43 protein-coding genes and 2 pseudogenes (2 of these 45 only partly in view) are annotated in these 57,671 nt (G+C 69.8%); 17 read left to right on the top strand and 28 right to left on the bottom strand.

The window, feature by feature from the left end; all coding sequences use genetic code 11:
- The 6 genes from OG453_RS26115 to OG453_RS26090 all read right to left on the bottom strand — a co-directional run.
- Window positions 1-505, bottom strand: partial view of a YncE family protein gene (locus OG453_RS26115; protein WP_266870940.1) — the 5' end (the start) only. Its footprint begins 680 nt before the window's first position; only the first 505 of its 1,185 coding nucleotides appear in the window; the start codon lies at window positions 503-505; its stop codon lies beyond the left edge, outside the window.
- Window positions 505-1,284, bottom strand: a complete 780-nt coding sequence (locus OG453_RS26110; RefSeq protein ID WP_266870939.1) for a polysaccharide deacetylase family protein — start codon at window positions 1,282-1,284, stop codon at window positions 505-507. Before OG453_RS26110 ends, OG453_RS26115 begins: the two co-directional genes overlap by 1 nt.
- A 381-nt stretch (window positions 1,285-1,665) precedes the next feature.
- Window positions 1,666-2,274 carry an ATP-binding protein gene (locus OG453_RS26105; protein ID WP_266873132.1) on the bottom strand — a complete coding sequence of 203 codons (609 nt, stop codon included), beginning with the start codon at window positions 2,272-2,274 and terminating at the stop codon, window positions 1,666-1,668.
- Between the two features lie 180 nt (window positions 2,275-2,454).
- Window positions 2,455-3,225 (bottom strand): enoyl-CoA hydratase/isomerase family protein, encoded by a 771-nt coding sequence (locus tag OG453_RS26100; protein ID WP_266870938.1) that lies wholly within the window; start codon window positions 3,223-3,225, stop codon window positions 2,455-2,457.
- A gap of 63 nt (window positions 3,226-3,288) precedes the next feature.
- Window positions 3,289-4,539, bottom strand: a complete 1,251-nt coding sequence (locus OG453_RS26095; protein WP_266870937.1) for an Ig-like domain-containing protein — start codon at window positions 4,537-4,539, stop codon at window positions 3,289-3,291.
- 171 nt (window positions 4,540-4,710) lie between these two features.
- Complete coding sequence (locus OG453_RS26090; RefSeq protein ID WP_266870936.1) at window positions 4,711-5,829, bottom strand: Ig-like domain-containing protein; 1,119 nt, start codon at window positions 5,827-5,829, stop codon at window positions 4,711-4,713.
- Window positions 5,830-6,122: 293 nt separating this feature from the next.
- On the opposite strand from OG453_RS26090, the gene glgX reads away from it, so the two are divergent.
- Complete coding sequence (gene glgX, locus OG453_RS26085) at window positions 6,123-8,438, top strand: glycogen debranching protein GlgX (RefSeq protein WP_266870935.1); 2,316 nt, start codon at window positions 6,123-6,125, stop codon at window positions 8,436-8,438.
- A 3-nt stretch (window positions 8,439-8,441) separates the two neighbouring features.
- On the opposite strand, the gene OG453_RS26080 is transcribed toward glgX, so the two are convergent.
- The 4 genes from OG453_RS26080 to OG453_RS26065 are packed head-to-tail and all read right to left on the bottom strand — an operon-like array spanning window position 8,442 to window position 12,024.
- Window positions 8,442-9,083: a response regulator transcription factor gene (locus tag OG453_RS26080; protein ID WP_266870934.1), complete on the bottom strand. Its 642-nt coding sequence runs from the start codon at window positions 9,081-9,083 to the stop codon at window positions 8,442-8,444.
- Entirely contained in the window at window positions 9,076-10,335 is a 1,260-nt protein-coding gene (locus OG453_RS26075; protein ID WP_266873131.1) for a sensor histidine kinase, read from the bottom strand. The genes OG453_RS26080 and OG453_RS26075 overlap by 8 nt, the downstream gene beginning before the upstream one ends.
- Before the next feature lie 46 nt (window positions 10,336-10,381).
- Window positions 10,382-11,125 (bottom strand): ABC transporter permease, encoded by a 744-nt coding sequence (locus OG453_RS26070; protein WP_266870933.1) that lies wholly within the window; start codon window positions 11,123-11,125, stop codon window positions 10,382-10,384.
- Complete coding sequence (locus OG453_RS26065; RefSeq protein WP_266870931.1) at window positions 11,122-12,024, bottom strand: ABC transporter ATP-binding protein; 903 nt, start codon at window positions 12,022-12,024, stop codon at window positions 11,122-11,124. Before OG453_RS26065 ends, OG453_RS26070 begins: the two co-directional genes overlap by 4 nt.
- A gap of 184 nt (window positions 12,025-12,208) precedes the next feature.
- Here OG453_RS26065 and OG453_RS26060 point away from each other — a divergent pair, with 184 nt between their 5' ends.
- Entirely contained in the window at window positions 12,209-14,221 is a 2,013-nt protein-coding gene (locus tag OG453_RS26060; RefSeq protein WP_266870929.1) for an ABC transporter ATP-binding protein, read from the top strand.
- On the top strand, window positions 14,218-16,557 hold the full coding sequence (locus tag OG453_RS26055; RefSeq protein WP_266870928.1) for an ABC transporter ATP-binding protein: 2,340 nt from the start codon (window positions 14,218-14,220) through the stop codon (window positions 16,555-16,557). The genes OG453_RS26060 and OG453_RS26055 overlap by 4 nt, the downstream gene beginning before the upstream one ends.
- Before the next feature lie 51 nt (window positions 16,558-16,608).
- Here OG453_RS26055 and OG453_RS26050 read toward each other — a convergent pair whose 3' ends face one another.
- From OG453_RS26050 to OG453_RS26040, 3 genes are all read right to left on the bottom strand, one after another.
- On the bottom strand, window positions 16,609-17,883 hold the full coding sequence (locus OG453_RS26050; RefSeq protein WP_266870926.1) for an MFS transporter: 1,275 nt from the start codon (window positions 17,881-17,883) through the stop codon (window positions 16,609-16,611).
- 81 nt (window positions 17,884-17,964) lie between these two features.
- Window positions 17,965-18,096, bottom strand: a complete 132-nt coding sequence (locus OG453_RS26045) for a hypothetical protein (RefSeq protein ID WP_266870925.1) — start codon at window positions 18,094-18,096, stop codon at window positions 17,965-17,967.
- A gap of 18 nt (window positions 18,097-18,114) precedes the next feature.
- The gene (locus OG453_RS26040) at window positions 18,115-18,987 is read right to left on the bottom strand and encodes a hypothetical protein (protein ID WP_266870924.1); all 873 of its coding nucleotides are present in this window, start codon (window positions 18,985-18,987) and stop codon (window positions 18,115-18,117) included.
- Window positions 18,988-19,468: 481 nt separating this feature from the next.
- Here OG453_RS26040 and OG453_RS26035 point away from each other — a divergent pair, with 481 nt between their 5' ends.
- Both OG453_RS26035 and OG453_RS26030 read left to right on the top strand, forming a co-directional pair.
- Window positions 19,469-21,541, top strand: a complete 2,073-nt coding sequence (locus OG453_RS26035) for a M4 family metallopeptidase (RefSeq protein ID WP_266870923.1) — start codon at window positions 19,469-19,471, stop codon at window positions 21,539-21,541.
- Window positions 21,542-21,852: 311 nt separating this feature from the next.
- Complete coding sequence (locus OG453_RS26030) at window positions 21,853-23,484, top strand: M4 family metallopeptidase (protein ID WP_266870922.1); 1,632 nt, start codon at window positions 21,853-21,855, stop codon at window positions 23,482-23,484.
- Window positions 23,485-23,562: 78 nt separating this feature from the next.
- On the opposite strand, the gene OG453_RS26025 is transcribed toward OG453_RS26030, so the two are convergent.
- The 5 genes and pseudogenes from OG453_RS26025 to OG453_RS26005 form a co-directional block, all read right to left on the bottom strand.
- Complete coding sequence (locus OG453_RS26025; protein WP_266870921.1) at window positions 23,563-23,733, bottom strand: hypothetical protein; 171 nt, start codon at window positions 23,731-23,733, stop codon at window positions 23,563-23,565.
- 357 nt (window positions 23,734-24,090) lie between these two features.
- A pseudogene (locus OG453_RS26020) lies at window positions 24,091-25,854 on the bottom strand (RHS repeat-associated core domain-containing protein); the annotation flags it as partial.
- Between the two features lie 8 nt (window positions 25,855-25,862).
- Complete coding sequence (locus tag OG453_RS26015; RefSeq protein ID WP_266870919.1) at window positions 25,863-27,371, bottom strand: DUF4246 domain-containing protein; 1,509 nt, start codon at window positions 27,369-27,371, stop codon at window positions 25,863-25,865.
- Between the two features lie 111 nt (window positions 27,372-27,482).
- Window positions 27,483-30,113, bottom strand: coding sequence for an alpha-glucan family phosphorylase (gene glgP, locus OG453_RS26010; protein ID WP_266870917.1), 2,631 nt, complete (start codon window positions 30,111-30,113; stop codon window positions 27,483-27,485).
- Between the two features lie 139 nt (window positions 30,114-30,252).
- Entirely contained in the window at window positions 30,253-30,699 is a 447-nt protein-coding gene (locus tag OG453_RS26005; RefSeq protein ID WP_266870916.1) for a nuclear transport factor 2 family protein, read from the bottom strand.
- A 299-nt stretch (window positions 30,700-30,998) separates the two neighbouring features.
- On the opposite strand from OG453_RS26005, the gene OG453_RS26000 reads away from it, so the two are divergent.
- The 5 genes from OG453_RS26000 to glgB all read left to right on the top strand — a co-directional run bounded on the left by OG453_RS26000 (window position 30,999) and on the right by glgB (window position 40,199).
- Window positions 30,999-32,213 carry a S8 family peptidase gene (locus OG453_RS26000; RefSeq protein WP_266870914.1) on the top strand — a complete coding sequence of 405 codons (1,215 nt, stop codon included), beginning with the start codon at window positions 30,999-31,001 and terminating at the stop codon, window positions 32,211-32,213.
- 242 nt (window positions 32,214-32,455) lie between these two features.
- The gene (locus OG453_RS25995; RefSeq protein WP_266870913.1) at window positions 32,456-34,624 is read left to right on the top strand and encodes an alpha-1,4-glucan--maltose-1-phosphate maltosyltransferase; all 2,169 of its coding nucleotides are present in this window, start codon (window positions 32,456-32,458) and stop codon (window positions 34,622-34,624) included.
- Window positions 34,621-36,321 carry a maltose alpha-D-glucosyltransferase gene (gene treS / locus OG453_RS25990; RefSeq protein WP_266870912.1) on the top strand — a complete coding sequence of 567 codons (1,701 nt, stop codon included), beginning with the start codon at window positions 34,621-34,623 and terminating at the stop codon, window positions 36,319-36,321. Before OG453_RS25995 ends, treS begins: the two co-directional genes overlap by 4 nt.
- A 136-nt stretch (window positions 36,322-36,457) precedes the next feature.
- Complete coding sequence (locus tag OG453_RS25985; RefSeq protein ID WP_266870911.1) at window positions 36,458-37,885, top strand: maltokinase; 1,428 nt, start codon at window positions 36,458-36,460, stop codon at window positions 37,883-37,885.
- 25 nt (window positions 37,886-37,910) lie between these two features.
- Window positions 37,911-40,199, top strand: coding sequence for a 1,4-alpha-glucan branching enzyme (gene glgB, locus OG453_RS25980; protein ID WP_266870910.1), 2,289 nt, complete (start codon window positions 37,911-37,913; stop codon window positions 40,197-40,199).
- Window positions 40,200-40,211: 12 nt separating this feature from the next.
- Here glgB and OG453_RS25975 read toward each other — a convergent pair whose 3' ends face one another.
- The 5 genes from OG453_RS25975 to OG453_RS25955 form a co-directional block, all read right to left on the bottom strand.
- Window positions 40,212-42,464 carry an AAA family ATPase gene (locus OG453_RS25975; RefSeq protein ID WP_266870909.1) on the bottom strand — a complete coding sequence of 751 codons (2,253 nt, stop codon included), beginning with the start codon at window positions 42,462-42,464 and terminating at the stop codon, window positions 40,212-40,214.
- Window positions 42,465-42,660: 196 nt separating this feature from the next.
- Window positions 42,661-43,005 carry a thioredoxin gene (gene trxA / locus OG453_RS25970; RefSeq protein ID WP_323178670.1) on the bottom strand — a complete coding sequence of 115 codons (345 nt, stop codon included), beginning with the start codon at window positions 43,003-43,005 and terminating at the stop codon, window positions 42,661-42,663.
- Window positions 43,006-43,030: 25 nt separating this feature from the next.
- Window positions 43,031-43,423: a MerR family transcriptional regulator gene (locus OG453_RS25965; protein WP_266870908.1), complete on the bottom strand. Its 393-nt coding sequence runs from the start codon at window positions 43,421-43,423 to the stop codon at window positions 43,031-43,033.
- 57 nt (window positions 43,424-43,480) lie between these two features.
- A complete protein-coding gene (locus OG453_RS25960) occupies window positions 43,481-43,843 on the bottom strand; it encodes a VOC family protein (RefSeq protein WP_266870906.1) in 363 nt (120 codons plus the stop codon).
- A 70-nt stretch (window positions 43,844-43,913) separates the two neighbouring features.
- A complete protein-coding gene (locus OG453_RS25955) occupies window positions 43,914-44,840 on the bottom strand; it encodes an NAD(P)-binding domain-containing protein (RefSeq protein WP_323178669.1) in 927 nt (308 codons plus the stop codon).
- Between the two features lie 179 nt (window positions 44,841-45,019).
- Here OG453_RS25955 and OG453_RS25950 point away from each other — a divergent pair.
- A pseudogene (locus tag OG453_RS25950) lies at window positions 45,020-45,964 on the top strand (glycoside hydrolase family 16 protein); the annotation flags it as partial.
- A gap of 27 nt (window positions 45,965-45,991) precedes the next feature.
- Here the strand turns inward: OG453_RS25950 and OG453_RS25945 are convergent.
- The 4 genes from OG453_RS25945 to OG453_RS25930 all read right to left on the bottom strand — a co-directional run bounded on the left by OG453_RS25945 (window position 45,992) and on the right by OG453_RS25930 (window position 49,551).
- Entirely contained in the window at window positions 45,992-46,867 is an 876-nt protein-coding gene (locus OG453_RS25945) for an SGNH/GDSL hydrolase family protein (protein ID WP_266870902.1), read from the bottom strand.
- Window positions 46,868-47,023: 156 nt separating this feature from the next.
- On the bottom strand, window positions 47,024-47,512 hold the full coding sequence (locus OG453_RS25940; RefSeq protein ID WP_266870900.1) for an HIT family protein: 489 nt from the start codon (window positions 47,510-47,512) through the stop codon (window positions 47,024-47,026).
- A 9-nt stretch (window positions 47,513-47,521) separates the two neighbouring features.
- Complete coding sequence (locus OG453_RS25935; RefSeq protein WP_266870899.1) at window positions 47,522-47,749, bottom strand: hypothetical protein; 228 nt, start codon at window positions 47,747-47,749, stop codon at window positions 47,522-47,524.
- Window positions 47,750-47,835: 86 nt separating this feature from the next.
- The gene (locus tag OG453_RS25930) at window positions 47,836-49,551 is read right to left on the bottom strand and encodes an MFS transporter (protein WP_266870897.1); all 1,716 of its coding nucleotides are present in this window, start codon (window positions 49,549-49,551) and stop codon (window positions 47,836-47,838) included.
- 127 nt (window positions 49,552-49,678) lie between these two features.
- On the opposite strand from OG453_RS25930, the gene OG453_RS25925 reads away from it, so the two are divergent.
- Window positions 49,679-50,341: a TetR/AcrR family transcriptional regulator gene (locus OG453_RS25925; protein ID WP_266870896.1), complete on the top strand. Its 663-nt coding sequence runs from the start codon at window positions 49,679-49,681 to the stop codon at window positions 50,339-50,341.
- A gap of 16 nt (window positions 50,342-50,357) precedes the next feature.
- On the opposite strand, the gene OG453_RS25920 is transcribed toward OG453_RS25925, so the two are convergent.
- A complete protein-coding gene (locus tag OG453_RS25920) occupies window positions 50,358-51,818 on the bottom strand; it encodes a cation:dicarboxylase symporter family transporter (RefSeq protein WP_266870895.1) in 1,461 nt (486 codons plus the stop codon).
- Between the two features lie 156 nt (window positions 51,819-51,974).
- Between OG453_RS25920 and OG453_RS25915 the strand changes: the two genes are divergently transcribed.
- The 5 genes from OG453_RS25915 to OG453_RS25895 all read left to right on the top strand — a co-directional run.
- Window positions 51,975-53,714, top strand: a complete 1,740-nt coding sequence (locus OG453_RS25915; RefSeq protein WP_266870894.1) for a sensor histidine kinase — start codon at window positions 51,975-51,977, stop codon at window positions 53,712-53,714.
- Window positions 53,711-54,397 carry a response regulator gene (locus OG453_RS25910; protein WP_266870893.1) on the top strand — a complete coding sequence of 229 codons (687 nt, stop codon included), beginning with the start codon at window positions 53,711-53,713 and terminating at the stop codon, window positions 54,395-54,397. The genes OG453_RS25915 and OG453_RS25910 overlap by 4 nt, the downstream gene beginning before the upstream one ends.
- A 185-nt stretch (window positions 54,398-54,582) precedes the next feature.
- Window positions 54,583-55,938, top strand: a complete 1,356-nt coding sequence (locus OG453_RS25905) for an extracellular solute-binding protein (RefSeq protein WP_266870891.1) — start codon at window positions 54,583-54,585, stop codon at window positions 55,936-55,938.
- A 98-nt stretch (window positions 55,939-56,036) separates the two neighbouring features.
- Complete coding sequence (locus OG453_RS25900; RefSeq protein ID WP_266873129.1) at window positions 56,037-56,882, top strand: carbohydrate ABC transporter permease; 846 nt, start codon at window positions 56,037-56,039, stop codon at window positions 56,880-56,882.
- 21 nt (window positions 56,883-56,903) lie between these two features.
- Window positions 56,904-57,671, top strand: partial view of a carbohydrate ABC transporter permease gene (locus OG453_RS25895; protein WP_266873128.1) — the 5' portion only. The gene runs 96 nt beyond the window's last position; 768 of the gene's 864 nt are visible here — the first part of the coding sequence; its start codon is at window positions 56,904-56,906; the stop codon falls past the right edge of the window.

Below are 57,671 nucleotides of genomic sequence, written 5' to 3'. Positions count from 1 at the left end.
CGTACTTGCCGTTGGGCGTGAAGTAGAGGTTGTAGGGGTCGTGCACGTCGACCGGCTTGCCCGCCTTGCCGGTCTTGGGGTTGATGGGCGTGAGCGTGTGGCCGCGGTTGTTGTTGACCCAGAGGGTCTTCATGTCCCAGGAGGGGACGACGTGTTGGGGCTGGACGCCGACGTCGATGGTGTCGATGACCCGGTACGTCTTGGGGTCGATGACCGAGACGGTGTTGGAGTTGGTGTTGGGGACGTAGACGCGGGAGGGGAAGTCCTTGACCACCGGGGAGAGCTTGTTGGGGCGGTCGGCGGCGTAGACGTCCTTGGGGTCGAGGACCGGCGGCATGCCGGGGAGGCCCGGCGCCACCTTGGGTTTGGCGGGCTTCTGGATGCCCTTGGTGCTGAGTGCTTCGTTCTCGCGGGTGTCGGTTCCGCAGCCGGCGAGTGCGGCGACGACGGCACCGGCGGCGATGAGCGCCGAGGTGCGGCGGGTGAGGTTCAGGTGGAGGGTCATCAGGTCAGCAGCTCCGTGGTCGTCACCGCGCGCAGGCCGCGGCGGTCGAGGTCTTCCAGGACGGCGGGGAGCGCGGCGACCGTGTCCGCGTACCCGAAGTGCAGGCTCACGACGGAGCCCGCGCGCACCTCTGAGGCGATCTTGCGGGTGACGGCCGGGGCGCCCGGCGAGGTGAAGTCGAGGGAGTCGACGTCGTACGAGAGGACGTGCGGGTAGCCGGCGCGGTGGGCGATGCGGGCGACGAGGGGGGTCGCCCGCTGGGCGCGCGATGGACGGAACCAGGTGCCGATGGAGCCGGTGAGGCGGCGCAGGCGTTCGGCGCAGCCGGTGATCTCGGCGCGGGCGTCGGCCTCGGTCATGTCGTTGATGGTGAGGTGGTGGTGGGTGTGGTTGCCGAGGTCGTGGCCGCCGTCGAGGATGCGGCGGGCGAGCGTGGGGTGTTCGTCGAGCCAGCCGCCTACGGCGAGGACGGTGATCTTGGCGTTCGCGTTCTCGGCGATGGTGAGCAGGGACCCTGCGGTGGCGGGGTCGCCCTGGCCGTGGAAGGTGAGGGCGACCTGGGGGCGGCCGCGGGGGCTGTGTGCGATCTGGTCGGGGAGGCCGGGGAAGCGGCGGGGTGCGGGGGCGGCCGCCGGGGTGGCGTGGGGTGCGCCGTGCGATGCGTGCGGGCGGTCGCGCGTGGGGGCGGTGCCGGTCGTGGCGCATCCGGTGGCGAGCGCGCCGGTGACGGCCAGGGCGGCGCCCGCGCGCAGGGCTCCTCGGCGGTCGGTCTCGATCACGCGCCCATTTAATAGGTAAAGCGGGCGAAAGATGCTGATTGCCCGCTTCGGGGCCTCTGCGGGTCGGGGCCGCGAACTCTCCGGCCACCTGGGCGACTCTTGCGGAACACCTGTCACAGCCTGCACTTAACCAGCGTTTACCAGGCAGGTGTCCCATCTCACCAAGGATTCACTTTTGCAATGCCCCGGTTTGGTCCCTTATGCACGGATAGGGACTTTTGGATCGCTGACCCCCGTCTGCCATAGTCGATGCCACGACCTTCATTGACCCATTGACCCGGGCCCAGGTCGTTTCAGTGGCCGTGGACCACACCCCATTAGTCCATGGCCCTTCACGAAGGCCCCCGCACCGCCGCACATCGGCGACCGGGGGCTTTCGTGTCAGCGGTCGGCGACCCGCATCTCGAACCAGGTCGTCTTGCCGCGCGGCAGCAGGTCCACGCCCCACCGGTCGGAGAGCTTGTCGACGAGGAAGAGCCCGCGGCCGCTGAGGTCGAGCTCATGGACGGGCATCAGACAGGGCAGTCCGCGCGAGGGGTCGCGCACCTCGATCCTTATCCAGCCGCGCCGCCGCGCCATCTTCAGGCCGAAGACGCGGGCGCCGGTGTGCCGCACGGCGTTGCCGACGAGTTCGGAGACGAGGAGGACCACGTCCTCGGTCATCTTCGGGGAGAGGCCCCAGTGGCGGAGCACGACGACCTGCGCGAGCCGGCGCGCGATGGCGGCGGACTCCGGGCGCGACGGCAGCGGCACTTCCGCGTCCGTCGGGTTGCCGAACAACTCGAGCGCCTTGAGCGCGTGTTCGTCCTCAACCGCCGGCGACCAGCGCGCCGCGGTCGCACTCCCGTGCCGCCGCGGCTGTTCCATACCCTCCAGCCCCGCCATGCCCCCATCATGGCCGCACCGAGCGCCCTCCGGGGCCGTTCCGGAGGAATAAGCCCCCCGGAACCAACCGTTCCGGGGGGCCGAGTAGGCATATGCCAGTGGCAGTTAGGGCCCTGCGACAGCCCGTCCGACCTGCGATGACTGCCCGCTTACGGGTGATCACCAACAGCCCCGAAGCAGGCAGGCTTAAGGTTCTCTTAAGCCTCGCATAATCCGCCCCTTCGGGGGACACGCATGCTGACGTGCCCTCAACTGATCACATTCCAGGGGCACTTCAGGGGTACGTCAGAGGAACTTCGCCTTGCCGGGACCCTCCTCGACGAAGCTGCGCATGCCCCGCTCGCGGTCCTCCGTGGCGAACAGACCCGCGAACCAGGTGCGCTCGATAGCGAGCCCGGTGTCGATGTCCGTCTCCAGGCCCGCGTCCACGGCCTCCTTTGCGGCGCGCAGCGCCAGCGCGGGCCCCTGCGCGAGCCGCGCCGCCCACTGGTGCGCCTGCTCGTACACCTCGGCGGCGGGCACGACGCGGTCCACCAGGCCGATGGTGAGCGCCTCTTCGGCCTTCACCATGCGGCCGGTGAAGATGAGGTCCTTGGCCTTGGACGGGCCGACCAGACGGGACAGGCGCTGGGTGCCGCCCGCGCCGGGGATCAGGCCGAGCAGGATCTCCGGCTGGCCGAGCTTGGCGTTGTCGGCGGCGATGCGGAAGTCGGCGCAGAGCGCGAGCTCGCAGCCGCCGCCGAGGGCATAGCCGGTGACGGCGGCGACGACCGGCTTGGGGATGCGGGCGACGGCGGTGAACGAGTCCTGCAGGGCACGGGACCGCACGATCATCGCCGCGTGGTCCATGTCCTGCATCTCTTTGATGTCCGCGCCCGCCGCGAACACCTTCTCGCCGCCGTAGATGATCACGGCGCGTACGTCGTCGCGCCGGGTCGCCTCTTCGGCCAGTTCCTTGAGCCGGTCCTGCAGGGCGATGTCGAGCGCGTTCATCGGAGGGCGGTCGAGGCGGATCGTGCCGACGCCTTCGGCGACTTCGAGATGCACAGATGTCATGCGAGGCACGTTAGCCGTGCCCCGCATGACAGCGACATGCGGCCGGGCATCCCGGCGGGCCTGTCAGGCCTTCCACTTCTCCCAGGACATGTTCCAGCCGTTGAAGCCGTTCTCGGGCTGGATCGTCTTGTCCGCCGAGTTCTTCACGACCACCAGGTCCCCGACGAGGGAGTTGTTGAAGAACCATCCTCCGGGCGTCTTCTTGCTGTAGCCGCCGCGCACGTCGCTCAGGCCGACACAGCCGTGGCTGGCGTTCGTGTTGCCGAAGGCACCGCCCGACCAGTAGTTGCCGTGGATGAACGTGCCCGAGTTGGACAGGCGCATCGCGTGCGGGACGTCCTTGATGTCGTACTCGCCGCCGAAGCCGACCGTGTCGCCGTTCATCCGCGTGACCTGGAGCTTCTCGCTGATGACCATCTGGCCGTTGTACGTCGTCGTGCCGGGGGCGCCCGCGGTGATCGGGATCTTCTTGATCTGCTTGCCGTCCCGGACGACCTTCATCTGGTGGGACTTGGCGTCGACGGTGGAGACCTGGCTGCGGCCGATGGTGAACTTCAGGGTCTTGGCCTGCTCGCCGTACACGCCGGGCCGTCCCTCGACGCCGTCGAGGTTGAGGTTGACGGTGACCTTCGTGCCCGCCTTCCAGTACTTCTCGGGGCGGAAGTCGATGCGGTCGTTGCCGAACCAGTGGGGCTCGACGTCCACGGCCGGCTCGGTCTTGATCTCGATGGCCTTCTCGACGTCCTCGGGCGCGGTGATCCCGCGGTTGAAGTGGACGGAGAACGGCATCCCGACGCCGACCTTCGAGCCGTCCTCCGGAGTGAACTGGCCGACGAAGGTGTTCTTCGGGGTCAGCGTCGTGAACGACGTGTCCTTGGCGGACTCGCGGCCCTCGGAGTCCTTGGCGATCGCGTGGACCTTGTACTTCGTGGAGGCCGCCAGGTGGTGCGCGGGCGTCCACGTCGCGCCACCCGAAGTGATCTTGCCGGGGACCGGATTGCCCTTGCTGTCCTCGACCTTGACCTGGGACAGCTTGCCCTTGTCGGCGGCTATCTTCAGGGCCCCGCTGGTGGCCACCGACTCCGCGCCGTCCTTCGGGGCCACGGTCACCACAGCCGTCGACGGCGCGTTCTTGTCGGCCGCCTTGCCCTTGCCCTTGCCGTCGTCACCCGAGTCCGAGCCGCCGCCCCCGCCGCAGGCCGTGACCAACAGCAGTGTCACACCCGATGCCACCGCAAAGAGGCCCTTGCTCCCCCGCCGCCGTGCGCTCCCCCGCGCACCAACCGACGTCCCCGATATCGGTCGCCCGTTCACGATGTTGTCTCCCCTCACACGGCCTGGTCAGGCCCGCACCCCAGTGCATTGGCGCGTGCCGACACGCGCCCCGCGCTAGATAACCACACGGTCCTGACCGATGAGTCCCCGCCAATGTCACTGTTCAGTCCCAACTGCGCATGCGGTGCGGGCCCCACCTCAACTCCCGGCTCAGGGCTTGGCCTCCGGCTTGGCTCCGGGCGGTGCCGTCCAGTCCTTCCACTCCATGTTCCAGCCACCGAGCCCGTTGTCAGGAGCGACTTTCTTGTCATGGCTGTTGACAACTTCCACGACGTCACCGATCAGACTCCGGTCGAAGAACCAGCCCGCCGGGGTCTGTGAGCTGCCGCCCTTCACATCGCGCAGGCCCACGCAGCCGTGGCTGACATTGGTGTTGCCAGGGGCGTCCGGCGACCAGTAGTTGCCGTGCAGGAAGGTGCCGGACGTGGTCAGGCGCATGGCGTGCGGGACGTCGGGGATGTCGTACTCGCCGCCGAAGCCGACGGTGCGGCTGTTCATGCGGGTCACGTCGAGCATCTCGGTGACCACCATCTTCCCGTTGTACGTCGTCGTCTTCGGGGCCCCTGCCGTGATCGGCACCGTGGAGAGGAGCTCGCCGTCGCGGCGTACTTCCATGGTGTGCTCGGCGGCGTCGACCAGGGAATGCTGGCTGCGGCCGACGGTGAAGGTGAAGCTCTTGTCCTGGAGGCCGTAGACGCCGGGCGCGGCCTCGATGTCGCGCAGGCCCAGGCCGACGGTGACCTTGGTGCCGGGCTTCCAGTACTTCTCGGGGCGGAAGTCGACGCGGGTCTTGCCGAACCAGTGCGGGCGTACGTCGACGGCCGGCTCCGCGGTGACGTGGATGGCGCGCTGGACGGCCTCGCGGTTCTCGATCTCCCGGTTGAACTCCAGGGAGACGATCATGCCGGTGCCGACGGTGGAGCGGTTCTCCGGCGTCACGTATCCGATGAACCGCTCGTCGGGGACGTACGTCGTGAACGTCGTGTGCCGGGCCGAGCGGCGGCCGTGGCCGTCGATGGCGACGGCGTGCACCGAGTACTTCGCGGCGAGCGCCAGGCCGCCGTCGTCCAGCGGCTTCCAGGTCGTGCCGTTCTCGTCGATGCGGCCGGGCACCGGGAGTTCCTGGGCGTCCTGCACCCGGCTGACCTTCACCGATTCGAGGCGTCCGTCGGGGACCTTCACCTGGAGCCGTTCGTCGCCCTTGACGCCCTTGCTGCCGTCGTCGGGGGTCACCCGGATCGCGTCGGCGGGCGAGCGCGGCTTGCCCATGAGGCGGTCGATGCCGCCTGAGTCACCGCTGCATCCCGCGGCTCCGGCCAGCAGTCCTGCCCATGTCACTACGGCGGCCAGCGCGGCCCCTGCGCGCCGTGCGCGCCTCGCTACCTGTCTCACGTCCGTCCCAACGACCGTCCCCCTCCTGGGGAAACGTGAGTGCGACGCACCCGCTGGGCAGAACAGTGGGGAGGACGGCGCGGGGAGCCTTGGGGTCCGCTCGCGTCGTCCGGTCTGGTAAGCCCCGGCCGCCGGGACGCGGCGGGGGTCGAGCCGCGGGAGGCGAGTGGGTGTCCAGCGCAGCCGAACAGGAAGCACTGCGGGGTGGGCGGCGCGGGACGGGCGCGGCCGTGGCCGGGCAGCCCGCCGCCGTGAACGGGACATCGGCCGGTGCGCCCGCCGTGCGCGCACCGGCGCGGGACGCGGCCGAGGCGCGGCGGCCGCCGGTGTGGCCGGGGGCGCCGACGCCGCTCGGCGCGCGGTTCAGGGTGGGGCCCGACGGCGTCGCGGGCACCAACTTCGCGCTGTGGGCGGGCGGTGCGGAGGCCGCCGAGGTGTGTCTCTTCGACGACGAGGGCGTCGAGACGCGCTGTCCGCTGACCGAGCTGACGCACGAGATCTGGCACGGCTTCGTGCCGGGAGTCCGTCCGGGGCAGCGCTACGGCTACCGCGTGCACGGCCGCTGGGACCCCTGGACGGGCGCGCGCTGGAACCCGGCGAAGCTGCTCCTCGACCCGTACGCGCGCGCGGTGGACGGCGACTTCGGCGCGCGCGGGCTGCCGCCCGAGGTGTACGGGCATGTGCGGGACTGGCCCCAGCAGCAGGTGGCCGACACGGTGCGGGACGACCGGGACTCGGCGCCGTACGTCCCCAAGGGCGTGGTCGTGCACGACGACGCGCCGGACGACGAGTGGACGGACGACCGGCGCCCCAAGACGCCGTGGGCGGACTCGGTCATCTACGAGGTGCATGTCCGGGGCTTCACCAAACTGCACCCCGGGATACCGGAGGAACTCCGCGGTACGTACGCGGGGTTGGCGCATCCGGCGGCGATCGACCATCTCGTACGCCTGGGTGTGACGGCGGTGGAGCTGCTGCCCGTCCACCAGTTCGCGCACGAGGACCATCTGCTGCGCCGGGGCCTGAGGAACTACTGGGGCTACAACTCGATCGGCTACTTCGCACCGCACGCGGCGTACGCGGCGTCGGGGACGACGGGGCAGCAGGTCGGCGAGTTCAAGCGGATGGTGCGGGCGCTGCACGAGGCCGGGATCGAGGTGATTCTGGACGTGGTCTACAACCACACGGCGGAAGCGGGCGAGTTGGGCCCGATGCTCTCCTTGAAGGGCATCGACAACCGCGGCTACTACCGGCTCCAGCCGTCCGACGCCCGGCGGTACGCGGACTACACGGGGTGCGGGAACACGCTCCAGGTCGTCCAGCCGCACGTCCTGCGCCTCATCACGGACTCGCTGCGGTACTGGGTGACGGAGATGGGAGTGGACGGCTTCCGCTTCGATCTGGCGGCGGCGCTGGCTCGCTCCTTCCACGACGTGGACATGCTGTCGCCGTTCCTGGCGGTGATCGCACAGGATCCGGTCCTTCGCCGGGTGAAGCTGATCGCCGAGCCGTGGGACGTGGGGTCCGGGGGCTATCAGGTGGGGGCCTTCCCTCCGCTGTGGACGGAGTGGAACGACCGCTACCGAGGCGCCGTACGGGACTTCTGGCGGGGCGCGCTGCCCGATGTGCGGGACCTGGGCTACCGGCTCTCCGGCTCGAGCGACCTCTATGCCTGGGGCGGGCGGCGGCCGTACGCGTCGGTGAACTTCGTGACGGCGCACGACGGGTTCACGCTGCGGGACCTGGTCTCCTACGAGCGCAAGCACAACGAGGCCAACGGCGAGGGCAACCGGGACGGCTCGGACGACAACCGCTCCTGGAACTGCGGCGCGGAGGGCGAGACGGATGATGCGCGGGTGGCGGAGGTGCGCCGCCGGCAGCTGCGGAATCTGCTGACCACGCTGCTGCTGTCCACCGGGGTGCCGATGCTGGTCGCGGGCGACGAGATGGGGCGTACCCAGCGGGGCAGCAACAACGCGTACTGCCAGGACAACGAGGTCAGTTGGGTCGACTGGGGGTTGCTCGAGGATCCGGGGTGGCGGGCGCTGTTCGACCTGACGTCCCGGCTGATCGCGTTGCGGCACGCGCATCCCGTGCTGCGGCGGCGGGCCTTCTTCTCCGGCCGTGCGCACTCCGCCGACGGGCTGCGGGATCTGGCGTGGTTCACCGCGCGGGGCGCGGAGATGACGGAGGCGGACTGGTACGCGCCCGCGGCGACGCTGGGGATGTATCTGTCGGGGCGGGACATTCCCGGGCGGGACGCGTGGGGGGTGCCGGTGGTGGACGACAGCTTTCTCGCGGTGCTGCACGCGGGGGAAGGGCCGGTGAGCTTCGTGCTGCCGGGTGAGCCGTGGGCCGGCGCGTACGAGGTGGTGGTGGACACCTCCCTGGAGGAGCAGGGGGTGGCGCCGGGGGATGTCCATCGGGCGGGGGGTGCGGTGACTGTGGCGGGGCGGGCGGTGGTTCTGCTGCGGGTGTGCAGGTGAGGGTCAGCTCAGGATTTTTCGGGTGTATGCCACCGCTACCGCCGCCGCGCGGTCCTTCGCGTCCAGCTTGGCGTAGATGTGGGTGAGGTGGGTCTTCACCGTGGCCTCGCTGATGAAGAGTTCGCGGGCGATCTCGCGGTTGGACGTGCCCTTGGCGACCAGGACGAGGACCTCCCGTTCGCGGGCCGAGAGCGCTTCGTTGCCCGGTGTCGTCGCCGGAGCGCGGACCGCCGAGACGAGGCGGGAGGCCACCGCCGGGGAGAGGACCGTGCGGCCCTGGGCGGCCGCGCGGACCGCGGTGAACAGCTCGTCGCGGGGTGCGTCCTTGAGGAGGTAGCCCGTCGCGCCCGCCTCGATCGCGGGGAGCGTGTCCGAGTCCGTGTCGTACGTGGTGAGGACGAGGACCCGGGAGCGGGCGCCGCGCCGGGTGAGCTCGGCGATCGCGTCGACGCCGTTGCCGCCGGGCATGCGCAGGTCCATCAGGACGACGTCCGGGTCGAGGCGTTCGGTCAGGGCGACCGCCTCGACGCCGTCGGCGGCCTCGCCGAGCACCTCGAAGCACGGGTCGGACTGGAACATGCCGCGCAGTCCGTCGCGTACGACGGGATGGTCGTCGACGATGAGGAGAGTGATCACGTCAGCCATGGCGGACCAACGGTACGCGAGCCGACAGTGCGGTGCCGCCGCCCGGTTCCGATTCGACCGTGAACGAGCCCGCGATGCGCTCGGCGCGGGCCCGCATGCCGTCGAGGCCGAAGCCTCCGGATCCGCTGCGCTTGACGAGTGTCAGCGGGTCGAAGCCGCGGCCGTCGTCCCGCACGTCGAGGGTGACCTCGCCGTCCATGTAGGAGAGGGTGACCCCGACCCGGGTGGCGGCGGCGTGCCGGGAGGCGTTGGACAGTGCCTCCTGGACGATGCGCAGGAGGGTCGCCTCGATCTCTTCGTGCAGGGGCTCGGCGGGTCCGGTGACCGTGACCTCGGCGCGGACGCCGGTGCGTTCGGCCCACTCCGTGACCGTCTTCTTCAGCGCTTCGGGCAGCTCGTCGTGTTCCAGGGCCGTCGGGGAGAGGTTGTGGACGGAGCGGCGGGCCTCGCCCAGGCTGTGCCGGGCGAGATCGGCGGCGCGGCCCAGATGTTCGCGGGCCAGCGTCTCGTCGGAGGCGTTGGCGACGACCTGGAGCTGGGCGATGATGCCGGTCAGGCCCTGCGCGATGGTGTCGTGGATCTCGGCGGCGAGGCGGCGCCGCTCGTCGGCCACCCCCGCCTCCCGTGCCTGGACCAGGAGTTGGGAGTGCAGGGCGGCGTTCTCGTCCATGGCCTGCTGCAACGCGGTGTTGGTGTGCTCCAGTTCGACGATGGTGGAGACGGCGATGCGGTTGCGCTCGTCCTCCTGGGCCGCGAGGTGCGCGAAGACGATCAGCAGGGCGACGTTCACGGCGAGCAGCGCGCCGAAGACGGTCCAGCCGAGTTCGTCGTGCGGCGGCAGACCGCCGGACTGGGAGCCGGCCATGATGACGGCCGTGGCGAACAGGCCGGGCTTGACCAGGCGCGGCGGCAGCAGCCGTTCGGCGCCGAAGTAGCCGACGACGGCGTAGAACGCGAAGAACGGGTTGAACCAGGTGAGGACGAAGGCGAGCGCCCAGCGCACGGCGTAGTAGAGGGTTCCGGCGGCCGAGGGGCCCGGACGGCTTCCGGCCGCCGCGCTCCACCACAGCTGGAGCGCGAGCCCGGCGCCCACGAGAGCCCAGGACGCGTACCGCTCGCCCCGGCTCATGCCGACGACGCCGGAGGTGGCGAGCGCCATGAGGAGCCCGAAGCCGAGCAGGACGTAGGGGCCCCAGCGGTTGAAGAGACCCCATCGCTGCTCGATGATCTTCGCGGCGTCCGCCGTGCTCATGGCCATGGCCCCAGTGTCGTCGACGCACACCGCCCGGCCCATGCCCTCACTCCCAGCGGAACCAGCGCGCCGCGCCGTACGTCAGCGCCACCGTCCACAGGGCGAGCACACCCAGGTGCGCCCACCCCGGCCAGTCCCCCGCAGCCGCCTCGTACAGCGCCTGCGAGGCCGCGCCGAAGGGGGTGAACTCGACGATGCGGGCGAGGGTTTCGGGCATGGACTGGACCGGCAGCCAGACGCCCGCGGTGAACATCGAGGGGAAGAAGACCGCCGAGCCGATCGCGGTGGCGATCTTCGATGTGCGGGAGAGCGCGGAGACCAGGGCGCCCATGGCCAGGGCCGCGCAGATCGCCAGGGCGAGGGCGACGACGTATCCGAAGGCCATGCGCGGCAGCGGTACGTCGAAGGCGATGCGGCCCACCACGAGCGAGAGCAGCGCCGAGAGCAGCGCGGCCGCGCCGTGCAGGCCCATCTGCGCGGCGAGCAGTGACGTGGGGCGCACCGGGGTGGTGGACATCCGGCGCAGGATGCCGCGTTCGCGGTAGCCGGTGATGACGGGCGGCATGGACTGACCGCCCGCCATGATCATGGCGAGGAGCACCGTCACGGGGACGTACGCGTCGACCATGCGAAGCCCGCCGAGCGAGTCGTCGGCCTCCCGGAAGGACGGGATGGAGCCGAGGATCACCAGGAGGATGGCGGGGAACGCCAGGATCCAGAAGATCCCGCCGGGTTCACGGGTGAAGAGGCGGAACTCGCTCTTCACGACGGCGGTGGTGGCGGCGCTCATGCCTTGGCTCCCGTCAGGTCGAGGAACGCGTCGTCCAACGTGGCGTCGGAGACCCGTAGTTGACGGGCGGTGATGTGGTGCCGGGCGAGCAGCGTGATGGCCGCGTCGACGGTCGCGTCGGTGCCGTTGATCGTGTAGCGGCCGTCCCGCTCCTCGACGGAGGTGAGCTGCGGCAGCGCGGCGAGTTCCCGCTCGTCGAGCGGCGCGGACGGCGTGAACGACATGACGGTGGATCCGGCGGCCCGGCTGATCAGGCCCGCGGGGGTGTCGAGCGCGGCGATCCGGCCCTGGTCGATGACGGCGATGCGGTCGCAGAGGCGCTGGGCCTCCTCCATGAAGTGGGTGACCAGGAGGACGGTCACTCCGCTGTCGCGTACGTCCTCGATGAGCTGCCAGGTGTCGCGGCGGGCGCGCGGGTCGAGTCCCGTGGTCAGCTCGTCGAGGACGACGACCCTCGGGCTGCCGATCAGTGCGAGCGCGATGAACAGGCGCTGCTTCTGCCCTCCGGAGAGCTTGCCGAAGCGGCTGTCCAACTTGTCGGTGAGGCGCAGGCGTTCGGCGAGGGGGTGCCAGTTCGCGGGGTGCGGATAGAAGGCGGCGTACAGTTCGAGCGCCTCGCGGACGGTGAGCTTCGCCTGCAGCTCGCTCTCCTGGAGCTGGGCGCCGAGGAGCCGGGTGACGCGGTCGTGGTCGGCGGCGGGGTCGAGCCCGGCGACCCGGACCGTCCCCGTGTCGGGGGTCCGCAGGCCTTCGACGCACTCCACCGTGGTGGTCTTGCCCGCGCCGTTCGGTCCGAGGACTCCGAAGATCTCGCCTTCCTCGACGGCGAAGGAGACACCGTCGACGGCGGCACGTCCGCCGTAGGCCTTGTGCAGGTCGCGCACTTCGATGATGGGCATGGGGCGAGCCTCGCCGGTGGGCGGGGGTGCGGGCATCGCCCATCGCGCTCGAAGCGGCATCAGCCGATCGGTTGATGGCGGGTACGACCTCGCCGATGGCGGCGGGTCCTAGGACCAGCGGACGAGCGCGTCCGGGCCAAAACTCGGTGGGCGCTGTCAGTGGCCGTCCGTAGGCTCGCTCCTGATGCCGAACCAAGATGCACCGACCAAGGAATCAGCGAAGGAATCAGCGGGGCGACCAGCGGGGGAACACTCGGGAGGGTCCGCCGCGCGGACCCTGCTGCGTCTGTGGCCCTATGTCCGCCCCGTACGAACTCGCCTGTTCAGCGCGGCATTTGTCGCCATCCTCGCCTCTTGTACGGGGCTTGTCTTCCCCCTCGTACTGAAGTGGCTCGTGGACGGCCCGGTGGCCGAGCGGGACCTCGGCGGGGTGTGGCTCGGGGCGCTGCTCCTGTTGCTGCTCGGCATCGCCGAGGCGCTCCTCTTCGGCCTGCGGCGGTGGCTGGTGGCGCGGCCGCTCGCCTCCGTCGAGGCGGCGATGCGGGCGGATCTCTACCGCCATCTGCAGCGGCTTCCGGTGGCGTTCCACGACCGGTGGGCGTCGGGCCAGCTGCTTTCGCGCGGCACGACGGATCTGATGCTGCTTCGGATGTTCCTCGCCTTCCCGCTGACGTTCCTGGTGGTCAACGGCGCGACGATCGTGGTCGGCATGGTCATCCTGGTCGCGCAGGACTGGACGCTCGGGCTCGTACTGATGACCCCGCTGGTGCCGCTGGTGATCGTCTGCGCGTACTTCGAGGGCCGGTACATGGCGGTGGCGCGGCGGGCGCAGGACCAGGTCGGCGATCTGACGACCGTCGTCGAGGAGAGCGTGCTCGGCATCCGCATCATCAAGGGCTTCGGCCGTCACCGCAGTCAGGCGCGGGCCTTCCACGATCTTTCGCACACGCTGCGGGGCACGGAACTCGCCAAGGCGCGGCTGCTCGCCGCGATCTACGCGGTGATCATGGCGCTGCCGGAGGTCGCGATCGGTGCGGCCCTTGTGCTCGGCACGGTGCAGGTGGCCGACGGCGACCTGTCCACGGGCACGCTCGTGGCGTTCCTCTCGACGGCCCTCGCCCTGCGCTGGCCGGTGGAGTCGATCGGCTTCCTGCTCGCGATGAGCCAGGAGTCGGCGACGGCCACGGAGCGGTACTTCGAGGTGATGGACGCGGAGCAGGAGTCTTCGTCGGTCGGGGGCGGGGTCGGCGCTGAGGCTGGGGCTGGGGCTGGAGTCGGCATCGGCGTCGGCGTCGGCTCGGGGATCGGGTCCAAGTCCGGCGCCGGGGGCAGGGCCAGGGGCGGCGCTGGATCCGCCACCGACGCCGGGTCCGCCACCGGCCCAGGGGCCCGGTCCGGCTCCGGGGAAGCCGGGCTCCGCTTTCACGGCGTACGGTTCCGCTATCCCGACGCCCCGCCCGACGCGCCACCCGCGCTCGACCGCATCGATCTGCACATACGCACGGGCGAGACGCTCGCCCTCGTCGGTGCGACGGGCAGCGGCAAGACGACCCTGACGGCGCTGGTGCCGCGGCTGCACGAGGTGAGCGAGGGCCGCATCACGCTGGACGGCGCGGACATCGCGGAGATGGACCGCGAGCAGCTGCGCACGCTGGTGGCCGTGGCCTTCGAGGAGCCGACACTGTTCTCCGCGTCGGTCGGCGAGAACGTCCTGATGGGGGCCGAAGAGGCCGCCGGGCAGCCCGAGTTGGCGCGCGCCCTCGACATCGCGCAGGCCGACTTCGCGCACGCGCTGCCGCAGGGCACGGACACACAGGTGGGCGAGCAGGGCCTGAGCCTGTCCGGGGGCCAGCGCCAGCGCCTCGCCCTGGCCCGCGCGGTGGTCGCCCGCCCCCGCTTCCTGGTCCTCGACGATCCGCTGTCCGCCCTGGACGTGCACACGGAGGCCCTGGTGGAGGCGGCCCTGCGCCGCGTCCTGCGGGACACCACGGCCCTGGTGGTGGCGCACCGCCCGTCCACGGTCCTGCTCGCCGACCGCGTCGCCCTGCTGTCCGGAGGCCGGATCACGGCGGTGGGCACGCACCAGGAACTGCTGCGGGAGAACGCGGAGTACGCGTGGCTGATGTCGGGGGCGGAGCCCGCTTCCGCTCGGGAAGAGGCGGACGACACGTCCGCGGAGGGGGAGGCGGCACGATGACGGCATCGACACCGGCGTCACGGACCACGGGGCCGGGCGGGGAGGAAGAGCCGGGGGGCCGTCGGCACCTGGACGACGAGCGGCACCCGGGCGACGAGCGCCGCCCGGGAACGGACGCGTCAGCCGGGTCGCGAACCCGTTCCGATGCGGAGGCCCGTTCCAACGCGGAGGCCCGTCCCAACACGGCAGCCCGCCCCGACGCGGCAGCCCGTCCCGACACGGAGGCCCGTTCCAACACGGCAGCCCGTCCCGACACGGCAGCCCGTTCCAACACGGAGGCCCGCCCCGACGCGGCAGCCCGTTCCGACACGGAGGCCCGTTCCAACACGGCAGCCCGTTCCAACACGGCAGCCCGTTCCAACACGGCAGCCCGTCCCGACACGGATGCCCGTTCCAACACGGCAGCCCGTTCCAACACGGCAGCCCGCCCCGACGCGGCGGCCCGTCCCAACACCGCGGCCCGTTCCAACACGGAGCCCGCCCCCCTCAACGGCTCCCCCGCCCCGCACCCTGCCCCCGCCGAATCCCCTTCCCCCACCGACGACTTCGACCAGGACACGCTCCCCACTGCGCCCGGCGCCACCGCCGCGCTGCTCCGTTCGCTGCTCGCGCCGCTGCGCAGGCGGGTCGTGCTCGCGACCGTGCTGCTCCTGCTGCAGCAGGCCGCCGTGCAGGGCGGGCCGCTGCTCGTGGCGTACGCCATCGACAGCGGCGTGCCGGCCGTACGCCGCGACGACTACGGGCCGTTGATCGCCGTCGGTCTCGGCTATCTGCTGTGCGCGGCCGCGTCCGCCGGGTTCCAGTACGCGTTCATCGTCGCCTCTGCGCGGGTGAACCAGGACGTGCTGCTCGATCTGCGCGGGCGGATCTTCCGGCACGCGCAGGCGCTCAGCGTGGACTTCCACGAGCGGTACACATCGGGGCGGCTGATCTCCCGTTCCACCACGGATGTGGAATCCCTGCGGGAGCTGCTCAGCGAGGGCCTGCAGGAGCTGATCACCGTCATCCTGTCCTTCGTCTACATCTCGGCGATGCTGCTCTGGCTCGACCTGAGCCTCGGCGCAGCCGCGGTGGTGTCGTTCGTGCCGCTCTACCTCCTCGTACGCCGCTACCAGCGCCGCGCGGGCCCGCTGTTCGGCAAGCGTTCCACCGCCATCGCCGCCGTCATCGTGAAGTTCGCCGAGACCATGAACGGCATCCGCCCGGTCCGCGCCTTCCGCCGCGAGCGCGCCAACGAGGCCGAGTTCGCCGTGCTCAACCACCGTCACGAGCGCAGCAACGGCGACGCGATGCTGGAGATGGCCCGCTATGTCGTCGGGTCCCGGCTCGTCGCCAACACGGCCGTCGCCGGCATCGTCCTGTGGGGTGCCTACCGCGTCACCGACGGCACGCTCGCGCTCGGGGTCCTCGCCGCAGCGGTGCTCTATCTGCGCCGTCTCTACGACCCGATCGACCGGCTCGGCATGTTCCTCAACTCCTACCAGTCGGCGGCCGCTTCCCTGGAGAAGGTCGCGGGCCTGCTCGCCCAGACCCCTTCGGTACCGGAACCGGCCGCCGAGTCCGCGCGCCCCCTGCCCTCCCTCGCCTCCGAACACCCGGGCCGCGAGGTCCGCTTCGACGGCGTGCGGTTCGCCTACCGCACCGGCGGCGAGGTGCTTCCCCGCTTCGACCTGACGCTGCCCGCCGGGCAGACCGTCGCCGTCGTCGGCTCCACCGGCGCGGGCAAGTCGACGCTCGCCAAGCTCCTGGCCCGCTTCTACGACCCGACGGACGGCCGGGTCCTCCTCGACGGGGTCGATCTGCGCGACCTCGCCAACGCCGAACTGCGGCGCGGCGTGGTCATGGTGACCCAGGAGGCCTTCCTCTTCTCCGGCACGGTCGCGGAGAACATCGCCATCGGCCGCCCGGACGCCACCCGCGAGGACATCGAGCACGCGGCGAAGGCGATCGGCGCGCACGACTTCATCGCCTCGCTGCCGGACGGCTACGACACCGACGTACGCAAGAGGGGCGGCCGTATCTCCGCCGGTCAGCGGCAGTTGGTGGCCTTCGCGCGGGCGCTGCTCGCCGACCCGGCGGTGCTCATCCTGGACGAGGCGACCAGCTCCCTGGACATCCCGGGCGAGCGGGCCGTGCAGCGCGCCATGGACACGGTGCTGCGCGGCCGCACGGCCGTCGTGATCGCCCACCGGCTCTCCACCGTGGAGATCGCCGACCGGGTGCTCGTGATGGAGCACGGCCGGGTCGTGGAGGACGGCACTCCGGACGAACTCATCGCGGGCAGCGGTTCGTTCGCGGATCTGCACCGCGCCTGGCGGGACAGCGTGGTGGGGTAGGGCGCCTTCCGGGTCGCTTTCCGGGTCGCGCTTTCCGGGTCCCGCGACGCTTCACGCGGCCTTGGACAGGGTGGACCTGTCCAGCCGGGGCACGGTCGTGCCGGGCGTCGCGGTTCCCGTCACGGCCCGTGGTCCATCGTGGCGCGGCCACAGGAGGAGGGCGCCGACGGTGCCCGCCCCGGCGAGGGCCGCGAGGACGGACCAGGCGAGCGCGAAGCCGGCGTTCGTGCCGAGCCATCCCGCGATGGGGTAGGTGATCAGCCAGGCCAGGTGCGACAGGGAGAACTGGGCCGCGAAGGCCTCGGGGATCGCGTTCGGTGCGACGGAGGCGCGCAGGACCTTTCCGGTCGGCGTGACGACGAGCGCCATGCCGATGCCGATCACGGTCCAGTTGATCGCCGTACCGGTCCATGTGGTCAGGCCGGCCGCCATGAGGCCCACCGCGGCGATCGTGCCGCCGAGGAGGACTCCGGCGCCGGTCAGCATGACGGTGCGGGCGGCGATCCGGTCGAGGATGCGGGGAAGCGCTAGGGCCGCGAGGAGGGTTCCGCCGCCGGAGGCCGCGAGCATCCATGCGACGTCCGACTGCGAGCCGCCGAGCTCGTCACGCACGTAGTTGACGGTGTTGACGACGACGATCGACCCTGCCGCCGCGACCACGAGGTTGAGCGCCATGACGCCGCGCAGCCGCGGTGTCCTGAGGAAGGTCCTGATCCCTGCCGCTGCCCTGTCCCAGGCCTTGGCGTGGGCGTTGGGGCGGGCGTCGGGGATGCGCGTCGACAGGACGAGGAGGGCGGAGACGGCGAATCCGACGGAGGTGCCCAGGAAGAGCAGGTTGAAGCTCATGAACGCCAGGGCAACCGCTGCGAGTACCGGGCTGAGCAGGCTCTCCATGGTGTAGGCGACCTGAGAGGCGGACAGGGCGCGTGTGTAGTCGGATTCGTCCGTGACGATGTCGGGGATGACGGCCTGGAACGTCGGGGTGAAGGCCGCGGATCCGGCCTGCAGCAGGCCGATCAGCACGTAGATGTGCCAGACCTCGGTGACGAACGGCAGCGCGAGGACCACCGCGGCGCGCACCACGTCGAGGAGGACCAGGAAGGCTCTTCTGGGGAGCCGGTCGACGTACGCGGCGGCAAGGGGGGCTATGACCACGTACATGACCATCTTGACGGTCAGGGCGGTGCCGAGGACCACGCCTGCGCGCGGTCCCGCGAGATCGTAGGCGAGCAGTCCGAGGGCCACTGTCGCGAGACCGGTGCCGAACAGGGCGATGACCTGGGCGCTGAACAGGCGGCGGTAGTCGCGGATGGCGAACAGGCTCATGGCGTGTTCCTTCCGGGTCCATGCGGCGGGGCACGGCCTCGGGGCGGAGGCCGTGCCCCGCGAGCCGGGGCGGGGGTGTCTCTACGCACCGGTGCCGCTCTCCGGTGTGAGGCCGGCGAGCAGGTTGAAGGCTCCGGTGAGGATGTTCAGTGCGACGACACCGACGACGTCGGCCATCGCGCGGTCGCTGGTGAGTGGGGTCAGGCGCGGCATGACGGTCTTTCCCGCTGGTCAGTGGTGGTGTGCGTGGGCGCTGTGCTGGTGGCTCGGGTGCTCGGCGGGTGCGGCCTGGGATGCCGTGTCCGAGCCGGGGGTCGTCGCGGTCCGCACCGTGAACTCGGCCGTCCGGACGACGCCGTCGTGCTGGAAGTCCAGGAACAGGCGGTAGGTGCCGGCCGAGGGCGCGGTCGCCACGAAGGCGATCTCGGGCCCCGGCGCGGTGGTGCCGTCGCCGGGCTCGCCCTCCGGGTGGACGTGGAGGTAGCCCAGGTCGCCGACCCGCAGTGCCACCAGGTGTCCGTACGCGGCCAGGTAGGGCTGCAGATCGGTGACGGGCCGGCCGTTCCGGCTGACGGTGAGGGTCAGTTCGCTCGCCGCACCGGGCAGGAGTTCGCCGTCGAGCGTGACGGTGAACTCGTCGGCCCGCGCGGCCCGGGTGACTTCGGGAAGCGGGCGCGGGTCGTACTGCCCGGCGACCGCGACATCGATCCCCAGCGTCATGGTTCCGTCGTGGCCGGCCGGGTGGATGTCGGCGAAGAACCTCCAGTCCCCGGGTTCCAGGGCCAGTTCGACGCTCCAGGTGCCCTTCTCGTCCATCACGGGGTGCACGTGCTGGAACCCGGCCGTGTCGCGCCGGACGGCGATGAAGTGCAGTGCCTTCTCATGCTCGGGCGTGAACGCGGTCACGGCCCGCCCGTCGGGGCCTATCACCCGGAAGGTGACCGGCTGGACGCCGCCGGTGACGATCGTCGAGTCGAGTTCGAGGGTGTACCCGTTCTCGGAGACCGACAGACCGCCGGGCGTGGCTCCGCCGTGGCCGGCGTGCCCGCCGTGCCCGCCGTGCCCGCCGTGCTGGGACTGGTGGTGGCCGGAGTGGTTCTGCATGGCGTCTCCCTCGGTGTGATGCGCCTTCTGGCATGCCTTGTGGCGCGCCTTCCGGCGTTGCCCGTTGCCGGGACATCGATCATAACCATATACCCCCTGGGGGTATTCCAGGGTCAGAGAAACCCGCCGAATGAAATCTCGCGAGGGGGTCAGATCCGGCCACCCGCCGCCCGACGCCGGGCAGGCGGTACAGGATCGAACAACTGAGGCAGCGCCTGGGGCTGCCCTCGAACAAGAGGGCAGCCCCAGGGCCTGTCCGCCTGCTCCGTATATCGAACGTGTCCCACCGGGCAGCGGACCAGTTCCGGCCAACTCTTGACGCAACCCTGACAAAGGGCCCGCCCTGGTGCCACTCTTCCCCTCAATTCGCAGCTCCACGTTCGATTCCCAGCTCCACGTTCTGCCTTGTTCTGCCCGGACGGCACGACCGCGCCGCCCGGCCTCCCTGGCCGCGCACCCCGCGGCCACGCAGAAGGAGTCCGTGTTGAGATCCACCTCCCACAGATCCGCGTCCCGCAGATCCATCTCCTCCCGACGGGGTGCCGCAGCCGGTGCCCTGACCGCCGTCGCGGCGCTCATCGCGGTGGCCGTCCAGACCGGCCCGGCAACCGCCGACGACCCGGCCAAGACTCCGTCCACCGCGGCGGCCGCCCCCAAGATCGGCAAGGCCGACCCGGGTTCGCTGCCGGCCAAGCTCTCCCCCGCCCAGCGGGCCGCGCTCATCAAGGACGCCAACGCCACCAAGGCGGACACCGCCAAGGACCTGGGCCTCGGCGCCAAGGAGAAGCTCGTCGTCCGTGATGTCACCAAGGACGGCGACGGCACGACGCACACCCGCTACGAGCGCACCTACGACGGAATGCCCGTACTCGGCGGCGACCTGGTGGTCGACGAGGCGAAGTCCGGGAAGACCGAGGGCGTCACCAAGGCGTCGAAGGCGCAGCTCAAGGGCATCGACACCAGCGCCGACGTGAAGGCGGCGACCGCCGAGAAGCAGGCGCTCGGGGCCGCGAAGGCCGAGGGGTCGAAGAAGACCGACGCGGACCGGGCGCCCCGCAAGGTCGTCTGGATGGCCAAGGGCGAGCCGACTCTCGCGTACGAGACGGTGGTCGGCGGGCTGCAGCACGACGGGACACCGAACGAACTGCACGTCATCACGGACGCGGCCACCGGCAAGAAGCTCTTCCAGTGGCAGGGCATCGAGAACGGCACGGGCAACACCCAGTACAGCGGTCAGGTCACCCTCGGAACGGCCCAGTCGGGGTCCAACTACACCCTGACGGACACCGCCCGGGGCGGCCACAAGACGAACAACCTCAACCGCGGCACCTCCGGCACCGGCACGCTCTTCTCGGGCGCCGACGACGTGTGGGGCAACGGCCAGGCCTCCAACCTGGAGACCGCGGGCGCCGACGCCCACTACGGCGCCGCGCTCACCTGGGACTACTACAAGAACGTGCACGGCCGCTCCGGCATCCGCGGGGACGGCGTCGGCGCGTACTCGCGGGTCCACTACGGCAACAACTACGTCAACGCCTTCTGGTCCGACAGCTGCTTCTGCATGACGTACGGCGACGGTTCCGGCAACGCCAAGCCGCTGACGTCCATCGACGTGGCGGCCCACGAGATGACGCACGGCGTGACCGCGGCCACCGGCAACATGACGTACAGCGGCGAGTCCGGCGGCCTGAACGAGGCGACCTCCGACATCTTCGCGGCGGCCGTCGAGTTCAACGCCAACAACGCGCAGGACGTCGGCGACTACCTCGTCGGCGAGAAGATCGACATCCGCGGCGACGGCACCCCGCTGCGCTACATGGACAAGCCCAGCAAGGACGGCTCGTCCAAGGACTCCTGGTACTCGGGCATCGGCAACATCGACGTCCACTACTCGTCCGGTGTCGCCAACCACTTCTACTACCTGCTGAGCGAGGGCAGCGGCGCCAAGGTGATCAACGGCGTCTCCTACAACTCGCCCACCTCGGACGGCCTGCCTGTGGCCGGAATTGGTCGTGACAAGGCGTCGCTCATCTGGTTCAAGGCGCTGACGACGAAGTTCACCACGACCACCAACTACGCGGCGGCCCGCACCGGAACGCTCGCCGTGGCCGGTGAGCTGTACGGCACCACCAGCGCCGAGTACGCGGCGGTGGCCCACGCGTGGGCCGGCGTCAACGTCGGCTCGCGGCCCGGCGGCGGCGGTGGCACAGACTTCGAGAACACCACGGACGTGGCCATTCCGGACAACGGCGCCGCGGTGACCTCGTCGGTCAACGTCACCGGACGCACCGGCAACGCGCCCAGCGCGCTGAAGGTCGGCGTCGACATCGTGCACACCTGGCGCGGCGACCTGGTCGTCGACCTGGTGGCACCGGACGGCACGAACTACCGCCTGAAGAACTCGAGTTCATCGGATTCCGCGGACAACATCGTGGCGACGTACACGGTCGACGCGTCGTCCGAGGTGGCCAACGGGACATGGAAGCTGAAGGTTCAGGATGTGGCCGCGTACGACACCGGCCGCATCAACAGCTGGAAGCTGACGTTCCCGTAAGCCGACCGGGCCTTCCGCAGGCCTCGTCAGGTCTTCTGTGAAATGAGAGACGGCGCCGCTCCGGGTGGTTCAACTCCCCGGAGCGGCGCACCCATGTGCGCCGCCTGTACGCCGCCCGCATGCCGTCGTTCGCATTGCGTACATGGACCTTCGCTCAACGGACTATTTCTGGCCAACATATGGCCAAGGGCCTGACATGAACCTGGCTCAACTGGCACTCTTCCCTCTCACAGCACACCAGTTCACCCGCACCGCATCTTTCAGCCCGGACAGTCCCCATACCGTCCGGGCCCCCCACAGAAGGAGCATGCGTGACCCCCCACATATCCCGGAAGCGCTCAACGCTGGCCATAGCCACCGCTGTTGCCGCCGGAGCACTGCTCGCCGCCGGCCTGACCACCGGCGCGTCCGCACAGCCCGACCAGAACGTGTCGGCCGCCTCCCCGGTCAAGCTCTCCGCGACGGCCCGCGCGGGCCTGCTGCAGGACGCGAACGCCGACAAGGCCGCCACCGCCGAGAAGATCGGCCTGGGCGCCAAGGAGAAGCTCGTCGTCCGTGACGTCGTCAAGGACCGCGACGGCACCACGCACACCCGCTACGAGCGCACCTACGACGGCCTGCCCGTCCTCGGCGGCGACCTCGTCGTGCACACCGCGAAGAGCGGCAAGGTCAAGAGCGTGACCAAGGCGGCCAAGGCCACCATCAAGGTCGCGTCCACCTCCGCGAAGATCGCGACCAAGTCGGCCGCGAAGTCCGCCGAGTCGACCGCCGCGAAGACCGGCGACACCAAGAAGGCCGACGCGCAGGCGCCCCGCAAGGTCGTCTGGGCCGCGTCCGGCAAGCCGGTCCTGGCTCACGAAACGATCGTCACCGGCGTCCAGAAGGACGGCACGCCGAGCAAGCTGCACGTCATCACCGACGCGGCCACCGGCAAGAAGCTCTTCCAGTACCAGGCCATCGAGAACGGCGCGGGCCACAGCCAGTACAGCGGCAAGGTCGAGGTCGGCTCCAAGAAGGGCTCCAGCGGCTTCGATCTGACCGACGACTCGCGCGGCGGCCACTCCACGTACGACCTGGCCCACGGCGAGAGCGGCGAGGGCAAGATCGTCACGGACGACGACGACACGTGGGGCACCGGAAAGCCGGAGGACGCCCAGACCGCCGCCGTCGACGCCGCCTACGGCGCCCAGTTGACCTGGGACTACTACAAGACCGTGCACGGCCGTGAGGGCATCAAGGGCGACGGCAAGGGCGCGACCTCGCGGGTCCACTACGGCAACGCGTACGTCAACGCCTTCTGGGACGACAGCTGCTTCTGCATGACGTACGGCGACGGCGAGGGCGACAAGAAGCCGCTCACGTCGATGGACGTCGCGGCGCACGAGATGACGCACGGCGTCACCGCGGCCACCGGCAACATGGAGTACAGCGGTGAGTCGGGCGGCCTGAACGAGGCCACCTCCGACATCTTCGCGGCGGCCGTCGAGTTCAACTCGAAGAACGCCGAGGACGTCGGCGACTACTACGTCGGCGAGAAGATCGACATCAACGGCGACGGGTCGCCGCTCCGGTACATGGACAAGCCCTCCAAGGACGGCAACTCCCTGGACAACTGGAGCGAGGACGCGGGCAACGTCGACGTCCACTACTCGTCCGGCATCGCCAACCACTTCTTCTACCTGCTGTCGGAGGGCAGCGGCGCGAAGGAGATCAACGGCGTCAAGTACGACTCCCCGACCGCCGACGGCTCCAAGGTCGAGGGCATCGGACGCGACAAGGCCGAGAAGATCTGGTTCAAGGCGCTGACGACGTACTTCACGACCACCACGCAGTACAAGGACGCGCGTGAGGGCACGCTGAAGGCCGCGACGGACCTCTACGGCGCGGACTCCGCCGAGGCCAAGGGCGTGGCGGCGGCCTGGACCGGCGTCAACGTCAAGTAACTCTCTTTGCCGGGGCGGCACCCGGGGGGCCTTCCTCCCCCTGGGTGCCGCTTTTCCGCTCCCCTCGGAGCGTGCGACTCATTCCGCTCTCAGCTCGCGGCTTCCGGCCCGGTTCTTCGCGATGTTCCGTGTCTTCTTGGTGTTGGCCGACTCGGCGACCACGGCGAGTACGGCCGGCGACCTCGACCACTCGGCGAGGTGGCGCTGCATCCAGTCCGTGACCTCCGCCAACTCGGCCGGTGTCGGCACGTGACCGTCCTCGATGGACAGCCAGAACAGCCAGTCGTCGATGCGGAAGCGATCACCGAGACGACGCGTAGGTACGCGGACGCTCGCACGTGCTCGTCCGCGACGGCTTCGTCGACGTCCACGTCGACGATGCCGGCCTCCGCCAGCAGCTCGGCCACATCGGAATGCAATGTCATCGCTTGATCCCTACTTGCAGGATTTCTTGGCGGCCTCGGCGGCCTCGCGCTGCTCCTTCGCAGCCCGCTGCCCGATCCTGACCTCGCGGCCCCCGCCACCGGTCACATGGGCGTGCGCCGGCTTGTCGACGTCGTACTCGTGCACCACGATGCGCACGCCGTTCTTGCTTTCGTCCATGAGGGAAAGGCCCAGAGGGTCGATCCACTTGAGCGGGTTGGGAACGTAACTGTGCGGCGCGAAGCCACCGGCGAGACCGATCGGGTCCGAGGTGAGGTAGCGGGCGGTTTCGGGGTCGTAGTACTGGCCGGGAAAACGCAGCGGTGTGTAGGCGGTGGCGCCTCGGTTCCAGACTGTGGTGCCCCAGAGGGTGGTCCTGGTGCGCCAGGCGATGTCGCCTTGCTCGTCGAGGAGTTCGGTCGGCGTGCCGACGAGGTCGGTGACGATGGCGTAGAAGCGGGCGTCCACTTCTTCGTCGGTGAGGTGTTTGCGCTCTGTCTGGGCCAGGGGGCACAGTCCGTCATGGTCCCACGTGAGGGTCACTGATTCCGGTGCGCCCGGGGTGTGGCTCGTCTGTTCGCAGAGGGTCATGTCGTCCCAGGTGAAGTCGGTCTGTTCCGCCACCCCCTGTTCCGTCATGCGCTGTTTGGACACGCGGCGGCCCAAGGGGTCGTAGAGGTAGCGCCACCTCGTGCCGTCGGGGGTCACCACGGATGTGAGGCGGTCTTCCGCGTCCCATTCGTAGTGCCAGGTGTCGGGCTTGCGGGACAGGCGGGTCTTCTGGCGCAGGGTGGTGCGGCCTGCCGTGTCGTATTCGTAGCGGACGTTGCCTGCCGCGGTGATGCGGGTGCCGGTGTACGCGCGGGGGCCTGTTGCCTCTTGGCCCGGCATGGTGGCCGGCCAGGAGGCGTCGGTCTGGTTGCCCGCCTCGTCGTAGGCGTAGGTTTCCGTCCAGTCTGCCGCGTGGACCGCTGTGACTCGGCCTGCCGCGTCCAGGGCGAAGCGCCGCGTGCCGTTGAGCTGGTCCTCCACGCCGGTCAGATGGTCGTCCGCACGGTATGTGTACGCACGGTGCTGGATCGGCGTGCCGGCCCGGCCCGTCAGTCCCTGTTCCAAGAGGCGGCCCACGACGTCGTACACGTTCGTCAGTGTCAGGGCCTCGCCGACCGTGCAGGTGAGTTCCCGGCCCGCCCTGCCGTGCGTGAACGCCATCCTCCTGCCGGAGGCGATCAGTTCGGTGCGACGGCCTGCCGCGTCGTACGTCCAGGTGCTCGTCGCGCCGGACGGCGTGGTGCGGCCGGTGCGGCGGCCCAGCTCGTCGTAGGTGTGGGTCAGGGTGCGGCCGTTGACCGTTTCCGAGAGCAGACGGCCTGACCTGTCCCTCTCCAGGGTCAGTGCCACGTCCGGGCTCACCGCCGCGGTGAGGCTGCCTGTCGCGTCGTAGGTGAAGCGCGTGATCGCGGCACCTGCCACGCTCTGCGTGACCGTCCGGCCCAGCACGTCCCGTTCGAAGGTGATCACGTCGCCCGCGGCCGTCGTACGTGTCGCCAACTGGCCGGCCGCGTCGTGGGTGTACGTCAGTGTGCGGTCGTCGAAGTCCGTCTCCGCCACCAGGCGGCCTGCCGGGTCGTACTCGTAACTCCAGGTCAGGCCCTGCGGGTTGGTGACCTTGCGGAGCTGGAGCTGGAGCTGGGGGTCGTGGTCGAACTCGTAGCGGGCGCCGTCGGGGTCCGTGCGGGCCGCGATCAGGTCGAAGTGCGTGTATTCGTGTGCCGTGGTCGCGCCCATCGCGTCCGTGTGCGAGACGCAGTTGCCATCGCCGTCGTACGTCCACGACTCCGACGAGCCGTCCGCCTCCGTGCGCCGCGCCAGCTTGCCCTCCACCGTCCACTCAAGCCGCAGGGCCGCGCCCGTCGGGTCCGTGACCGTGCTCGCGCGGCCGAAGGCGTGTTCTTTCAGTGCTCACACAGGGAGAACTCCCGCTCGTAGAGCTGCTCGTTGTGTTCGTCGACGAAGAACTTGCGTTCCTGCATGAGCTGTTCGCGGTAGCTCTTGGCCTGTTCGAGCGTCATGGTCGAGGTCTCGGACCATGGCTGCTGCGGTGGCACATCGGACGTCGAGACGATCTTTTCCGACGGGTCGATCAGGAAGAACGCGAGAATTTTGCGATGCCCGGGACGGGTGGCGTCCGTGAGGCGGAACGAGCCGACGCGGTGTTGCAGGATGTTCGGGAACGCCAGGCAGCGGCCCGCCGGGGTCGATGCCGATCCCAGCTTCTGGTTCAGTGCGTCTTCGTTCTCCAGGCCGTAGACCTCACGCACACCATTGTCGTCGTTCTGTTCGTAGTTCGGGTCGTCGAGTGCCGCCCGGAAACTCAGCCGGCTTTCGGTGATGTTCTCGCTGTCCCAGTAGTAAATGCCGGTCGAGACGATCCGCTCATTCAGCATCCCCTCGACATGCCAGGAACCGCCGGCGTACTCGGGCTTGTCCGGAGTGAGATGAATGGTGGCGAGCTTGACGATGACCTGGAGACTACGGCCGCGCAGGTCGAATCGGGCGAAGTCGTCGGGCAACTCGGGCGGGGTGAAGGCAGGGGCGTCAGGGATGACCGGGCTGCGGTTCTCCCACCAATCGTCCTGGGCCTCTTCGTAGGCACTGACGGCCTTGTCGTGGGCCTCGTCATCACTGAAGGAAGACCTGTCCGGGTACTCCGGCTCCGAGTCGTACCACCCGTAAGGATCGGCCTCGATCCGCAGGGGCCGCGGATGGCGCAGATCAGTGAGTACGTTCTCGAACAGCGGACGCAGCCGTGCGAACAAGTCCGGGAGGGCGGACGCCAGTTCACGATGCGTCTCGGGGTGGACGTTGTTGACGTACGAACGGAAGGCGACATCGCCGTCGTCACTGACGTCGACGTCCGTGGGAAGCCACTGGAATTTCTCGGAGAATTCATGCTGCGAATGGCGGTTCGTCGGGTTCCGCCAAGCCCGCTCGGGCGCTCCGCTCGCCTCGTTCACCAGGCAGAACAGTGAGGGATGCACCAGATCCAGCACCTGTCCTTCGGATCCGGGGTGCCAGTCCTTTTCGTCTTCGGGGACCTCTTCCAGAACCCGGACCGCCTCGCGCAGCCGGGATCCGAGCTCGTCGTCGACCAGGGTGTCCGACTGCCACACCCCGTCGACGGCGGACACCTCTATACCGGTCTGTCCGTCGCGCAATGCGGCGTAATACGCGAGTTCGGCAAGCACGTAACGAACCTGCGCCTCGGTGAGGCCCTGGGCGACCGCTTCTTGCGTCCACCTGGCGAGGATGTCGGCGTCGTTCATCTTCTCGAACCACCCCGGCTTCGCCCGGATATGGGCGCTGCACTCCATCATCTGAAGTTCCCGCAGTGTCCGGGGTGTCGCGAACGATAGGGAACGGGACGCTTGAAACGGCAGCGGGAAAGCAGACAGGCCAGTCAATTCTCTGGGTCCTTCCGGTCGATGCATGGCGGCCGGAAGGATACTTCAGCGGACTGACAACGCAGCGGGAGTGAGTGACGGTCGTGGCCCGTGATCACGGGCCGTACCGCCTCACCGCATCAGCACCCCAGCTCCCTCCCCCATGCCCTCCGCAGGCACCGCCACCAGACCCAGCTCCGCCCCGCTGGCCAGGAGCCGATGGGACGGCAGGACGCGGACCGTATAGCCGAAGGGGCCCGCGTGGTCGAGGGTCAGGGGGCCCTCGTAGAGGCGGCTGCCCTCCGGGGTGGGGGCGCCCACCGGCTTCAGCGGCACCGAAGCCGGATCCGCGATGTGGTCCTGCGGATCGACCCGCCCCGCGATCGCCTGCACCTCCACGTCGTCCGGCGTCAGCTCCCCGAGCCGCACCCGGACCCGCAGCGCGAGCGTCGAGCCCAGCTCGGCCGTCGCCCCGAAGGCGGACGCCTCGACATGGTCGACGGCGACCCGCGGCCACGCCCCCCGCACCCGGGCCTTCCAGGAGGCCAACTCCCCCGCCGCGGCCACGTCCAGCGCCCGATGCGCCCGCGCGGCGGGGACGTAGAGACCCTCCACGTAGTCACGGACCATCCGCCCGGCGAGGACCTTCGGGCCGAGCCGCGTCAGCGTCCGGCGGACCATCTCGATCCAGCGGTCGGGGAGACCGCCGGGACCCTGCTCGTAGAAGCGGGGCGCGATCCGGCGCTCCAGCAGGTCGTACAGCGCCGCCGCCTCCAGATCGTCCCGCCGGTCGTCGTCCGTCGCCGAACCGTCCGCCGTGGGAATCGCCCAGCCGAAGTCCGGCTCGAACCATTCGTCCCACCAGCCGTCCAGGACCGAGAGGTTGAGGCAGCCGTTCAGGGCAGCCTTCATGCCGCTCGTGCCGCACGCCTCCAGCGGGCGGAGCGGATTGTTCAGCCAGACGTCGCAGCCGGGATACAGCTTCTGGGCCATCGCCATGCCGTAGTCCGGCAGGAAGACGACGCGGTGGCGCACCCGCGGGTCGTCCGTGAAGCGCACCAGCTCCTGGATGAGGCGTTTGCCGCCGTCGTCCGCCGGATGCGCCTTTCCGGCCACGACGATCTGGATCGGCCGCTCCTCGTGGGTGAGCAGATCCATCAGTCGGTCGCGGTCCCGCAGCATCAGGGTCAGGCGTTTGTACGAAGGGACGCGGCGCGCGAAGCCGATCGTCAGGACGTCGGGGTCCAGTACGTCGTCGATCCAGCCCAGTTCGGCGCTGGCCGCGCCACGGCCGCGCCACGAGGCGTACAGCCGCCGCCTGACCTCCGTCACCAACTGCCCGCGCAGCTCACGCCGGAGCGCCCAGATGTCGGAGTCCTGGATCTCGGCGACGGCGTCCCAGCGCTCCGAGCCGCCCACCGACAGGGCGTCCTCCGTCCGCTGGGCGCCGATCTGGCGTGCGCCGAGCCGGAAGACCTCGGGGGCGACCCAGGTCGGGGCGTGCACGCCGTTGGTGACGGAGGAGATCGGGACCTCGTCGGCGTCGAATCCCGGCCACAGGCCCGCGAACATCTCGCGGCTCACCTTGCCGTGCAGGGTGGAGACGCCGTTGGCGCACCGTCCGAGGCGCAGGCCCATCACGGCCATGTTGAAGAGGTTGGGCTCGCCGCCCGGATACGTTTCCATGCCGAGCCGCAGTATCCGCTCGACGTCGATGCGGGGCAGCTCGGCGTCCGGGCCGAAGTGCCGGGCGACCAGTTCGCGGTCGAAGCGGTCGATCCCGGCGGGGACCGGCGTGTGGGTGGTGAAGACCGTGCCCGCCCTGACCGCTTCGAGCGAGGTGTCGAACTCCACGCCCTGCTCGGCCAGTTCATGGATCCGCTCCAGGCCGAGGAAGCCCGCGTGCCCTTCGTTGGTGTGGAAGACCTCGGGCTCCGCGTGCCCGGTGAGACGGCAGTACGTCCGTATGGCGCGCACTCCGCCGATGCCGAGCAGCATCTCCTGGAGCAGCCGGTGTTCGCTGCCGCCGCCGTAGAGCCGGTCGGTCACCTCGCGGGCGCCGGGGTCGTTCTCCTCGACGTCCGAGTCGAGCATCAGGAGCGGTACGCGCCCGACGCACGCCTGCCAGACGTGGGCGCGCAGCGAGCGGCCGCCGGGAAGGGCGATCGCGACCTGGCAGGGGCGGCCGTCCGCCTCGCGCAGGAGGGTCAGCGGCAGCTCGTTCGGGTCGAGCACGGGGTAGGTCTCCTGCTGCCAGCCGTCGCGGGACAGGGACTGGTGGAAGTAGCCGTGCCGGTAGAGCAGCCCGACCCCGATGAGCGGGACCCCCAGGTCGCTGGCCGCCTTGAGGTGGTCGCCGGCGAGGATGCCGAGGCCGCCCGAGTACTGCGGCAGGGCGGCCGTGATGCCGAACTCGGGCGAGAAGTAGCCGACGCCGCGCGGGAGTTCACCACCGCACTCGGCGGCCTGCTGCTGGTACCAGCGGTCCCCGGTGAGGTACTCCCGCAGCCCGTCGGAGGCCTCCGCGAGGCGCCGCAGGAACGGCTCGTCATGGGCGAGCCGGGCGAGCCGCGCGGGCGGCACGCCGCCGAGCAGCCGCACGGGGTCGCCGCCGGACGCGGCCCACAGCTCGGGGTCGACGGCCTCGAAGAGCTCACGGGTGGGTGTGTGCCAGGACCAGCGGAGGTTGCGCGCGAGCTCGGCGAGCGGGGACAGGGGGTCGGGAAGGGCGGGACGTACGGTGAATCGACGGATGGCCTTCATCACGGAGCACCTCTGACGGAGCGTCTGACGGGGCGTGTGTCGTGGGCGTTCGTACGTCGCGAATCGACGTGTCGCATCGACGTTAGCGGGGCGCCGCCCCCGCGACCACGGCGCACAGGGTGCACGGTCCGACGGAAACCTAGAACCGTCCCATCGCCGCCGCGATCGCCGCCGTGTCCCAGTAGAACGGCCACACCTCGGCGATCCGCCCGTCCCGCACCGCGATCGACTGCAGTACGGGGAAGGCGAGTTCGCGTCCCGTGGCGCGGGCCCGCGCGTGGACCTCGCTGCGGACGAAGACCGTGTCACCCGTGGCGAAGAACTCCTGCTCGCCGATCTCGAAGGACTCCCACGCCTCGGCCATGGCGAGGAAGAACCGCACCATCCCTTCGTGGCCGCGCCAGGTGCCGCCGTACGGGAGGGCGTCCGCCTGATGCAGGACGACGTCGTGCGCGAAGTACGGGGCGAGCGGCTCGAAGGAGGCCTCGCCGGGGCCACCGGCGGCCAGGTAGCGGGACTCCGCCTCGTACATGGCGGTGAGGACGGCCACCGGGTCGGTTTCGGACGCTGTCGGCTGGGTGTTCATGCCGCCAGGGTGACCTCCCCGGCAGGCACACCGCTGGCGGACATCGGACGTCGACCTGCGACAACACGCACCTCAGCGTTCCGCTCGGGTGGACCGTACCCGCACTCGTCCGAAAATCGCCGCAACCCTCACACCACCCCCACGGGAGGTATGGCCGATTCCCCCACGCCGTGTGGTCTTGTAGGGCCTCACAGCTCACGAGAGGCTGCCAAGTGGCGCCCGCGGTGGATACGGGGGACCCGGCAGTCACCGGTCCAACTCCTCGGGCGGCACGTCAAGTTGGGGAGGGAAGCCAGCATATGACTTTGTCGCGAACGAAGCGTCTGCGGTGGGCGGGAGCCGTCACCGCCGCCACCACGGCGGCGGTGCTTTCGGCCATCACGCTGCCCGCACACGCAGCTCCGGCCGAGGCCCCGCTGGGGCAGATACTCGGCGCCGGGGAGCCCGGTTCCATCAGCGGCAGTTACATCGTCACACTCAAGGGAGGGACAAAGGCCCCGTCTGAGGCGGGCAAGGGCATAGCAGAGAAATACGGCGCGAAAATAAGCCACACCTACAGCACGGCGCTCAACGGCTATGCGGTGAAGGCGGGTTCGAAGGAGGCCAAACGGCTCGCGGGAGACGCGGACGTCGCCTCCGTCGTCCAGGACAGCACGGTGACCCTGGACCACACCCAGAAGAATCCGCCGTCCTGGGGCCTGGACCGGATCGACCAGAACGGCCTTCCGCTCGACAAGTCCTACACCTGGCCCGAATCCGCGGGTCAGGGCGTGACGGCGTACGTCATCGACACCGGAATCCGCAGCACGCACACGGACTTCGGCGGGCGTGCGAGCAGCGGCTGGGACTTCATCGACAACGACGCCACCGCGCAGGACGGCAACGGCCACGGCACGCATGTCGCCGCGACCGTCGCGGGCGGGAAGTACGGCGTGGCCAAGAAGGCGAACGTCGTGGGCGTGCGCGTCCTCGACAACGCGGGCTCGGGGACGACCGCACAGGTCATCGCCGGCATCGACTGGGTGACCAAGCACGCCAAGAAGCCTGCCGTCGCCAACCTGAGCCTCGGTGGCTCGGCCAACGTCCAGTTGGACGCCGCCGTGCGCAACTCGATCGCGTCCGGGGTCACTTACACGGTCGCGGCGGGGAACGACGGGCTTCCCGCGTTCCTGTCCTCGCCGGCCCGAGTGAAGGAAGCGGTCACCGTCGGCGCGACCGACGTCAAGGACGCCAGGGCAAGCTTCTCCAACTGGGGTGCCGGCCTTGACCTGTTCGCACCGGGCGTGGGCATCACGTCGGCGTGGAACACGGGCGACAGCGCCACGAACACCATCTCCGGTACGTCGATGGCCGCGCCGCACGTGGCGGGCGCGGCGGCGCTGTACCTCGCCGACCACGCGGCGGCCGCACCGGCCGAGGTGAGCAAGGCGCTCACCGACCGCGCGGTCCCGGGCAAGGTGACCGGCGGCGGCCTCGGCTCCCCGAACAAGCTCCTGCAGGTCAACAACCCGTAGGACCCGGCACAGCCCCGGACCGGCCCCGCCTCGATCGGCGGGGCCGGTCTTATGTGCGCCCGGCATGTGCCCGTACAGACTCCCTGTGCCGCCGGTCTTGTATGAGGCCTTACGCACTAGTAGTTAACAAAGCGCCGGATTGCCCACCCGAAATCCGTGGGAAGGCTCCCCCGGTACGCACACAGCAGAACCCTCCACACCCCCGTATCCGCCCCACTCACGTAACGCGGACAGGAGTGGTCATGCCCTCAACCCGCCCGCCTGCGAAGGCTTCGGCCAAGGCCCCCAAGAAGGTGCCCAAGAGCCGGGAGGACCCGGCGGCACAGCAGGACCCGGTCCCACAGGAGGACGCGCCGCCCGGCCGCATACCGGTGCTCGACATCGCGCCGCAGGTGCACGGCGGGCGCAGGCCCGCCAAGGCCGTGGTCGGTGAGACCTTCCAGGTCACCGCCACCGTATTCCGCGAAGGGCACGAGGCGGTCGCCGCCAATGCCGTGCTGCGCGACCCCGAGGGGCGCGCGGGCCCCTGGACGCCGATGCGCGAGCTGGCCCCCGGCACCGACCGGTGGGGCGCGGACGTCACACCGGACGCGCCCGGGAACTGGACGTTTCGCGTCGAGGCGTGGGGCGACCCCGTCACGCAGTGGCGGCACCACGCGCAGATCAAGATACCGGCGGGCATCGACACCGAACTCGTCCTGGAGGAAGGCGCACGCCTCCACGAACGCGCCGCCGCCGGAGCCCCAATCAGCAAGGGCCGCCGCGCCACCCTGTGCACCGCCGCCGAGGCCCTGCGCGACACCGAACGCCCCGTCGCGGCCCGGCTCGCCGCCGCACTGACCCCGGAGGTCGACGCGGTCCTCGCCCGGTATCCGCTCCGTGAGCTCGTCACGGAGTCGGAGCCGCTGCCACTGCTCGTGGAGCGGGAGCGGGCACTCTTCGGTTCTTGGTACGAGTTCTTCCCTCGGTCGGAAGGTGCCGTCGTGCGCGAGGGCGAGCCCCCGGTCTCGGGGACCTTCCGCACAGCGGCCGAGCGGCTGCCCGCGATCGCCGATATGGGCTTCGACGTCGTCTATCTGCCGCCGATCCATCCCATCGGGACCACCTTCCGCAAAGGGCCCAACAACTCCCTCTCCCCCGGCCCGCACGACGTCGGCGTGCCCTGGGCCATCGGCTCCCCGGAGGGCGGCCACGACGCGGTCCACCCCGACCTCGGCACGCTCGACGACTTCGACGCCTTCGTACGCCGGGCCGCCGGCCTGGGGCTCGAAGTCGCCCTGGATTTCGCGCTGCAGTGTTCCCCCGACCACCCCTGGGTGGAGAAGCACCCGGAGTGGTTCGCGCACCGCGCCGACGGCACCATCGCGTACGCCGAGAACCCGCCGAAGAAGTACCAGGACATCTATCCCCTCGCCTTCGACCGCGACATGCCGGGGCTGGTCGCCGAGACCGTACGTCTGCTGCGGTTCTGGATGGACCACGGCGTGCGTATCTTCCGCGTCGACAATCCGCACACCAAGCCCGTCCTCTTCTGGGACGAGGTGCTCATCGACATCAGGCGAACCGACCCGGACGTCATCTTCCTGGCGGAGGCGTTCACGCGCCCCGCGATGCTGCGCACCCTCGCGGCGATCGGCTTCCAGCAGTCGTACACGTACTTCACCTGGCGCAACGAGAAGGGTGAACTGACCGACTACCTAAGGGAGTTGTCGGGCGAGACCGCGCATTACCTGCGGCCGAACTTCTTCGTCAACACCCCCGACATCCTGCACGCCTACCTCCAGGACGGCGGCCGCCCCGCCTTCGAGGTGCGCGCCGTGCTCGCCGCAACCCTCTCGCCGACGTGGGGCGTCTACAGCGGATACGAACTGTGCGAGAACGCCCCATTACGGGCCGACAGCGAGGAGTATCTGAACTCGGAGAAGTACCAACTGCGGCCGCGGGACTGGCAGTCGGTGGCACGTTCCGGCTCCACCATCGCACCCCTCATCAGCACGCTGAACCGCGTACGGCGCGCCAACCCCGCCCTGCGCCAACTGCGTGACCTGCACTTCCACTCCGCCGATCAGGAGGCGGTGATCGCGTACTCGAAGACGGTCAGGGACCCTGACGACCCGGACGGATCGAACACGGTTCTGGTGGTCGCCAACCTCGACCCCCACCACACCCAGGAGGCGACGGTCTCGTTGGACATGCCGGAACTCGGCCTCGACTGGCACGAGACCGTGCCGGTGCGCGACGAGCTCACCGGCGAGACCTACCACTGGGGCAGGACCAACTATGTGCGTCTTGGCCCGGGCGGCGCGCACGTGTTGCTTGTCGGCCGGGGGTCCGGGGGTTGTCCCCCGGGAGAGCACAGCAGGGTCCTGCGACCGTCCTCACCGTTGATCGGAGGGTCACCCACACCATGATCATCAATGAGCCCGTCCAGGACACCTTCGAGGACACACCCGCGAAGGACCGCGACCCCGAGTGGTTCAAACGCGCCGTGTTCTACGAGGTCCTGGTCCGTTCCTTCCAGGACAGCAACGGCGACGGCATCGGCGACCTCAAGGGCATCACCGCCAAACTGGACTATCTGCAGTGGCTCGGCGTGGACTGCCTGTGGCTCCCGCCGTTCTTCAAGTCCCCGCTGCGCGACGGCGGTTACGACGTCTCCGACTACACCGCCGTGCTCCCCGAGTTCGGCGACCTGGCCGACTTCGTGGAGTTCGTGGACTGCGCGCACCAGCGCGGCATGCGCGTGATCATCGACTTCGTCATGAACCACACCAGCGACCAGCACCCCTGGTTCCAGGCCTCCAGGAGCGACCCCGACGGACCCTACGGCGACTACTACGTCTGGGCCGACGACGACAAGCAGTACCGCGACGCCCGCATCATCTTCGTCGACACCGAAGCCTCCAACTGGACCTTCGACCCGGTGCGCAAGCAGTACTACTGGCACCGCTTCTTCTCCCACCAGCCCGACCTCAACTACGAGAACCCGGCCGTCCAGGAAGAGATCATCTCCGCCCTGCGGTTCTGGCTCGACCTGGGCATCGACGGTTTCCGCCTGGACGCCGTGCCCTACCTCTTCGCCGAAGAGGGCACCAACTGCGAAAACCTCCCCCGCTCACACCGACTCCTCAAACGCGTACGCGCCGAAATCGACGCCCACTACCCCGACACCGTGCTGCTCGCCGAGGCCAACCAGTGGCCCGAAGACGTCGTCGACTACTTCGGCGACTACACCGCCGGTGGCGACGAATGCCACATGGCCTTCCACTTCCCCGTCATGCCCCGCATCTTCATGGCCGTCCGCCGCGAATCGCGTTACCCGGTCTCCGAAATCCTCGCCAAGACCCCCGCCATCCCCTCCGGCTGCCAGTGGGGCGTCTTCCTGCGCAACCACGACGAGCTCACCCTCGAAATGGTCACCGACGAAGAACGCGACTACATGTACGCGGAATACGCCAAAGACCCGCGCATGCGCGCCAACATCGGCATCCGCCGCCGCCTGGCCCCCCTGCTGGACAACGACCGCAACCAGATCGAACTCTTCACCGCCCTGCTCCTCTCGCTGCCCGGATCACCGATCCTCTACTACGGCGACGAGATCGGCATGGGCGACAACATCTGGCTCGGCGACCGCGACGCGGTGCGCACCCCCATGCAGTGGACCCCCGACCGCAACGCCGGCTTCTCCTCCTGCGACCCCGGACGGCTCTACCTGCCCACCATCATGGATCCGGTCTACGGCTACCAGGTCACCAACGTCGAGGCGTCCATGTCCTCCCCGGCCTCGCTGCTGCACTGGACCCGCCGGATGATCGAGATCCGCAAACAGAACCCCGCCTTCGGCCTCGGCTCGTACACCGAACTGCCGTCGTCCAACCCGGCCGTGATCGCGTTCCTGCGCGAGTACAAGGACGACCTGGTGCTGTGCGTGCACAACTTCTCCCGCTTCGCCCAGCCCACCGAACTCGATCTGCAGTCCTTCAACGGCCGCCACCCGGTCGAACTCATCGGCGGGGTGCGCTTCCCGGCCATCGGCGAGCTGCCCTACCTGCTGACACTGGCGGGACACGGCTTCTACTGGTTCCGGCTGCGCAAGGACCCGGCGTAGGCTCCACCTCTGCGACACCTGCGCGGGGCGGTTTCCACCGCCCCGCCCTGGGCACTCTCCCCGCACAACCGGCACTCCCGCACGACCGGCACCCACGCACTCTCCCTTGTCCGCACCGCGGAAAGGACGCGACGCCATGTCGGAAGCCGTCACCCGCCCGGGCATCACCACGGACGCGCTGCTCGCCTCGCTCGATCCGCTCCTGCGCGGCTGGCTGCCGAGGCAGCGCTGGTTCGCGGGCAAGGGCCGTCCGATCTCCGGCTTCCACCTGGTCACGGCGACCGAACTGCTGCCGCCCACCGCCCGGTCGGGCCTGCTGCACCTCCTGGTGCGGGTGGACCAGCCGCGGATCCCGGGGCAGGGCGGGGCCGCCGCCGCACCGCCCGCCGACTGCTATCAGCTGCTGCTCGGCGTGCGGCGCGAGCTGCCGCCGCGGCTCGCGCCCGCGCTGATCGGCCATGTGACGGCGGGGCCGCTCGCCGGGTTCACCGTCTATGAGGCGCTGCAGGACCCGCGTATGGCCGAGTTCCTGATGGAGGCCCTGCGGATGCGGGCGCGCGTCGGCAAGCTGCGCTTCGAGCGCGACCCGCGCATGGACATCGACGAGGGTCTCGTGCCGCGCGTGCTTGCCGCCGAGCAGTCCAACTCCTCGCTGGTGTACGGCGACACGTACATCCTCAAGCTGTTCCGCCGCATCGTCCCCGGCCTCAATCCGGATCTGGAGCTGCCGCTGACGCTCGCCCGCGAGGGCTGCGCCCAGGTCCCCGCGCCCGCCGCCTGGTTCCTCGCGGATCTGCCGGACGACGTGAACGTGCTCGGCGTGCTGCAGCCCTATCTGAGGGGCACGACGGACGGCTGGGACCTCGCGCTGCGCGAGCTCGCCAAGGGTGAGGATTTCCAGGGCGAGGCGCGGGCGCTGGGTCGTGCGACCGCCGACGTACACCTGGCGCTGGCCCGTGCGCTGCCCACCGTCACGCTAGGCCGCGCCCAGGTGGAGCTGATCGCCGAGGGCATGGCGGAGCGCCTCGAGGCGGCGGCCGGGGCGGTGCCCGCGCTGCTTCCGTACGCGAAGGCCCTGCACACCGCCTTCGAGGCGCTCGCCGGTCTGGCCGCCGACGGGACGCTCTGGACGGCCCAACGCATCCACGGCGACCTGCACTTGGGGCAGTTCCTGCGCTCACCCTCCGGGGACTGGTCGCTGATCGACTTCGAGGGCGAGCCCTCGCGTCCGCTCGCCGAGCGCAGGCTGCCGCAGCCCGCGGTGCGCGACGTGGCGGGCATGCTGCGTTCCTTCGACTACGCGGCACGGTCGGCCGAGCCCTGGTCGCCCCAATGGGCTGGCGAGTGCCGGGCCGCGTACTGCACGGGATACGCCGAGGTGTCAGGCCGCGACCCGCGCACCGATCCGGTCGCCCTGCGCGCCTACGAGACGGACAAGGCGGTCTACGAAGTGCTCTACGAGGCCCGCCACCGCCCGGACTGGCTGCCCGTCCCGCTCGCCGCCGTCCACCGCCTCGCCATGAACGGCCCCGCAACGAACGGCCCCGCCACCGAAGCCCCATGACCGCCCTCTCCGAGGAGGCCTCCCCGTGACCCCCCGCCCCCAGCCGCGCAAACCGTCCGACGAGGCCACCGAGAAGAGCAGGCGCAAGGCGGGGCAGCAGGCTCCGCGGAAGAAGACGAAGCGCCCCACGTCACCCGTCCCCGAGGCCGACCGCGAGCGCCTCCTGAGCGGCACGCACCACGATCCGCACGCCGTGCTCGGCGCGCACACGGTGCGCGACGGCATAGCGTTCCGCGCGCTGCGGCCGTACGCGCTGTCCGTCACGGTGGTGGCCAGGGACCTGCGGGCCGAACTGCACGACGACGGCGAGGGGTTCTTCTCCGGGGTGCTTCCGCTGCGGGAGATCCCCGACGACTACCGGCTGCACATCACGTACGCGGAAGCCGAGCTGGAGATCCATGACGCGTACCGCTTCCTGCCCGCGCTCGGCGAGCTCGATCTGCATCTGATCGGCGAGGGGCGGCACGAGCAGCTGTGGCAGGCGCTCGGGGCGCGCCCGATGGTGCACGAGGGGGCGACCGGGACCCGCTTCACGGTGTGGGCGCCCAACGCCCGTGGCGTGCGCGTGGTGGGGAACTTCAACTTCTGGGACGGCACGGGCTTCGCGATGCGTTCGCTCGGCGGCAGCGGTGTGTGGGAGCTCTTCGTGCCGTCCGTCGGCGAGGGCGAGCTGTACAAGTACGAGATCACCCGGCCCGACGGCTCGAAGACGCTGCGCGCCGACCCCCTCGCGCGCCGCACGGAGGAGCCGCCGGCGAACTCCTCGATCGTGTACGAGTCGCACCACGAGTGGCACGACGACGAGTGGCTCGCACGCCGTGCCGAACTGCCGGTGCACGAGGCGCCGTTCTCCGCATACGAGGTTCATCTCGCCTCGTGGCGGCCGGGGCTGACGTATCGCCAGCTCGCCGAACAGTTGCCCGCGTACGTCGCCGATCTGGGGTTCACGCACGTCGAGCTGATGCCCGTCGCCGAGCATCCCTTCGGCGGGTCCTGGGGCTATCAGGTGACGGGGTTCTACGCGCCGACGGCCCGGCTCGGCACCCCCGACGACTTCAAGCACCTGGTCGACGCGCTGCACCGCGCCGGGATCGGCGTCCTGATGGACTGGGTGCCCGCGCACTTCCCGCGCGACGACTGGGCGCTGGCGGAGTTTGACGGGCGCACCCTGTACGAGCACGAGGACCCATCCCGTGCCGCGCACCCCGACTGGGGGACGCTTGAATTCGACTTCGGCCGCAAGGAGGTGCGCAACTTCCTTGTCGCCAATGCCAGTTACTGGTGCGAGGAGTTCCACATCGACGGCCTGCGCGTCGACGCCGTCGCCTCGATGCTCTATCTGGACTACTCGCGCGAGAACGGCGAGTGGACCCCGAACGAGCACGGCGGCCGGGAGAATCTGGACGCGGTGGCCTTCCTCCAGGAGATGAACGCAACGGTCTACCGCCGCGCGCCCGGCGTCGTCACGATCGCGGAGGAGTCCACGGCCTGGGACGGCGTGACCCGTGCGACGCACCATCTGGGCCCGGGCGGCTTCGGCGGGCTCGGCTTCGGCCTGAAGTGGAACATGGGATGGATGCACGACTCGCTCGGCTATGTGAGCCATGAGCCGGTGCACCGCAAGTACCACCACAACGAGATGACGTTCTCGATGGTGTACGCCTACAGCGAGAACTACGTCCTGCCGATCTCGCACGACGAAGTCGTGCACGGAAAAGGGTCGTTGGTGTCGAAGATGCCGGGCGACTGGTGGCAGCAGCGCGCCAACCACCGCGCGTACCTGGGCTTCATGTGGGCCCACCCCGGCAAGCAACTCCTCTTCATGGGGCAGGAGTTCGCGCAGGGCGCCGAGTGGGCGGAGAGCCATGGCCCGGACTGGTGGCTGCTCGACCCGGCGTACGGCGCGGAGGCCGACCACCGGGGCGTGCGCGACCTCGTACGCGACTTGAACACCGTCTACCGCCGTGAGCCGTCCCTGTGGCAGCGGGACACGGACCCCGGCGGCTTCGCCTGGGTCGAGGGCGACGCGGCGGAGGACAACGTCTTCGCCTTCCTGCGCTACGACAAGGACGGCTCGCCCCTCCTTGCCGTCTCGCACTTCTCGCCCGTCGTCCGGCACGAGTACCGGCTCGGCGTCCCCGACGAGATCGCCGCCTGGCGCGAGGTCCTGAACACGGACGCCGCGCTGTACGGCGGCGGCGACGTCACCAACCCCGACCCGGTGAAGCCGGAGCCGGTGGCATCCCACAGCCGCCCCGCATCACTGATGCTGACACTGCCGCCGCTGGCTACGGTGTGGCTGCGCCCGGTGTGACCCCACGACGGCCTACCGCGTCTCCAACACCCCCTCGATCCCCGCGGGAAGCCCCTCCGTGTGCAGGATGCCGAGCCGCTGCGTGGCCCGGGTCAGGGCGACGTACAGGTCACTCGTCCCATAGCGCGCGGGCTCGACCACGAGCACCGTGTCGAACTCCAGGCCCTTCGCCTGGCGCGGGTCGAGCAGGACGACCGGGCGGGTCAGGTCGGGCAACTCGCCGGCGGCCACGCCGGGCAATACGGCAGCGAGTTCGGCATGACGTTCGCGCGGTGCGATGACCGCGAGGCGGCCCTCGTCCCCGCTCTCGGCGGCGACCGCGTCCGCGAGGGCGGCGGGCAGGTCCTCGGTGGCAAGGGCCCACGGGCGCACGCCCGTGGAGCGCACCGAGCTCGGCGGCCGGAAGTCCGGGTCGCCGGCGGCCCGCGGCACCTCGGCCGCCACGTCCATGATCTCCACGGGGGTGCGGTAGTTGACCCCGAGCCGGGTGTACTCCCAGCGGTCATCGACGTACGGCGTCAGGATTCGCTCCCATGAGCCGCAGCCGCCCGCCTCCGCCGTCTGCGCGGGGTCGCCGACCAGCGTCATCGAACGGGTCGGGCAGCGCCGCATGAGCAGCCGCCATGCCATCGCCGAGAGCTCCTGCGCCTCGTCGACGATGATGTGCCCGAAGGCCCAGGTGCGGTCGGCGGCCGCGCGCTCGGCGGCGCTGCGGTGGTCGGCCTCCTCCTGGCGCTCGGCCATCCGCTCGGCGTCGATGATGTCGTGCGCGAGCAGGACCTCGGACTCCTCGTCGTCCTTGTCCTCGAATTCGTACGTACGTGATGCGTACGAGACGTCCAGCACGCCCTGCGCGTAAGCGATCTGCTTGGCCCGCTCGGCCTCCGCCATCGCCCGCGCCGCGCTGTCGTCGCTGCCGAGCAGCTCGGCTGCCTCGTCGAGCAGCGGGACGTCGGCGGCCGTCCAGGCGGCGGCGCGCGGACGCCGGACAAGCCGTGCGTCGTCCTCCGAAAGGTGCGGCGTGGGCTCCTCCAGGAAGTCGGCGAGGAAGCCCTGCGGGGTGAGCGTCGGCCACAACTCCTCGATGGCGGCGTGCACTTCGGGGCTCGCGGCGATCGCCTTGCCGAGCTGGGCGATGTCGTCGGGGCCCAGGAAGTTGGGACCGCCGTAGGGGTCGGCGCCGATGCGTTCGGCGAGCTGGGCGGTGAGGGAGTCGATGACGTGGAAGGCGAAGTGCGGGCGGCCGAGGTTGTGCGGCACGTCCGCGTCGCGCGCCGCGTCCCGCGCCTCCTGGGCGATCGTCCAGTCCAGGATCAGATCGCCGTCGTCGTGCCGGATGATCAACGGGGCGCCGGGCTCGGGGAGTTGCTGCCGGTCGCGCAGGGCGGCGGCGAGCACGTCCGCCATCTCCGCGCGGCCCTTCACCTCGGCGGCCTCGGGTCCCTCGACGCCGGTGGCGGTCACGCCGGGGAACAGCTCGCCTACGGTCGACAGGAGGACTCCCGTCTCGCCGAGCGCGGGCAGGACCTCGCTGATGTAGCCGAGGAAGGCCGGGTTCGGGCCGACGATCAGGACCGCGCGCTTGGCGAGCAGCTCACGGTGCGCGTAAAGGAGGAACGCCGCGCGGTGCAGCGCCACGACCGTCTTGCCGGTGCCGGGGCCGCCCTCGACGACGAGGACGCCGCGGTGCGGGGCGCGGATGATGCGGTCCTGCTCGGCCTGGATGGTCTGCACGATGTCGTGCATCCGGCCCGTGCGCGCCGAGTCGAGCGCGGCGAGCAGCACCTCGTCGGCGTCCGCGCCCTCGTACCCGGTACGGGTGGTGTCGCTGAGATCGAGGATCTCGTCGTGCAGGGCCGTGACCTCGCGGCCCTCGGTGGTGATGTGCCGGCGCCTGCGCAGACCCATCGGCACATGACCGGTCGCGAGATAGAAGGGGCGTGCGACATCGGCACGCCAGTCGATCACGAGCGGGGTGCGTTCGGTGTCGGACGCGCGGATTCCGATGCGCCCGATGTGGTGATCACGGCCGTCGCGGAATTCAAGCCGCCCGAAGCACAGTCCGTTCTCCCCCGAGTTGAACGCGGCCAGCAGACCGGACTGCTCGGCCACCATGACATCGCGCTCAAGGCGCGCCTGCAGACCGTTGCCCACCTGCGACAACGACGCCTGCACGGCGGACTCGGCCTCCTCGCGCAGCGCGTCGAGGCGCGCATACAGCCCGGAGACGAATTGCTGCTCTTCCCGCAATTCCTCGGTTGACAATTCAGCCCCTCGCCAGTTACAGTGCTCTTATACAGGTTCTCGTGATGCCGTTATGCCCAATTGGGCAGGGCTTCGCGAAAGAATCCAATATACGCAGAGAAATACCCCGGACGTCAATTCGTCCGGGGTATTTCTTTGTCCGCACTCTGCTGCGTCCGCCGGGGCCTGTGTGCACCGGCGCCTGTGTGCGCCGGGGTCAGAGCACCTCGGCCTCGGCCAGCTCGGCCAGGAGCCTGCGCTTGGGCCGCGCGCCGACCATCTGCTTCACCGGCTCACCACCCCGGAACACCAGCAGCGACGGCACCGAAAGCACGTTGTACGCGATCGCCGTCCGCGGGTTGTGGTCCACGTCCAGCTGCACGACCTTCAGCCGGTCCGCCTCCTCGCGCGAGATCTCACCGAGCACGGGACCGAGCTGCCGGCACGGCCCGCACCACTCCGCGCCGAACTCCACGAGCACCGGCACATCCGACTTCAGGACCTCCCCCTCGAAGTCCGCGTCCGTCACCTGGTCCACGCCCGCCACCTTGAAATTGGACATGCTCCCCGCTCCCCATCCCGTCACTTCATCCCGACACTTCGCAACGGGGCTCCGGACCCCCCGGAACCGCCGCCTCGGCCCGCACGAGCTGCGCACCGACCTGTTCCCGCACCGCACTCAACTCGGCGATCAGCGCGTCGAGTTCACCGAGCTTGCGGCGGTACACATCGAGCGAGGCGGGACAGGAGTCACCCGCCGGATGACCGGACCGCAGACACTCCACGAAGGGCCGCGTCTCCTCCAGATCGAACCCGAAGTCCTGCAGGGTCCTGATCTGCTCAAGGAGGCGTACGTCGTCCTCGTCGTAGGTGCGGTAGCCATTGCCGCTGCGACGTGCGGGCAGCAGCCCCCGTGACTCGTAGTATCGAAGCGTCCGCGTGGTGGTGCCCGCCCGCTCCGCAAGTTCGCCGATGCGCATGTCCACGACGGTAATCCTTGACGTGGGCGTCAAGGCCAGCGCGAGCTCCGCGAGACCTCAGCCGGCGGGCGGCGGCTGATGCAGTCCGAAGACGGAGCCCTGGTCGTCCCGGCAGAGCCGGAACCGCCCGAAGGCCGCGTCCGACTCCTCGCTGTCCGCACCGATGGGCGCCTCGACGGTGCCGCCCAGCTCGATCACCCGCGCCAGGGCGGTGTCCAGGTCGTCGACCTTGAAGAAGAGATACGGCGAGGCCCCCGGGTCGACGCCGTGCATGCCGCCGGGCACACCCGGGGTGTCGATCACATACCCGTGCCCGGACGGCCCCGGCACGAAGGACCAGCCGAGCAGCTCGCCGTAGAAGGCCCGCCCGCGCTCCGCGTCCTCGACACCGATCTCGAAGAAGCTGGGTTCACCGGCCATGGTGCGGCTCCTGCCCTGTGACTGCCGTCCTCTTCACCGTACGCCGCCGGGGCCGGGTCCCGCCTGTCGGTCAGCGGGCCTGCGCGGCGGCGGGGCGGATGGCTTCGATGACGGCCGTCCAGCCGTTCGCGCCGTACCCCTTGCCGATGGCCACGTCCAGGGCGGCCTTGATGCCGTTCAGGGCTCGCACGTCCAGGCCCCGTTGCTCAGAGGCATGGATGATGTGGTCGACATTGGCGGCCTCCGTGACCAGGGGGGCCTGCTCGCCCGGATAGTCGCCGGAGTCGACCTGCACTCCCGTCCCCTCGACGGCCGGCGGGAAGATCGGGAGGAGGTCGCTGATGTAGGGGGCCAGTTCCGCGCCCTTGACCCCGTCCGCACCGGCCAGCGCGAAGGCGTGCACGAGCCCGTACATGCTGGTCCAGAAGAAGTCGAGCAGCGCGTTGTCGTAGACAGCGGCGAGTCCGTGATCGTCGCCGAGGTAGACGGTCTTGCCGCCGAGCGCCTTGAGCGTGCCCTCGTGCCGCTCGAACACGGACCTCGGACCACTGTGGAAGAGCAGCGCGGCGGCGGTGCCGATCATCGTCACCGGCACCATGATGGCGCCGTCCAGATAGTCGATCCCGTGCTCGGCGGCCCAGGCGGCGGCTTCCCGCGAGCGATCCGGGGTGTCCGATGTGAGATTGACGAGGACGCGTCCGGAGAACTCCGCGGCGATCGGGCCGAGTACGGCCTGCGAGACCTCGTAATCATGTAGGCAGACCACCACCACGTCCGAGGCCCGGACCGCATCGGCGGCGGTGGCGGCCCTGGTCGCGCCCCGAGCGACCACATCATCGCCCTTGCCGGGCGTGCGGTTCCAGACGGTGGTGGGATGCCCGACCGCAAGGAAGGCGCCGGCAAGGGCCCGCCCCATGGCGCCGAGGCCGAGAACGGTCACGGAAGAAAAAGCGGAAGAAGAAGTGGAAGAAGAGGCCTGCTGGCTCTGATTCGTCATGCCGACCATGCTTGACGGGCGCCCAACTCCCCACAAGTACCGACTAATTAGTCAGGTACTTACCAAAAGGTAAGCAAGAAGTTGAAGGCGCGCCGCCCATTGACGCCCCGCATGCCTGCAACTACAAAACCCTGAGAGCGCTCTCACCGTCACGCGCACTCCCCCCACGGAGGTGTTCCATGAGCACCAAACGCATCCATCGCACGAGCCGCACCGCCCCCGTCTTGGCGGGCCTGGCCGCGGTAGGCCTGCTGGCCGCACTGATGACGCCCGGCACGGCACGCGGCGACGTGCCGCCGCCCGGACCCGGCTGGTCGCTGGAGTGGAGCGACGACTTCAACGGCGGCGCGGGCGCCCCGCCGTCCGCCGACAACTGGCAGATCGATATCGGCCACAACTACCCGGGAGGCCCGGCGAATTGGGGCACGGGAGAGATCCAGTCGTATACCGACTCCCCCGACAACCTCGCCCTCGACGGAAACGGCAACCTGCGGATCACCCCGCGCAAGGACGGCGCGGGCAACTGGACTTCGGCCCGCATCGAGACCAAACGCGCCGACTTCAAGGCACCCGAGGGCGGCACGCTCGCCATCGAGGGCCGCATCCAGATGCCGGACGTCACCGGCGAGAGCGCGCTCGGCTACTGGCCGGCCTTCTGGGCCCTCGGCGCGCCCTACCGGGGCAACTACCAGAACTGGCCGTCGATCGGCGAGTTCGACGTCATGGAGAACGTGAACGGCATCAACTCGGTCTGGGGCGTCCTGCACTGCGGGGTGAATCCCGGGGGCGACTGCAACGAGACCCAGGGCCTGGGCGCCAACCGCGCCTGCCCCGGGGCGAGTTGCCAGTCGGCTTACCACACGTACCGCTTCGAATGGGACCGCTCGACGAGCCCGAACCAGCTGCGCTGGTACGTGGACGGCGAGCAGTTCCACTCCCTGAGCCAGGACCGCTTCTCGGCCGCGACGTGGTCCGACATGACGGACCACGCGGGGTACTTCATCCTGCTGAACGTGGCGATGGGCGGGGCGTTCCCCGACGGCGTCGCGGGCCGGGCGACACCGGTGGCGCAGACGGATCCGGGACACGCGATGGCGGTCGACTACGTCGCGGTGTGGACGCGCCCGTAGCCGACTCGCCGCCGCGCGCGGTCACTTGAGGTTCAGCGCGCCGATCGCCTGCTTGGCCATGCCCGCCTCACCGAGGGCATTGGGGTGCACCGGCACGAAGTTGGTGCCGAAGAGCATCGGCTCGATCCAGCGGGTCCCGCGCGGCGCACAGGCGTCGCGCCCCTCCGATGCGGCGGCCATGTCGACGTACGTGGCACCCGTCTCGGAGGCGGCGCGCTGAACGGCCTTGTTCAAGTGGGTCTGGAGTTCCCGCAGATAGGGCACGTCGCCCTCGGCCACCGGCATCTTGGCGAAGCAGCTCGGGTCCGCCTTGGCCGGCATGATCCACGGGTAGCCGAGGATCGCGACGCGGGCCTGCGGCGCCTTGGCCTTGACGGCACTCAGGGAGGCCTTGAGCGCCGGATACGTATTGGCGTCGATCTGCTTCGCGAAGCTGTCCCCGTTGGCGTCCTTGCACGGGCTGCCCTTGCCGCCGGAGAGCACACCGGCGGTGCCGCAGGCGACGATCGCGTTGATGAAGGTGTTGTTGTCGTTGCCGCCGATGGTCAGCGTCACGAGGTCGGTGTCGGCGTCGACCGCGTCCAGCTGCGGGGCGACGCCGGGGTACTGCGACTCGGTGAAGTGCTTGGTCTGGGCTCCGCCGCAGGTCACGTCGGTGAGCTGGGCGCCGGTGCGCTCGGCGACGACGTTCGGGTAGTTGGCTGTGGACCGCGCGCACAGGAGCGGGGCGGAAAGGTCGAGCGGCAGCACGCCGGACGCGGCGCTGAAGCTGTCGCCGAGGGCGACGTAGTCGAGGGGTTCGGAAGCGACGGCCTGCGCCGGGGCGGCGAGCCCCAGGGCGAGGGTTCCGGAGAGGGCGGCTGCCAGGCGCAGCGCGAGGGCACGGCGGATCACCATCTGGAGTCTCCTTTGAATCCGATGGGGGGTCAGTCCCAGAGAAGGAAGAGCGAGCCACATGCACCAACGGCCCGGCCGTGGCGGGTGTTTCAGTAGTGCAACGCTGAAGTTACTGGCAGGTTTGAATAACGGTCAACAGTCCACGCACACGTCCACCTAGATGGCGGAAACCTCACCCAGCACACGCCGCACCCGCCCGCAGAACTCCTCCACCGCCCCCGCGTCCGGCTCCGCCCCCTGGCCGAACATCGCCATCTGCAGCTCGGGCCCGTACACATTCCCGTACCGATCGATGTCGGACGTACGAGCGGGCTGCACAACGAAGTGGATGTGGCCGGGCACCCGCCCCCTGTGCGACCACAGGCACACGTACACCTGCTCGCACTCGGCACCGACCACGGTGCGCACGGCGGCGGTCACCCGCCCGAGCAACGGACCGAGCTCGGCGGCCTCTTCGCCGCCGAGCTCGTGTACGCCGGTGAGGTGCCGCAGCGGTTTGACGATGAGGGTGCCGACACCGAGGGGCCCCACGCAGTGCTCGACGGTCCAGTGCGCCGTGCGCAGCAGCGTGCCGCCGGGCAGGGGCACGCTGCCGTCGGCAAGGCGGCAGGCGACGCACGCCGCCTCGTCATGACGATCCGTCATGACACCCCGTCACTTGTCCGCCTTGTACATCCGAAGCTCCCGGTTGACGAAGAGCTGGACGTGCCCGCACTGCCAGCAGATCAGGCCCGTGGCGGACTCATTGGCCCAGGCCAGGTTCATGAACTCCATCCCGGAACTGTTGAGTTTGACCTCCCGGTCCCGGAACAGATCCCCCTGGCAGACCAGACACCTGATCCACATCTCCCCTATGACTGCACGCTTCGGCTTGGGCGCCATCGACTTTCCTTTCCCCGTGACAACGGCGCCGGTCGAGCACCGCTGCCATGGATCGTATCGATGCCCCACCAGCACGGATCGCTTCGTCAGCGGCCCCCGTCAGCGGAAACGGACTCACGCTCGGCCGCGGCCTCGGGCCGCTCCTCGCCGTCAGCCGTCCCCGAAGCAGCGACCACCCGTCCGCCCTTCCCGGCCCGCGGCAGCAGTACCGCCACCACGATCGTCCCGACGCCGAGGATCACCGCGCCGATCAGGCTCGTGTGCGCCACCGCGTCCGAGAACGCGGAGCCGACCGCGTCCTTCATCTGGCCCGCGCCCTGCGCGAGTTCCTGGGCCTGGGCCTTGAGCTGGGCCGCCTCCTGCGGCGTAGTCGCGTTCGCCGCCGTCTCTGCGAGGTCCCTGGCCTGCGCGGCGATGCCCTGCGCCACGCCATTGCCCGCGCCCACCGAGTCCTGCGCCGTCTCCAGGGCGGATGCGGGGAGCTTGCTGCCCGCCGTCCCGTCCGCCAGCTTCGACGAGTACGACCCCGCCAGCACCGATCCCAGGACCGCGATGCCCAGCGAACCGCCCAGTTCGAGGGAGGTGTCGTTGACCGCGCCGCCGACGCCGAGTTCCGACTCGGGGAACGCGCCCATGATGACGTCCGTGCAGGGCGACACGGCGAAGCCGAGCGAAAGGCCGAGGACGATCAGCGGCGCCACGAAGTCGCCGTAGCCGGACCCCGCGTCGATCCGCGTGAGCAGCGCGAGGGCCACCGTGCCGCCGACCATGCCCGCCACCACCATGATCCGGCCGCCGATGCGCGGCGCCAGGATCCCGGTGACCGCCGAGCCGACGAAGACCGCGCCGGCCAGCGGCAGCATGCGGACGCCGGTCTCCAGCGGGTCGTACGCGAGGACGAACTGGAGGTGCTGGGTGAGGAAGTAGAAGGCGCCGAACACCGCGAGGAAGAAGAGCGCCACGGCGAGGTTCGAGCCCGCGAAGCCGCGGTCGGCGAACTTGCGGACGTCCAGGACCGGCCGCGGGTGCCGCAGCTCCCACACGACGAACAGGACCAGGCCGATTCCGGCGACCACCGCCGCGCCGATCGCCCGCGCGCCCCAGCCGAAGTGCGGGCCGTCGATGATCGTGAAGATGAGCGCGCCCACCCAGACCACCGAGAGGAGGCCGCCCACGTAGTCGATGCGGCCGTGCTGAGCGGCCTTCGACGGAGGGACCAACACAAACGCGCCGATGATCGCGAGCACCGCCACCGGGATGTTGATCAAGAACGTCGAGTGCCAGCCGTTGTCCCGCAGCAGCGCGCCCGCGATCAGCGGTCCCGCCGCGATCGCGATGCCCGACGTGGCCGCCCAGATCGTGATCGCCTTGGCGCGCTCCTCGCGCGGGAAGGTCGCCGCGAGGAGGGAAAGCGTCGCGGGCATGATCAGGGCGGCGCCGACGCCCATCACCGCGCGGACCACGATGACGGCCGTCGCGCTGTCCACCAGCGCGCCCGCCCCCGCCCCGGCGGACATGATGATCAGGCCGAGCACCAGCGCGCCCCGGCGGCTGTACTTGTCGCCGATCGCGCCGAGCAGCAGCATCAGGGCGGCGTACGGAACGGTGTACGCGTCGATGACCCACTGCAGGTCGGAGCTGGACAGGCCCAGGTCCATGGTCATGTCAGGGGCCGCCACCGTGAGCGCGGTGTTCGCCATGACGGCGATCAGCAGGCTCAGGCAGAGCACGCCGAGGGCCCACCAGCGGCGGGCGTACGGCCGGTCCATCCTTTCGACCGGTTCCTTGATCAGCAATGGCATTGGATTCCACCCATCCCGTCTTGCACAGATCTGTTGCACAAGCCTGTGCAACTACACACTGCAAGATACCCGACATTGCACAGCAGTGTGCAAGTGGGGGCGTGGGCCCGTTGCGGGAGTGGGCAGAATGGGGGCCATGAACCCCCGCCCCGCGAGCAGCCCGAGCAGCCCGAGCAGCGCCAGAGCCGACGCCAATCGCCGCCGCATCCTCGACGTCGCCGTCACGGAGCTGCTGCGCGACCCCGACGCGTCCATGGACCAGATCGCGCGCGCCGCGGGCGTGGTGCGCCGGACGGTGTACGGGCACTTCCCCAGCCGCGACGCACTGATCGACGCGATCGTGGAGCGGGCGGTGGAGGCGGTGGAGACCGCGCACGCCGCGGGCCGCGACGGCATCGACGACCCGGCGGAAGCGGTGGCCGGATCGCTGCTCGCCGTGTGGGAAGTCGCCGACCGCTACCGCCTGTTGCTCTCGCTCTCGCATCGCAGCGTCACGATGGGCAGCATCCGCGAACGGCTCGGCCGCGTCCACGAGTCCGGCCTGGCGATGTTCCAACGCGGCCTGGACGACGGCACGTTCGTGACGCCGCTGCCGACGCGGGCGCTCGGCTACGTACTCGAAGGGATCCTGTTCGCCGTGATGGAGGCCATCAACGACGGTGTCGTACCAGCGGAGAAGGCGGGCAGGTCCGCCGCGATCACGTTTCTGACCGCGGCGGGCCTGCCCGCCTCACAAGCCACCGAACTGGTGGAGAGGGTCGCCGAGCGCAGGGCGACCGTGACCGGCTAGGCGGTCAGTGCACCGGCTAGGCGGTCAGCGACTTCTTCTCGCTCCCGCTCGCGCTCCCGCTCCCGCTCTCGCTGCTGCCGGGCTGACCGGGCACCGCGTCCACGGTCGACGCGGCCTCCACGGCCGGGGCGTCGTCGCCGTCGTCGCCGTCGTCGCCGTTGTCGAGCAGTGTCTTCTCGTCGAACGGCAGCTTCCCGTCGAGGACCAGGGTGACCCGCTCCCGGTCGACCTCCTTGGTCCACGTACCGATCAGGAGCGTCGCGACCGCGTTGCCCGCGAAGTTGGTCAGGGCGCGGGCCTCGCTCATGAAGCGGTCGACGCCGATGATCAGGCCGACGCCGTCCACCAGGGCCGGCTTGTGCGACTGCAGGCCGCTGGCCAGGACCGCGATGCCGGACCCCGAGACGCCCGCCGCGCCCTTCGATGCGATCATCATGAAGAGGAGCAGCGAGATCTGCTCGCCGATGCCCAGCGGCTGGTCCATGGCGTCGGCGATGAAGAGCGAGGCCATGGTCAGGTAGATCATCGTGCCGTCGAGGTTGAAGGAGTAGCCCGTCGGGACGGTGATGCCGACGACCGGGCGGCTGACACCCAGGTGCTCCATCTTCGCGATGAGCCGCGGAAGCGCGGACTCGGACGACGAGGTGGAGAGGATGAGCAGGAACTCGCGGCCCAGGTACCTCAGGAGCTTGAAGAGGTTCACGCCGGTGACCAGGCGCAGCAGCGTGCCGAGCACGACGAGGATGAACAGCGCGCAGGTGACGTAGAACCCGATCATGATCGTGGCCAGGGCCTTCAGGGCGTCCGTGCCGGTCTCGCCGACCACCGCCGCCATCGCGCCGAACGCGCCCACCGGGGCGGCCCACATGATCATGCCGAGGACCCGGAAGACCAGCTTCTGGATGTGCTCGATGCCGCGCAGGACCGGCGTACCGGCCGAACCCATCGCCTGAAGGCCGAAGCCCACGAGGAGCGCGACGAGCAGAGTCTGAAGCACCTCGCCCTCGGTGAAGGCCGAGACGAGCGTCGTCGGGATGATCCCGATCAGGAAGTCGACGGCTCCCGTGCTGGCCTCGTCCGCGGCAGCGTGGCTCGCGTCCTTGGCCGCCTCGGTCAGGTCCATGCCGGAACCGGGGTGCAGGATGTTGCCGACCAGGAGGCCGATGGCGAGGGCGACGACCGACATCACGACGAAGTAGCCGAGCGCGAGCCCGCCGACCTTGCCGACCTTGGCGGCCTTACGGACCGAGCCGACGCCGAGCACGATGGTGCAGAAGATGATCGGCGAGATCATCATCTTGATCAGGCTCACAAAGCCGGTACCGACCGGCTTGAGCTCCTTGGCGAAGTCCGGGAAGAGCAGACCGACGCCGATACCGAGCACGACGGCGATGATGACGGCGATGTAGAGATAGTGGGTGCGGTCCCGCTTGGCTGCGGGTGCCGGAGCCACCTTGCTGTCGGTGGTGTCGGCCACGGGGGCCCTCCTTGAACGACTACGTCGGCGTTTTTCAGCCAGTGCGTGCGGCTCACGTCCTGGGCGGGGAATCCCGGCGACTATCTCTCGCCCTGTGAGGGCGGTCACCCTTACGTTCATTTAGTTCGTGCTTATACGGCGAGGCAGACTGGCACCATGCCCCTCACCCGTCCAGCCCGCCCGCGCAGCCTCGCGGGCCAGCTCTTCGCGATGCAGATCGTGCTTGTCACCCTGGTGGTGGCCGGATGCGCCCTGTTCACGTTCCTGAGCGACCGGCAGCAGGCGGAGGAGGGCGCGCGCCGCCAGGCCACGGCCGCGGCGCGTGCGGTCGCGGACTCCCCTTCGGTACGTGAAGCGGTGCGCGGCGAGGATCCGACGAAGACCCTCCAGCCGTACGCGACCGATGTGCGCAGGCACACCGGCGTCGACTTCGTCACGATCATGAACCCGGACGGCATCCGCTGGACGCACCCCGACGAGGAACAGATCGGCGAGCGCTTCCTCGGCCACCGGGCGGACGCCCTGCGGGGCAAGACCTTCACCGAGACGTACACGGGGACGCTCGGCCCTTCCGTGCGCGTGGTCACCCCGATCCATGACGGCGACCGCATCACGGGCCTGGTCAGCGCGGGCATCACCATCGAGGAGATCAGCGAGAAGGCGCGCGGCCAGCTGGCCGCCCTGCTCGGTGTCGCGGCGGCCGCGCTCACGCTCGGCGCCATCGGTACGTACGTCATCAACGCCCGCCTGCGCCGCCACACCCACGGCATGAACGCCACCGAGCTGAGCCGGATGCACGACTACCACGAGGCGGCGCTGCACGCGGTGCGCGAGGGCCTGCTGATGCTGGACGGGCAGCGGCGGATCGCCCTCATCAACGACGGGGGACGCGAACTGCTCGGCGTATCCGGCGACTTGGTGGGCCGTAATGTCGCCGAACTGGGCCTGCCCGCCCCGCTCACGGGCGCGCTGCTCGCCGCCGAGCCCCGGGTGGACGAGCTGCACCTGACGGCGGACCGGGTGGTGGTCGTCAACACCTCCCCCGTGTCGAGCGGCGAGCGCAGAGGAACGGTGGTCACCCTGCGCGACCACACCGAACTCCAGGCCCTGACCGGTGAGTTGGACTCGGAGCGCGGCTTCACGCGGGCGCTGCGCTCGCAGGCGCACGAGGCGGCGAACCGCCTCCACACGGTGGTGTCCCTCATCGAGCTGGGCCGCGCCGACGAGGCGGTCGACTTCGCCACGGCCGAGCTGGAACTGGCCCAGACGCTGACGGACCAGGTCGTCGCGGCGGTCAACGAGCCGGTCCTCGCGGCCCTGCTCCTGGGCAAGGCGGCCCAGGCGAACGAACACGGCGTCGAGCTCGTCGTCTCCCCCGACAGCAGCATCGACGACGGCATGCTCCCGCCGGACCTGCCGGCCCGCGACCTGGTCACGGTCCTCGGCAACCTGATCGACAACGCGGTGGACGCGGCCCAGGGCTCCCCGGCGGCCCGCGTGACGGTGACGGCCCGCGCGGACGAACAGGGCCTGACGCTACGGGTCTCGGACACGGGCCCTGGCGTGGACCCGGCCCACACGGAAGCGGTCTTCGAACGAGGCTGGTCCACCAAGGCCGCAACGGGCCGCGGCCTGGGCCTGGCCCTGGTCCACCAGACGGTGACGAAACACGAGGGAACACTTACGGTGCGGGAGGCGCCGGGGGGTGGGGCGGAGTTCGAAGTACACCTACAGACAGCCGCTGAGGTTGTGGGCAGGCGTTCCGCACGGCGAGTGGGGTCTCCCCTGCTCGAGCGAAGCCGAGAGCTTGGGGAAGGGTGGGCACAACCCCCGATGCCGGGTGCCGATGAAGAGGCGTCCAGTACAGAGGACGTACCAAACGGAGGCACCAAGTGACCGAGGAAATCCGCGTACTGGTCGTCGAAGACGACCCCGTCGCCGCAGACGCCCACGTCCTCTACGTGAACCGAGTCCCTGGCTTCCGGGCCACCGGAAAAGCCCACACCGCCGCCGAGGCGAAACGCGCCCTCGACCGCACGGACGTCGACCTCCTCCTCCTCGACCTCCACCTCCCCGACGGCCACGGCCTCCAACTCGCCCGCACCCTGCGGGCCGCGGGCCACCGAACGGACGTCATCGCGGTGACGTCCGCCCGCGACCTGGCGGTGGTCAGAGAAGGCGTATCCCTGGGCGTGGTCCAGTACGTACTGAAGCCCTTCACCTTCGCCACCCTCCGCGACCGCCTCACCCGCTACGCGGACTACCGCACCGCCGCAGGCGAGGCCACCGGCCAGGACGAGGTGGACCGCGCCCTGGCGACCCTGCGCGCCCCGAGCCCCGCCGCACTCCCCAAGGGCCTCAGCGGACCCACCCTGGAACGCGTGACCCGCGGCCTGCGCGACGCCCCGGCCGACGGCCTGACCGCGGCGGCCACCGCCGAGTCCGTCGGCATCTCCCGCATCACCGCACGCCGTTACCTGGAGCACCTGGTCACCACGGGCCGCGCAACCCGCACCCCGCAGTACGGCCATGTGGGCCGCCCCGAGTATGTGTACCGCTGGCTGACTTCGGCCACCTGAGGCACCGGGGAACCACCCGGCGGACATCGGCACCGGGCCCGCCATAACAACGTTGTCACGTTGATGACTTGGGGCGACGCACGGGCATTGACCTTGCTCCGAGCACGCCCTTACGTTCACCGGGCAGCCCGCGTTGCAGCCCCGCGTGGCAACCTCGCCGCGTCGGCCAGTAGGAGGTCGTGCCCGTGCGCCCCACCACTCCACTGCTCCTCGCCACCGCCCTGGTCGCCGCCGGCACCCTCACCGCCTGCGGCGGGGACTCCGGCGATGATCCGGACACCGTGAAGGTCTCCTTCAAACAGTCCACGGACAACCAGGTCAAGGTCATGGACACCTTTCTGGCCGACGTGAAGAAGCAGTTCGAGAAGGAGAACCCCGGCAAGAAGGTCAAGCTGGTGCCGATCAAGGCGCCGGACTCCGAGTACTACACCAAGCTGCAGCAGATGATGCGCTCCCCGAAGACCGCGCCCGACCTGGTCTACGAGGACACCTTCCTCATCAACTCGGACATCACCAGCGGGTACTTGAAGCCGCTCGATCCGTATCTGGACAAGTGGAAGGACTGGGACCAGTTCATCGACACGTCCAAGTCGGCGGCGAAGGCGGCCGACGGCAAGACGTACGGCGTGCCGGACGGCACCGACACCCGCGGACTCTGGTTCAGCAAGGCCATCTTCAAGAAGGCCGGTCTTCCCGCCGACTGGCAGCCGAAGTCGTGGGACGACATCTTGGAGACGGCGCGGACCATCAAGAAGAAGGTCCCCGGGGTCACACCCCTGAACGTCTACACCGGTAAGCCCGCGGGCGAGGCGGCCACCATGCAGGGCATGGAGATGCTCCTGTACGGCACGGGCAAGGACCCGATGTACGACCCGAAGTCGAAGAAGTGGGTGACGGGCAGTCAGGGATTCAAGGACTCCCTGAAGTTCGTCGAGACGGTCTACAAGGAGAAGCTCGGCCCGGACGTCTCGGACGCCCTCGACCCGAACTTCGCCACCCGGGTGCGCGGCGAGCTCCTCCCCGAGGACAAGCTCGGCATCAACCTGGACGGATCCTGGCTGCCGCAGGACTGGGGCAAGGGCGCCGGCCACGAGTGGCCCGAGTGGTCGCAGAAGCTGGGCCTTGCCCACATGCCGACCCAGAACGGCGAGGCTCCCGGCAAGGTGAGCATGTCCGGCGGCTGGACCTGGGCGATCCCGTCCAAGGCGTCCAACCCGGACCTGGCCTTCAAGTTCATCGAGCAGATGCAGACCAAGGCCAACGCCCAGAAGTGGTACGTGGCGAACTCGGGCATCGCGGTCCGCAAGGACGTCGCGGCCGACCCCGCGTATCTCAAGGCGCAGCCCGGCCTGAAGTTCTTCACCGACCTGGTGCCGTCGACGCACTACCGCCCGGCGTACCCGGCGTATCCGAAGGTCTCCACGGCGGTGCAGGAGTCCATGGAGAAGGTCACGACGGGCGACGCCTCCGTGGCCGACGCGGCGAGCGGATACGACGAAGAGGTCAAGGCGGCGACGGACGGCGAGGTCATCAAGAAGTGACCGCCGCACCCCCCGCCGGGCCCGGCGACATCGTCAAGACGGCGCCGGGCCAGGGCGCGTCGCGCCCCCCGTCCCGCCGCGGGAGGACCGGCAGAGCGCTGACCCGCGCGCTGCCCGTCTCCCCCGCCGTGATCCTCCTGCTCCTGTTCCTGGCGGGGCCGATCGGCTACTGCGCGTACATCGCCTTCACCGACCTCCAGCTCACCGGCCAGGCCGAGTCGAGCTTCGTCGGGTTCGACAACTTCCGTAAGGCGTTCGGGGACGAGGCGTTCCTCAACGCGGTCTGGCTGACTCTCGTCTTCACCGTGCTGTCGTCCCTCATCGGCCAGAACACCATCGGCCTCGCGCTCGCGTCCCTGATGCAGCGGGCGTCCAAGCCGGTCCGGACGGTCACCGGCGCGATCGTGATCACGGCGTGGGTGCTGCCCGAGGTGGTGGCGGCGTTCCTTCTGTACGCGTTCTTCCGCCGCGAGGGCACCCTCAACGCCGTCCTCGACTTCCTCCATCTCCCGTCCCAGAACTGGATGTACACGCTGCCGATCCTGGCGGTGTCGTTCGCCAACGTCTGGCGCGGGACGGCGTTCTCGATGCTGGTCTACTCGGCGGCCCTGAACGAGATCCCCAAGGAGATCACCGAGGCGGCCGAGGTGGACGGCGCGGGCGGCTGGCGGCGCATGTGGCACATCACGCTGCCGATGATCCGCCGCTCCATCGGCACGAACCTGATGCTGAACACCCTGCAGACCCTGTCCGTCTTCGGCCTGATCTGGGTGATGACGCGCGGCGGCCCCGGCAACCGCAGCCAGACCCTCCCCCTGTTCATGTACGAACAGGCCTTCCAGAAGAGCATGATCGGCTACGGCACCGCGGTGGCACTCCTGCTCCTGGTCGTCGGCTCACTCTTCTCCCTCGTCTATATGCGCCTGCTCCGCACGGAGGTCTGAGTGTCCGCCAATACCGTCAAGGTGTCCGCCGGCACCGTCAAGTCACCTTCCAGGACGCTCACTTCACGTCGTACGAGCCGGCGCCTCGCCGCGGACGCGGGGCTGCTCGTGGTCGCGGCGGCGTTCGTCCTGCCGCTGGCCTGGGTGATCCTGTCCTCGCTCGACACCAAGGCCGATCTGAAGGTGAAGGTCCCGGACGGCATCACCCTGGACAACTACGACGCCGTACTGACCCCCGAAATCACCTTCACACCGCTGATGAACAGCCTGCTGCTCTGCGGCGGCGGCACGATCCTGACGGTGGTCTGCGCGGCACTCGCCGCGTACCCGCTCTCGCGCTTCAAGTCCCGCCTGAACCGCCCGTTCATGCTGACGATCCTCTTCGCGACGAGCCTGCCGATCACGGCGATCATGGTCCCGGTGTACGCACTGTTCGTCCAGGTGGACCTCATCGACACGATGCAGGGCACGATCTTCTTCTTCGCGGCGTCCCAACTCCCGTTCGCCATCTGGCTGATGAAGAACTTCATGGACGGCGTACCGAAGGAACTGGAGGAGGCGGCATGGACGGACGGCGCGTCGCCCTTCCAGTCGCTGATCCGTATCGTGCTGCCGCTGATGGGCCCGGGAGTGGCCGTGGTCACGGTCTTCTCGTTCGTCATGATGTGGGGCAACTTCTTCGTCCCGTTCATGCTGCTCCTGACCCCGGAGCAGATGCCGGCGTCGGTCAGCATCAACGACTTCTTCGGCAACAAGGGCACAGTCGTCTATGGCCAGTTGGCGGCCTTC

It is taken from the genome of Streptomyces sp. NBC_01381 (assembly GCF_026340305.1).
Taxonomy (GTDB): Bacteria; Actinomycetota; Actinomycetes; order Streptomycetales; family Streptomycetaceae; genus Streptomyces.
The sequence above is the reverse complement of the archived record's forward strand: the minus strand, read 5'-3'. Positions and strand labels throughout refer to the sequence as shown.

Excerpts from the sequence above, each read along its gene's own strand:
- OG453_RS26080 (WP_266870934.1), bottom strand. The coding sequence starts at position 9,083 with ATGGCTGACGTGATCACTCTCCTCATCGTCGACGACCATCCCGTCGTA.
- OG453_RS25930 (WP_266870897.1), bottom strand. The coding sequence starts at position 49,551 with ATGCCATTGCTGATCAAGGAACCGGTCGAAAGGATGGACCGGCCGTAC.
- OG453_RS26045 (WP_266870925.1), bottom strand. The coding sequence starts at position 18,096 with ATGCCGCGCCTGACCCCACTCACCAGCGACCGCGCGATGGCCGACGTC.
- trxA (WP_323178670.1), bottom strand. The coding sequence starts at position 43,005 with ATGTCCAATTTCAAGGTGGCGGGCGTGGACCAGGTGACGGACGCGGAC.
- OG453_RS25925 (WP_266870896.1), top strand. The coding sequence starts at position 49,679 with ATGGGGGCCATGAACCCCCGCCCCGCGAGCAGCCCGAGCAGCCCGAGC.
- OG453_RS25940 (WP_266870900.1), bottom strand. The coding sequence starts at position 47,512 with ATGACGGATCGTCATGACGAGGCGGCGTGCGTCGCCTGCCGCCTTGCC.
- OG453_RS26040 (WP_266870924.1), bottom strand. The coding sequence starts at position 18,987 with ATGCAGAACCACTCCGGCCACCACCAGTCCCAGCACGGCGGGCACGGC.
- OG453_RS26000 (WP_266870914.1), top strand. The coding sequence starts at position 30,999 with ATGACTTTGTCGCGAACGAAGCGTCTGCGGTGGGCGGGAGCCGTCACC.
- OG453_RS26060 (WP_266870929.1), top strand. The coding sequence starts at position 12,209 with ATGCCGAACCAAGATGCACCGACCAAGGAATCAGCGAAGGAATCAGCG.
- OG453_RS25995 (WP_266870913.1), top strand. The coding sequence starts at position 32,456 with ATGCCCTCAACCCGCCCGCCTGCGAAGGCTTCGGCCAAGGCCCCCAAG.
- OG453_RS25985 (WP_266870911.1), top strand. The coding sequence starts at position 36,458 with ATGTCGGAAGCCGTCACCCGCCCGGGCATCACCACGGACGCGCTGCTC.
- OG453_RS26100 (WP_266870938.1), bottom strand. The coding sequence starts at position 3,225 with ATGACATCTGTGCATCTCGAAGTCGCCGAAGGCGTCGGCACGATCCGC.
- OG453_RS26075 (WP_266873131.1), bottom strand. The coding sequence starts at position 10,335 with ATGAGCACGGCGGACGCCGCGAAGATCATCGAGCAGCGATGGGGTCTC.
- OG453_RS26005 (WP_266870916.1), bottom strand. The coding sequence starts at position 30,699 with ATGAACACCCAGCCGACAGCGTCCGAAACCGACCCGGTGGCCGTCCTC.
- OG453_RS25915 (WP_266870894.1), top strand. The coding sequence starts at position 51,975 with ATGCCCCTCACCCGTCCAGCCCGCCCGCGCAGCCTCGCGGGCCAGCTC.
- treS (WP_266870912.1), top strand. The coding sequence starts at position 34,621 with ATGATCATCAATGAGCCCGTCCAGGACACCTTCGAGGACACACCCGCG.
- glgP (WP_266870917.1), bottom strand. The coding sequence starts at position 30,113 with ATGAAGGCCATCCGTCGATTCACCGTACGTCCCGCCCTTCCCGACCCC.
- OG453_RS26050 (WP_266870926.1), bottom strand. The coding sequence starts at position 17,883 with ATGAGCCTGTTCGCCATCCGCGACTACCGCCGCCTGTTCAGCGCCCAG.
- OG453_RS26065 (WP_266870931.1), bottom strand. The coding sequence starts at position 12,024 with ATGCCCATCATCGAAGTGCGCGACCTGCACAAGGCCTACGGCGGACGT.
- OG453_RS26070 (WP_266870933.1), bottom strand. The coding sequence starts at position 11,125 with ATGAGCGCCGCCACCACCGCCGTCGTGAAGAGCGAGTTCCGCCTCTTC.
- OG453_RS26090 (WP_266870936.1), bottom strand. The coding sequence starts at position 5,829 with ATGGGCAAGCCGCGCTCGCCCGCCGACGCGATCCGGGTGACCCCCGAC.
- OG453_RS25935 (WP_266870899.1), bottom strand. The coding sequence starts at position 47,749 with ATGGCGCCCAAGCCGAAGCGTGCAGTCATAGGGGAGATGTGGATCAGG.
- OG453_RS25945 (WP_266870902.1), bottom strand. The coding sequence starts at position 46,867 with ATGGTGATCCGCCGTGCCCTCGCGCTGCGCCTGGCAGCCGCCCTCTCC.
- OG453_RS26055 (WP_266870928.1), top strand. The coding sequence starts at position 14,218 with ATGACGGCATCGACACCGGCGTCACGGACCACGGGGCCGGGCGGGGAG.
- OG453_RS25965 (WP_266870908.1), bottom strand. The coding sequence starts at position 43,423 with ATGCGCATCGGCGAACTTGCGGAGCGGGCGGGCACCACCACGCGGACG.
- OG453_RS25960 (WP_266870906.1), bottom strand. The coding sequence starts at position 43,843 with ATGGCCGGTGAACCCAGCTTCTTCGAGATCGGTGTCGAGGACGCGGAG.
- OG453_RS25955 (WP_323178669.1), bottom strand. The coding sequence starts at position 44,840 with ATGACGAATCAGAGCCAGCAGGCCTCTTCTTCCACTTCTTCTTCCGCT.